The sequence below is a fragment of the Oceanobacillus sp. M60 genome, from assembly GCF_053839645.1.
Genome location: NZ_JBSSNH010000005.1, coordinates 346,030 through 395,147 on the forward strand (window position 1 = coordinate 346,030; position 49,118 = coordinate 395,147).

37 protein-coding genes and 1 pseudogene (1 of these 38 running past the window's edge) are annotated in these 49,118 nt (G+C 40.7%); 6 read left to right on the top strand and 32 right to left on the bottom strand.

Annotated features, from left to right (window positions below):
* Positions 1 to 147 carry the beginning of a MurR/RpiR family transcriptional regulator gene (locus tag ACW0TQ_RS14795; RefSeq protein ID WP_256705011.1) on the bottom strand. Its footprint begins 738 nt before the window's first position, so only the first 147 of its 885 coding nucleotides appear in the window; it begins with the start codon at positions 145 to 147; the stop codon falls past the left edge of the window.
* A gap of 359 nt (positions 148 to 506) precedes the next feature.
* A complete protein-coding gene (locus tag ACW0TQ_RS14800; RefSeq protein ID WP_256705012.1) occupies positions 507 to 1,403 on the bottom strand; it encodes an AEC family transporter in 897 nt (298 codons plus the stop codon).
* 567 nt (positions 1,404 to 1,970) lie between these two features.
* Here ACW0TQ_RS14800 and ACW0TQ_RS14805 point away from each other — a divergent pair.
* A complete protein-coding gene (locus ACW0TQ_RS14805) occupies positions 1,971 to 2,831 on the top strand; it encodes a CvfB family protein (protein WP_042530079.1) in 861 nt (286 codons plus the stop codon).
* 57 nt (positions 2,832 to 2,888) lie between these two features.
* On the opposite strand, the gene ACW0TQ_RS14810 is transcribed toward ACW0TQ_RS14805, so the two are convergent.
* Together ACW0TQ_RS14810 and argJ are read right to left on the bottom strand one after the other, a co-directional pair.
* Positions 2,889 to 3,173: a hypothetical protein gene (locus ACW0TQ_RS14810; protein ID WP_042530077.1), complete on the bottom strand. Its 285-nt coding sequence runs from the start codon at positions 3,171 to 3,173 to the stop codon at positions 2,889 to 2,891.
* A gap of 105 nt (positions 3,174 to 3,278) precedes the next feature.
* Positions 3,279 to 4,469, bottom strand: a complete 1,191-nt coding sequence (argJ, locus tag ACW0TQ_RS14815) for a bifunctional glutamate N-acetyltransferase/amino-acid acetyltransferase ArgJ (protein ID WP_256705013.1) — start codon at positions 4,467 to 4,469, stop codon at positions 3,279 to 3,281.
* A gap of 1,244 nt (positions 4,470 to 5,713) precedes the next feature.
* Between argJ and ACW0TQ_RS14820 the strand changes: the two genes are divergently transcribed.
* Together ACW0TQ_RS14820 and ACW0TQ_RS14825 are read left to right on the top strand one after the other, a co-directional pair.
* The gene (locus ACW0TQ_RS14820; protein ID WP_455725797.1) at positions 5,714 to 7,411 is read left to right on the top strand and encodes a M3 family oligoendopeptidase; all 1,698 of its coding nucleotides are present in this window, start codon (positions 5,714 to 5,716) and stop codon (positions 7,409 to 7,411) included.
* A 112-nt stretch (positions 7,412 to 7,523) separates the two neighbouring features.
* Complete coding sequence (locus tag ACW0TQ_RS14825; protein ID WP_042530071.1) at positions 7,524 to 8,309, top strand: Cof-type HAD-IIB family hydrolase; 786 nt, start codon at positions 7,524 to 7,526, stop codon at positions 8,307 to 8,309.
* Between the two features lie 62 nt (positions 8,310 to 8,371).
* Here the strand turns inward: ACW0TQ_RS14825 and ACW0TQ_RS14830 are convergent, their stop codons facing one another.
* The 26 genes and pseudogenes from ACW0TQ_RS14830 to ilvD all read right to left on the bottom strand — a co-directional run bounded on the left by ACW0TQ_RS14830 (position 8,372) and on the right by ilvD (position 42,228).
* Positions 8,372 to 9,520 carry a mannitol-1-phosphate 5-dehydrogenase gene (locus ACW0TQ_RS14830; RefSeq protein ID WP_455725798.1) on the bottom strand — a complete coding sequence of 383 codons (1,149 nt, stop codon included), beginning with the start codon at positions 9,518 to 9,520 and terminating at the stop codon, positions 8,372 to 8,374.
* Positions 9,520 to 9,960, bottom strand: a complete 441-nt coding sequence (locus ACW0TQ_RS14835) for a PTS mannitol transporter subunit IIA (protein WP_042530067.1) — start codon at positions 9,958 to 9,960, stop codon at positions 9,520 to 9,522. The genes ACW0TQ_RS14830 and ACW0TQ_RS14835 overlap by 1 nt, the downstream gene beginning before the upstream one ends.
* Before the next feature lie 50 nt (positions 9,961 to 10,010).
* A complete protein-coding gene (locus ACW0TQ_RS14840; protein ID WP_212928339.1) occupies positions 10,011 to 12,104 on the bottom strand; it encodes a BglG family transcription antiterminator in 2,094 nt (697 codons plus the stop codon).
* 78 nt (positions 12,105 to 12,182) lie between these two features.
* Positions 12,183 to 13,613, bottom strand: coding sequence for a PTS mannitol transporter subunit IIBC (locus ACW0TQ_RS14845; RefSeq protein ID WP_256705016.1), 1,431 nt, complete (start codon positions 13,611 to 13,613; stop codon positions 12,183 to 12,185).
* Between the two features lie 280 nt (positions 13,614 to 13,893).
* Positions 13,894 to 14,421: a chromate transporter gene (locus ACW0TQ_RS14850; protein WP_193065510.1), complete on the bottom strand. Its 528-nt coding sequence runs from the start codon at positions 14,419 to 14,421 to the stop codon at positions 13,894 to 13,896.
* A complete protein-coding gene (locus tag ACW0TQ_RS14855) occupies positions 14,418 to 14,981 on the bottom strand; it encodes a chromate transporter (protein WP_193065509.1) in 564 nt (187 codons plus the stop codon). The genes ACW0TQ_RS14850 and ACW0TQ_RS14855 overlap by 4 nt, the downstream gene beginning before the upstream one ends.
* 40 nt (positions 14,982 to 15,021) lie before the next feature.
* Positions 15,022 to 16,632, bottom strand: coding sequence for a gamma-glutamyltransferase family protein (locus tag ACW0TQ_RS14860; protein WP_425313005.1), 1,611 nt, complete (start codon positions 16,630 to 16,632; stop codon positions 15,022 to 15,024).
* 210 nt (positions 16,633 to 16,842) lie between these two features.
* Positions 16,843 to 17,328 carry a DUF751 domain-containing protein gene (locus ACW0TQ_RS14865; protein ID WP_042530059.1) on the bottom strand — a complete coding sequence of 162 codons (486 nt, stop codon included), beginning with the start codon at positions 17,326 to 17,328 and terminating at the stop codon, positions 16,843 to 16,845.
* Positions 17,325 to 18,116 carry a DUF3100 domain-containing protein gene (locus tag ACW0TQ_RS14870; protein ID WP_042530057.1) on the bottom strand — a complete coding sequence of 264 codons (792 nt, stop codon included), beginning with the start codon at positions 18,114 to 18,116 and terminating at the stop codon, positions 17,325 to 17,327. Before ACW0TQ_RS14870 ends, ACW0TQ_RS14865 begins: the two co-directional genes overlap by 4 nt.
* Before the next feature lie 77 nt (positions 18,117 to 18,193).
* Positions 18,194 to 19,462, bottom strand: coding sequence for a M20/M25/M40 family metallo-hydrolase (locus ACW0TQ_RS14875; RefSeq protein WP_212928342.1), 1,269 nt, complete (start codon positions 19,460 to 19,462; stop codon positions 18,194 to 18,196).
* A 217-nt stretch (positions 19,463 to 19,679) separates the two neighbouring features.
* The gene (gene asnB / locus ACW0TQ_RS14880) at positions 19,680 to 21,524 is read right to left on the bottom strand and encodes an asparagine synthase (glutamine-hydrolyzing) (protein WP_212928343.1); all 1,845 of its coding nucleotides are present in this window, start codon (positions 21,522 to 21,524) and stop codon (positions 19,680 to 19,682) included.
* 186 nt (positions 21,525 to 21,710) lie between these two features.
* Complete coding sequence (gene rpiA / locus ACW0TQ_RS14885) at positions 21,711 to 22,391, bottom strand: ribose-5-phosphate isomerase RpiA (protein ID WP_042530051.1); 681 nt, start codon at positions 22,389 to 22,391, stop codon at positions 21,711 to 21,713.
* A gap of 1,927 nt (positions 22,392 to 24,318) precedes the next feature.
* Positions 24,319 to 24,666 (bottom strand): annotated as a pseudogene (gene tnpA / locus ACW0TQ_RS14890) (IS200/IS605 family transposase); the annotation flags it as partial.
* A 245-nt stretch (positions 24,667 to 24,911) separates the two neighbouring features.
* Positions 24,912 to 26,759 (bottom strand): oligopeptide ABC transporter substrate-binding protein, encoded by a 1,848-nt coding sequence (gene opp4A / locus ACW0TQ_RS14895; protein ID WP_042530047.1) that lies wholly within the window; start codon positions 26,757 to 26,759, stop codon positions 24,912 to 24,914.
* 126 nt (positions 26,760 to 26,885) lie between these two features.
* Positions 26,886 to 27,779 (bottom strand): ABC transporter permease, encoded by an 894-nt coding sequence (locus tag ACW0TQ_RS14900; protein WP_042530044.1) that lies wholly within the window; start codon positions 27,777 to 27,779, stop codon positions 26,886 to 26,888.
* Between the two features lie 30 nt (positions 27,780 to 27,809).
* Positions 27,810 to 28,772 (bottom strand): oligopeptide ABC transporter permease, encoded by a 963-nt coding sequence (opp4B, locus tag ACW0TQ_RS14905; RefSeq protein ID WP_042530042.1) that lies wholly within the window; start codon positions 28,770 to 28,772, stop codon positions 27,810 to 27,812.
* Between the two features lie 7 nt (positions 28,773 to 28,779).
* Positions 28,780 to 29,712, bottom strand: coding sequence for an ABC transporter ATP-binding protein (locus tag ACW0TQ_RS14910; RefSeq protein WP_193065373.1), 933 nt, complete (start codon positions 29,710 to 29,712; stop codon positions 28,780 to 28,782).
* Positions 29,699 to 30,706: an ABC transporter ATP-binding protein gene (locus ACW0TQ_RS14915; protein ID WP_212928345.1), complete on the bottom strand. Its 1,008-nt coding sequence runs from the start codon at positions 30,704 to 30,706 to the stop codon at positions 29,699 to 29,701. Before ACW0TQ_RS14915 ends, ACW0TQ_RS14910 begins: the two co-directional genes overlap by 14 nt.
* Before the next feature lie 991 nt (positions 30,707 to 31,697).
* Positions 31,698 to 32,714 (bottom strand): threonine ammonia-lyase, encoded by a 1,017-nt coding sequence (ilvA, locus tag ACW0TQ_RS14920; protein WP_042530036.1) that lies wholly within the window; start codon positions 32,712 to 32,714, stop codon positions 31,698 to 31,700.
* 77 nt (positions 32,715 to 32,791) lie between these two features.
* Positions 32,792 to 33,373, bottom strand: coding sequence for a 3-isopropylmalate dehydratase small subunit (gene leuD, locus ACW0TQ_RS14925; RefSeq protein ID WP_212928346.1), 582 nt, complete (start codon positions 33,371 to 33,373; stop codon positions 32,792 to 32,794).
* Between the two features lie 12 nt (positions 33,374 to 33,385).
* On the bottom strand, positions 33,386 to 34,792 hold the full coding sequence (leuC, locus tag ACW0TQ_RS14930) for a 3-isopropylmalate dehydratase large subunit (protein WP_042530031.1): 1,407 nt from the start codon (positions 34,790 to 34,792) through the stop codon (positions 33,386 to 33,388).
* A 51-nt stretch (positions 34,793 to 34,843) separates the two neighbouring features.
* The gene (gene leuB, locus ACW0TQ_RS14935; RefSeq protein WP_212928347.1) at positions 34,844 to 35,950 is read right to left on the bottom strand and encodes a 3-isopropylmalate dehydrogenase; all 1,107 of its coding nucleotides are present in this window, start codon (positions 35,948 to 35,950) and stop codon (positions 34,844 to 34,846) included.
* Positions 35,951 to 36,362: 412 nt separating this feature from the next.
* Positions 36,363 to 37,400, bottom strand: coding sequence for a ketol-acid reductoisomerase (gene ilvC / locus ACW0TQ_RS14940; protein WP_042530028.1), 1,038 nt, complete (start codon positions 37,398 to 37,400; stop codon positions 36,363 to 36,365).
* 44 nt (positions 37,401 to 37,444) lie between these two features.
* Positions 37,445 to 37,972, bottom strand: a complete 528-nt coding sequence (gene ilvN, locus ACW0TQ_RS14945) for an acetolactate synthase small subunit (RefSeq protein WP_042530026.1) — start codon at positions 37,970 to 37,972, stop codon at positions 37,445 to 37,447.
* Between the two features lies 1 nt (position 37,973).
* On the bottom strand, positions 37,974 to 39,695 hold the full coding sequence (gene ilvB, locus ACW0TQ_RS14950) for a biosynthetic-type acetolactate synthase large subunit (protein ID WP_193065369.1): 1,722 nt from the start codon (positions 39,693 to 39,695) through the stop codon (positions 37,974 to 37,976).
* Between the two features lie 847 nt (positions 39,696 to 40,542).
* Positions 40,543 to 42,228, bottom strand: coding sequence for a dihydroxy-acid dehydratase (gene ilvD, locus ACW0TQ_RS14955; RefSeq protein ID WP_368900914.1), 1,686 nt, complete (start codon positions 42,226 to 42,228; stop codon positions 40,543 to 40,545).
* A gap of 502 nt (positions 42,229 to 42,730) precedes the next feature.
* On the opposite strand from ilvD, the gene ACW0TQ_RS14960 reads away from it, so the two are divergent.
* Together ACW0TQ_RS14960 and serA are read left to right on the top strand one after the other, a co-directional pair.
* The gene (locus ACW0TQ_RS14960) at positions 42,731 to 43,888 is read left to right on the top strand and encodes a pyridoxal-phosphate-dependent aminotransferase family protein (protein ID WP_212928349.1); all 1,158 of its coding nucleotides are present in this window, start codon (positions 42,731 to 42,733) and stop codon (positions 43,886 to 43,888) included.
* A gap of 3 nt (positions 43,889 to 43,891) precedes the next feature.
* Positions 43,892 to 45,478, top strand: a complete 1,587-nt coding sequence (gene serA / locus ACW0TQ_RS14965) for a phosphoglycerate dehydrogenase (RefSeq protein WP_455725799.1) — start codon at positions 43,892 to 43,894, stop codon at positions 45,476 to 45,478.
* Positions 45,479 to 45,588: 110 nt separating this feature from the next.
* Here serA and ACW0TQ_RS14970 read toward each other — a convergent pair whose 3' ends face one another.
* A complete protein-coding gene (locus ACW0TQ_RS14970) occupies positions 45,589 to 46,371 on the bottom strand; it encodes an HAD family hydrolase (RefSeq protein ID WP_212928350.1) in 783 nt (260 codons plus the stop codon).
* A 139-nt stretch (positions 46,372 to 46,510) separates the two neighbouring features.
* Between ACW0TQ_RS14970 and ACW0TQ_RS14975 the strand changes: the two genes are divergently transcribed.
* Positions 46,511 to 47,605, top strand: coding sequence for a branched-chain amino acid aminotransferase (locus tag ACW0TQ_RS14975; RefSeq protein ID WP_042530013.1), 1,095 nt, complete (start codon positions 46,511 to 46,513; stop codon positions 47,603 to 47,605).
* A 250-nt stretch (positions 47,606 to 47,855) separates the two neighbouring features.
* Here the strand turns inward: ACW0TQ_RS14975 and ACW0TQ_RS14980 are convergent, their stop codons facing one another.
* Positions 47,856 to 48,773 (bottom strand): aldo/keto reductase, encoded by a 918-nt coding sequence (locus ACW0TQ_RS14980; protein ID WP_332094413.1) that lies wholly within the window; start codon positions 48,771 to 48,773, stop codon positions 47,856 to 47,858.
* Positions 48,774 to 49,118: the final 345 nt, after the last annotated feature.

The following is a 49,118-nucleotide window of genomic DNA, read 5'->3' on the forward strand; positions in this document are numbered from 1 at the left end:
TTCCGTTACAGTCATATATATGGTTGATTCCATATTTGCCTGTACAAAATCTGATACTTTTTTTTCCGATTTTGTAAATGCATTCTGATAGCTTGATATTTTAGCTATAAATTGAACTTCATTATGAAATTCTTTCTGTTTATTCAATTTCGTATCCTCTCCTTTTTCGATATCCTCCAAACGATACAATACTTATGAAGTATACTTTTATTATTATCCCCTTGGTTATATAGTATATCGAAATATTCACAATGAGAAAAAGGAATATATGTTGATTGATAAGTTATAAAATTATTATAACAATTAAAATGAATATTTCCACCATTTTTTAAAAATAAAATGGATTTTTTCTCTTTTTTAATTCATTTCTTTTATTAAAACAGCCTTTTTACTAGATAAATAAGAAAGGATAGTGTCTAACTCAATTAAAATCAGTCAGACACTATCCTTTTTATAAAGCAAAATCATTTTTTAAATTAAATCAACAAACATGTTTACTCTTATTTCTAAGCAACTATATTTAATAGAATCGTAATCGTAACAATACTGACCACCGTCGAGATAAACGTAATCGTCGATACAAGCTCCGGCTCCGTATCAAATTCAATGGCATACATCGTGGTTGTTGCAGCTGTCGGCATGGCAGAAATAATAATCAACACCGTCCCGATCAACGGGTCCATCGGCACAAGCCAGACAAAGATGGCTGCCAGAATCGGTGCAGCAATCATTTTTAAGGTAACGGAAGAAAGCACAACCTGCCAATCTATCTTTAATGCCGTTAATGATCCCAGCTGCATACCGAGCATAATCATCATCACCGGAATAGCGGCGTCTCCGACCATTTCAATTGTAGAATGGATATAATCTGGTATTGTAATAGATTGCAGCGAAAAGAAAAAGGCTAATATCGCCGCATAGGTTGTCGGCATTTTTAAGATATTCATAAATGCTCTCCGCATCCCACTCGTACTTCTGGACGCATAGTAAATGCCGAAGAAATTATTCTGCAGGGATTGAACTACCATGATAAAAATGGCATAAGGTACTGCTGCATTGCCGATACTATATAAAACTACCGGCAGACCATAATTCCCCGAATTCATAAAGCCGGTTGAAAGAATGGCAGCACTCTCTTTATTTCCATCCCAGCCAAAGATTTTTGCCAGCATTTTATTAATAAATACCATGATATAAAATAAGGCAAACATATAAATGAGAATCACTAAAAATCCAGAATCAAATTCTGCATCATACAATGTTACAAATACCAGCGCCGGTGAAAGGATATATAAACAGACAGCAGACACCGACCGCACATCCAGCACACGGATACGCTGCAGGATAAACCCAGTTGCAAAAACAGCCATAATCGGTAAAATAACTTCAATAAATAATAACATATGTACATCTCCACGCTTTTTTTCAATTAATTCAAGTGTATCATATGGCGTCAACTCTATTTTTATGCCAAACTGTCATCAGCTGTAAATACCCTTCAAAATAAAGCATCTATTTGGTTACCATTCCTTAAGAAAATCCTCACAAACTAAAAAAAGTTGACAAATCGAAAGAAAAAGTACATACTAGTAAAGTTAAGAAGTAACAGTTGTGATTTGGCATTCTGTGAAGCTTTTTGTAAATGCTTATTCACACTGGCGCGGCTAAGGGGCCGCAAGGATGCAGCAGAAGGTTTGGGGCTGCATTGCTTAAGTTAGAAAAGATGATTTTAGAATATTTACCGCGGACATTCCGTAAGCGTTATACGGATATATGGCTCAGCAAATCTAACTGAGTCAGGACAAATAAACGAATCATATGATTTAGGAATGGATTTAATTTCTCCTGAATTTTATGTTCCAACTTAAAATTAATTTTGATATCACGTGTTACTTTAATCATAAAGGGGTACTCTTTAAAGAGAGTATCCCTTTTCCAAATTTCACATATTTTTGAAAGGAGCATCTAATATGCCGACAGACTTGCCAATCGGTTCCATTATAGCCATGACCGTTTTACGAAAAATAGATACCGGATATGTTTTATCTGCTTATGGAGAAGAAGTGCTGCTTCATCATAACGAAGCACAATCCGCCTTAGAGCTGGATCAATCTGTGGATGTCTTCCTCTATGTAAATAAAAAAGGACAGGTAAATGCCACTACATATTTGCCCTCTGTCACACTTGGATTATATGACTGGGCGGAGGTTGTGGGTGTTCTTCCCCGTTTAGGTGTTTTCGTCAACATCGGCACCTCGAAGGATATTCTTGTCTCCAAAGACTCCCTGCCTTTATTTCAGGAAAGCTGGCCGCGCTCCGGAGACCGTTTATATATCACGCTGCAGCTTGATAAAAAAGGACGCCTGTTAGGTGTGCCTGCTTCTGAAAACATTATTGCGAATAATGTTTTTGCCGCACCGGAACAACTGAACCAGCAAACGGTTATTGGCACAGTTTATTATACGAATAAAGAAGGGGCAGCGATTATCACCAGTGAAGGCTATCGCGGTTTTATCCATCGAACAGAGCGAAAAATGGAACCTCGCGTCGGACAGGTGATTGAAGGTAGAGTGATTGCCGTGAAAGAAGACGGCTCCATTAATGTCTCTCTCCGCCCGCTGAAGCAGGATAGTTTATCCGATGATGCAGATGCTATTTTAAAGCATCTGGAAGCGAATAACGGCGCCATCCCTTTTCATGATAAAAGCGACCCCGAAGAAATCCGGGCCACGTTTCAAATCAGTAAATCTGCTTTTAAACGTGCAGTAGGAACATTATTAAAGCGGGGACAAATCAAACAGGAAAATGAACAAATCATTAAAGTGGAATAATCCAGTCATAAAAATAAAAGCAATGTCTGCTTTTTCGTACAGACATTGCTTTTATTTTTATGCTGCTGTATTTTTGTAAGAATCTAAAACTGCTGATATAATGAACCCAATTGCTCCCGCAAACATACAGGCAATTCCGATTCCGCCAAATCCAGCTCCTGCAAAATCAACTTTTGGTGCGATTGATGCTACAAGAATCAATAAAATTCCCACAAGTGCCAAGAATAGATTTGGATAATAACCAGCATGGGATTCTTTGGAAGTCATTCTAACGAGAAAAATACTGATAAGTGCTGTAATCGCTGTTAAAATAGCTCCAAATGTGATAACCGCTTCTACCATTTCCTCACCCCGCCATTAATTAATTACACTACTTTTAGTCTACAATTGAAGAATAAGAAAGTCAATATTCATCTCATCTGCACAAGGAGGAATATTGAAAAGGTATCAGGTTGTATATTCGCCATTAATCCGCACATAATCATAAGACAGATCGCATCCCCAGACAGTAGCCTGATCTGTCCCCAGCGCTAAAGACACCGTTATCTTTATTTCCGGATTCTCCAGATAGGATTGAATTTGGTCCAGGTTCTCCTTATCGCCAATCGGTTTTCCTTGATAAATTAAGGTATCTCCAAAATAAATTGCTATCTTTTCCAGATCCACTTCTATTTCATCTTCACATTTTCCGATTGCCATGGCGATACGCCCCCAATTGGCGTCTTCTCCAAAAATAGCCGTTTTCACAAGTGGCGAATTAACAATGCTTTTCCCTATCTTCTTCGCTTGCAGAAAACTGGAAGCTTCATTTACAGTTACCTCCACCAGCTTGGTTGCTCCTTCTCCATCACGGGCAATTTCTTTAGCCAGATCGATACTCATTGCCGTCAGAGCTTCTTTGAATGCTTGTAAATCTACCTTTCCAGCAACCCCGTTTGCCATAATTGCTACCGTATCACTTGTACTCGTATCCGTATCAATACTGACCATATTAAATGATTGATTGACCGCTTCCTTCAATAATTTCTCCAGCTCATCTGCAGAAATAGCTGCATCTGTAACAAAATAAGAAAGCATCGTAGCCATATTCGGCTCTATCATTCCAGAGCCCTTCGCCATTCCAACCAGGGTAGCATCACCGATTTTGCACATTTTTAGTTTGGGATAGGTGTCTGTTGTCATTATTGCTTCCGCCGATTTATCTAATCCGCCTTCCACCAGATTATTTTTAAGATTTTTTATGCCTGCCCGCATCTTATCCATTGGCAGCTGGTACCCTATCACTCCTGTCGATGAAGGTAAAATATCCTCTGGAGCGATGTCTAATTCCGCAGCAATTAATTCGTTTAACTCGATCACATTTTTTATGCCTTCTTCTCCTGTCGCTACGTTTGCATTTTTACTATTGATCGCAAAGCATTGTAATTTTCCATTCGCAACATTTTGCTTTCCAATAGGAATAGGCGCTCCGCAAAATCTGCTTTGTGTAAACATGGCAGCCGCATTTGCCAGCTCTGTTGATAAGATAACCGTGAAATCCAGCGTTTCATCTTTGATTCCCAGGCTTTTCGAACATGTATAAAAACCTTCAGGCATATTTTCTAAAATATATTCCTTATCTTTCAGTAAATTTTTCATTTTTATGTACTGCCCCTTTTATTTAAAATCTCAACTTTCGCACATTAAAAAGTAACTTCATTTCCATAGAAACAGGAGTTGATTGTTCCTTCGCTAACACCCTTGATAAAGATTATAGAAGGTGAAGTGTAAAGCACCGCTGCGGCGACCATTTAGCTTCCCTAGGGGCACGCTCTTCAGCTAACTTTTGCCAAGAAGAGCACTTGGCAAAAGTGGATCTTCAGATGGTGCTGATCCCTCAGGAGTCAAAACGGTCCGCCTCCGCTAGTAAGATGTTCTATACGTGAAAAAACAACTCACCAAATAGATGTTTAATCAGATAGAACATCTTTTTCAGTCTGCATGGTAACATGTTCCGCCAAGATTCCTTTCTGTGCATCGAAGCGATTCCCTGTATTTCATATCCATACTGTCATGATTGGGTTGTTCAGACGAAAGCTGCTATTTCATTCAGCTCATTAAAATCTTATTTCTTTCATTCGCTGTAGAATCCTATCAGAGCGCAGGCCAACCACGCAGACTCCTATGAGAACAGGGCGAGCTGAAGATCCACTTGAAAAGCGGTTTTCTTTTCAAGTTAGCTGAAGCCGTCCCCATGGCAGACTAAAAGCGCAACGTCCTGGGGTTGCGATTACTCACCCCATCGAAAAGAGTTGTTGCAACGTCTGCACTAGTACGTCCTGGGACTGCGATTACTCGTCCCATCGAAAACATTTGTACGTCGGAAAGCGGAGTGGTTGGCCGGAGCGGAGCTATGCACCATCATCAATTCCAAAAAGGCCGGATATTTCACCAAAATGCAAGCATGGTAATGAAGAACATGTTCATCTTGGAATAGCAATATATATTTGCTTATTCTTAGGTGCGAAAATTGAGTTAATATCTTAAAATATACTAATCTATAGTTGTCGTAAGAAACTTTCTGATGAAAAATAATATATAATAAATATGCACTAAAATGATTAAATATGCAATATGTATTTTGAAATTATTCGAATAAATAGACGGGTAACATGCAGGGGACCCAAGATAGCACTTTTTCTTCTAAAGAAAACATGACATTCACAAATGCTTTAGCTAGGACTCGGACTGCGATTACTCGTCCCATCAAAAGCACTGCACTTATACTTTATTCCTTTAATTCTTTATACTTAAAGTGCAAAAATAGAATACAATTCCCATAAATGGAGGTATACTTATAATTGGTATATATTTCTATGATATGAATATAAGGAGGAGGAAATATGCAAACGTTCGCAAATTACGCCTATGAACGACCGGATCTCCCGAAAGTGAAAGAGGATTTTTATCAAAAGCTGGAGCAATTCCAAAACGCTGCTTCCATGGAGCAGGCAATCACTGCTATTGATACCATTAACGCGATTCGGAATCACCTTTCAACCATGTATAACCTTGTATTCATCCGTGCTTCCATCGATACCCGCGATGCATTTTATCACAAAGAACGGGATTTTTTTGATGCGCATCTTCCGGAAATTCAGGAATTATCTACCGCATTTTATAAAGAACTCCTGAAATCTCCTTACGAAGCCCAGCTTCGAGATAAGTATGGTTCCCAATTATTTGATTTGGCGGAATGCGAAATCAAGGCTTTCTCGAAAGAAATCATTCCACTGCTGCAGACAGAAAATAAGCTGACCTCTGCTTACTCCAAATTAATTGCATCTGCAGACATTGAATTCCGGGGTGAATCATATACGCTGGCACAGCTCGGCCCATTTGCAGAGGACCCGGACCGCCAAACCCGAAAAGAAGCATTGGAGGCCAGACAAAGCTTTTTTGCAGACAATAAAAAAAAGCTGGATCGCCTCTATGACGATTTAGTGAAAACACGTCAACAAATTGCGGAAAAGCTAGGTTTCAAAAACTTTGTTGATGTTGGCTATCTTCGCATGCAGCGTGTTGATTATAACGCAGAAATGGTCCAGCGTTACCGCAAACAAGTGGAGGAAGTCATTGTACCGATTGCCACAAAGCTTTATGAAAAACAGGCTAAACGAATTGGTGTAGATTCCTTGAAATTCTATGATGAAGCCTTTGTTTTCGCTTCTGGAAATGCCGCTCCGAAGGGCAATCCAGATTGGATTATTAAAAATGGCAAGCAAATGTATGATGAATTATCAGAGGAAACCAGTGCATTCTTTCAGTTTATGCTGGACCGCGAGCTGCTGGATTTAGAGGCAAAAAAAGGCAAGGAGAGCGGCGGATATTGTACGTATATAGAAGATTATCAGTCTCCGTTTATTTTCTCTAATTTTAATGGAACCTCTGGAGATATCGATGTCTTGACGCATGAAGCAGGACATGCTTTTCAAGCTTATTCCAGCCGTCATTTTTCTGTGCCGGAATATTATTTTCCGACAAGCGAATCTGCTGAAATTCACTCCATGAGCATGGAATTTTTCACCTATCCGTGGATGGAAAATTTCTTTCAAGAGGATGTGGACAAATATAAGTATGCACATCTCTCTGACGCGATTCAATTTCTGCCATATGGCGTTGCAGTAGATGAATTCCAGCACCTTGTTTATAAAAATCCAGACTGGACATCAGAGGAGCGTAATCAGGCTTGGCGCAATCTGGAGAAGAAATACCTGCCGCATCGCGATTACAATGGAATAGAAAGCTTAGAATCAGGTGCTTTCTGGCAGAAGCAGGGGCATATCTATGAGGATCCGTTTTATTATATCGATTATACGCTCGCACAAATCTGTGCCTTTCAATTTTTAAAGAAATCACAGGAAAATCGGGAAAAAGCATGGCAGGACTATCTGGACCTGTGCAAACTCGGCGGCTCCAAGCCATTTTTAGAGCTTGTTCAATCTGCCGGTTTAGCGTCTCCTTTTGAAGAAGGAACGGTCGAAGCGGCGGTTGATTTTATTGAAGATTGGCTTGATCAGGTTGACGATCAGGCGCTATAACACATTTAGGTGAGAAGCTGATAAAGAAGGCTTCTCTCTTTTTTTGTCTGCTGGGTTTTGCCCTGACATTATGATAAAATAGGAGTAGTTTTAAGGAGAAAAGGAGATTACAATGACTTATCGCGCATTATTTTTAGATATTGACGGAACCATCCTGCAGCCGGACCACACCTACACGCCGTCCACGCAAGAAGCAATCCGGCAAGTAAAATCTGCTGGGTTAGATGTGTTTTTATGCACAGGCAGACCGTTTGTGGATATCCAAAATTTAGCCTCTAATTTTGAGATCACCTCCACGGTTACCTATAATGGCGCCTACGCGCTTCATCAAGGAGATGTTATTTTTAACGCACCGATGAAACAAGAGGATGTAGAGAAAATGGTATCCATTGCCGGTCAAAGTGAAAGTGAGCTGGTGCTCTACACAACCGAAAATAATTACTTCACTTCTCTAACGAATCCGTATGTGAAGGATTTCAATAACGTATTCCAGCTGCATCAAAATAAAATCTTCAGACCGGATGTCGCAGATAAAATTGTTTCAGCTTCCGCAATTAATGTGACAGAAGAGCAGGTAAAGGACTTTGAAATCACCGAGGATTACCACCTCTCCAAGGTCAACGTGCCTCATGCGAGTGAATCCTATGATGTGCTTCGGACTTCTGTCAATAAAGGGATTGCTATTAAACACATGCTGGAGCATCTGAATATCTCTCCTTCTGAGGTAATTGCTTTTGGAGACGGAATGAATGATAAAGAAATGCTCCAGTTTGTCGGCACAGGCATTGCCATGGGAAATGCCGATTCCAGATTAGTGGAATATGCGGACTTTCAAACAACATCAGTGACAGATTCAGGTATTTTTAACGGATTGAAAAAGCTTGGTCTGGTGAAATAGGTTAACGAAAAAGCATGGAAAGGCAGTATTTCCATGCTTTTTCTATCTAGCTAATATATCATTTAGCGCAGCTTCTCATACTCCAGCATGACCGCTTCCGTAATCGGATGATTCTGTTCTAATCCGCTTACCTCTGCAAAAGCTGCCGCCGGCCCTTTTTTTTGAATCATTCTTTGAAGCTTCACTGCTTCTTCATCGCTTTTATTTTGAAACCGTAAAGCAGCTGCCATCGCTTTGGCTAAATATGTCGGCGCAGCAGATGTATATTCCAAATACATACTTGCCGGTCGTACAAATCTGTCTTTCGGCCCCAGCTTGCGAACCGGTCCTCTGCCCACACGGGTAACTTCATCGGAAATATGCGGGTTTTGGAATCGGCCGATGATTTTTTGGATATAGTCTGCATGCGCTTTGGCGTCAAATCCATAGGCTTCTATTAAAGCCTGGCCAGTCTCCTGTAATACGCCGTTTAAGGTATCCATCACCGCTTCACCCTGTAGTGCTTCATCAATGGTTTCATATCCATGGCAGCTTCCCAAATAAGCTGTCGCTGCATGCCCGGTATTGACAGTGAACAGCTTGCGCTCAATATATGGCCCAAGTTCTTCAACATAGGTGATTCCTTTAATATCAGGTAGCTCGCCTTGAATAAATGTCTTCTCCACGACCCATTCATAATAAGGCTCCACACGAACATCCAGCAAATTCGCATTTGTTTGATTCGGTACTATTCTATCTACTGCCGCATCTGGAAAACCAAATAAATCGTCAAAGCCTTCCTGATCTGTTTCACTGATTTCCTGGTAAACATATTCCTTTAATAACGTACTGCCGCCAATCATATTTTCGCAGGCAATGATGGCAAGCGGCTCGCGGTGAATATCGATTCTTTCCACAAGTCCTTTGGCAATCGCTTTTGCGATGACAGGCAAAATATTCGGCCCGACAGCGGTTGTAACGATATCCGCATCGATGATAGCATTCGTCACAGCCTTCGGGTCTTCTATACTGTTAATACCAGAAATATGTTCTACAGTGACCGCATCACTTGTTTCATCTGCAAAATGAACCTGGTATGATTTGTGTTGATTAATGCTTGAGATAATTTCATCGTTAACATCTACAAAGGTAACCTCGTACCCTGACTGATCCAGTAAAAGTCCAATAAAGCCCCTGCCGATATTTCCTGCACCGAAGTGAACCGCCTTCATCAGTCATTCACCTCATTAAGGGTTGCTATAATTTCCTCCTTAGTAGCTGCCTGTGTCAATTTCTCCACATTCTCTTCTTCTGAGCAGATAATAGCAATCTGCGATAATATTTCTAAATGCTCATCCCCTTTTCCCGCAATACCAATCAACAGTTTTACGATATTTCCATCGCCAAAATCAACGCCGTCTGGAACCGTGACAACTGACAGTCCGGTTGCTAAAACTTCTTTTTTCGCATCTTCTGTCCCGTGCGGAATAGCTAATGCATTTCCCATAAATGTCGTTGCAATCGCTTCACGCTCCAGCATCTTATCAATATAGCTTTCTTTCACATAACCATTATTTAATAAAATGCCGCCAACGTAACGAACCGCTTCCTCCTTAGATGCGAGCTGTACACCTAATTCAATATTCTCTGCGCTTAAAATTTCTTTTGTCATGGATATGCACTCCTTTTTTAAAACTTGGATAAAGTAACTACTTATCTTAATTAACGGTTTTCCTCTTGGTAAAACTTTTCCTGAATAAATAATTGAAACTGCTTTGTCAAAGCTTGCTTAATTTCTTTTTCTTCTGCTTCCTGAAGCAGCTTCAGATACGTATCATCCTGAATAATCAAACCGCTGATAAAGCTTAAAATATCTAATGCTTCCGGATGCACGGCTTCCGGAGCAAGCATGATCAAAATACGTGATACATCCATCTTTGTTCCGTCCATTGCCTCTACTTCTTCCTTCTTAGGTAATTGAAAAACATAGAATCCCGGCCCGTTAATCGTATCTGATCTGGTATGAAATAAAGCAAGCTTTGAATCAGGAATCCCTAAACCGCCCTGAGCTTCTCTCTTGGTCAATTTTTCAAACAGAATTTTTTGATTTTCAATCAGGCCGTGCTGCTGTAATTGAAGACAAATAGATGCCAAGAAACGCCGCTTCCCTTCTTTCAGATGAAATAATTTAAACCGGTTTAACACCTGTAAAATGGTGTCTGAATAACGATGCATTTCTTGAAGGTTTACTAGAAAATCTCCTTCCATCATCTTATTTGTTTTCACTGATGATGAAGGCCGTGTTAATGCTGCTTTTCGGATGGCTGTCTTCACTTTGGCAGCCTCGTCCTCTGTCAGCATCGGTGAAATGTGCACATAGCTTTGATTCAAATTTTCTAAAAGAACGGTCGAAACAATGACATCATATTCTAAAAACTCCTCTTGCTTTAAATCAAAAATGGATTGGTGCCTGGCCAGCTCTATTTCTGGAAATTTACGTTCTAATTTGGTGGCCAGCATTTTTGATGTCCCAATCCCTGTGGAACAAATAACCAGAACACGTACATCTTGACGCTCCTCGGTCTGCAGAAGTGTCGCTGCAAAATGCAGGACAATATAAGCAATTTCTTCTTCCGGAATCTGCAACTCCGGAAAGACAGATGCAGTACATGCTTCAATTATTTCGAAAAGCTCCATATAATCCCGTTTGATTTCTGCCAGCATCGGATTATGAATATTCATCTGCTGTTTCATTCGATAGATAGCTGGCTTTAAATGCGTGGTTAAATCGTTTAAAAAGCGGTTATTTGCCGATAAATCAATCTGCAGCTCTTCTCCTGCTTTGCGAATGAGCTCCTTCACCCGATGTGCCAGATCCATACTGGCCTCTTCCAGCAAATAGGATTGATTTTCTCTAAGCTTTGCTCCCATTAAATGCATCGTAATATAGCCAATCTCGTCCTCCGGAATCTCGATGGAAAAAGCAGTCTCCAGTTTTTCAATTAATTTAGCTGCAATGTGGTATTCCTGCTTCCCCTGAATCTCCTGTTTATACCCCTCATCAAAATGGATGGTATCTCCTTTTTGCAGTCTTTCAATCGCAAGCGCCAAATGAACAACCAGCCCGACATACGCACTGTCTGCCAAATGATAAGGAAGCTCCCTGCCGATTGCCTGCACCTGCTCTTCTATTTTCTCTAATTTCAGCGGGTCAACGAGACCTAATAACCGGTCAGAAATTGTTTCACCCTTTGCTTTTTCTTCCTTATTTTTTGCTTTGATTTTCTCCACAAATTCAAATAAATCAATATGACGGGAGATTAAATTACTTAATACAGCCCGTTTTTTCACTTCATCCCCTTGAATTTCTACGCCATATCCTTTTTTCCGGACAAGCTCTAAATCAAAAGTCTGGATACGCTTCTCAATGTCATCCAAATCCTGAGAAATTGTAGCGATCGTCACATTCAATTCACTGGAAAGGGTAAATAATTTAATCGGCTCATGAACTTGAATCAATGTATTCAATAAAATAGATTGTCTTTCTTCTTCCGATAATTCGACCCCGTCCAGCAGTGCAACCTGTTCTTTTAATTGCTGCTTCTGCTGCAACTTTCCGTTAATCCTAATTCCAGAACCTGCCTTTTTATAAAAAGTCAGTTGATAAGCCGCTAATACATCCTCTAATTTCTTTAGTTCACGGTGAATGGTTCTGGTACTGACGTTCAGTTTATCCGCTACTTGTTTTACTGTTTTGTCTTCTTCATCCGATAGTAAAAAAGACAGGATATTTCGTTCACGACTAGTAAGATACATTGCCATTCACCTCCCTTCCGCAGATAGCCTTCCCTTAATAGAGAAGGCTATTACTTTATTATAACTGCACAGAACACATCAATCCTTTAATCGTTCGACCAATTCATCGTAGCGCGGGCTGTTTAAGAAATTATCGACAGAAATATGCTCTGCATTCGGACGTTTTGCTTTCGCCCTGTCTGTCAGTGTTTTTTGCGTAATGATAATATCCGCATCATCCGGGATTTCATTTATTGCTTTATTGGTTACATCGATGGCAATATCGTTTTTCTTGAATTTATTCTTTAATAAGGAAGCTCCCATTGCACTGGAGCCCATTCCGGCATCACATGCAAAAATAATTTTATTCACTTCTGTTGGGTCCTTCACAGGTGTTTCGATATCCGCTTCTTCCTTTTCTCCTGTCAGAGAACTGCTGACACTGCTTTTCTTTCCTTTCATTGCTTCCATCTTTTCAGTAGAAGCGGTAAGATCCTCTTCCCCGCCTTTTGAAGTCTTCAGGATAAGGGAAGCAATACCAAAGGAAACGGCAGTTGCTATAATAACACTTAAAATAACTCCGACATAACTGTTAGCAGGTGTCATGAATATAACAGCGAAAATACTTCCTGGTGAGGCAGCAGCTCTCAACCCTGCATCAAATAATTGAAGTGTAAATATTCCTGACATACCACCAAAAATGGCTGCAATAATTAACGTAGGCTTCATTAAGATATAAGGGAAATAAATTTCATGAATACCACCTAAGAACTGAATAATTGCTGCCCCTGGCGCAGATGCTTTGGATACGCCTTTTCCAAAGAAAGCAAAAGCAAGTAATATTCCTAGACCAGGTCCAGGATTCGCTTCAAGAAGGAACAGAATAGATTTTCCTGTTTCTAATGACTGTTCTGATCCAAGCGGTGTCAGAATACCGTGGTTAATCGCGTTATTTAAAAATAGTGTCTTGGCAGGTTCGAGAATAATACTGGTTAACGGTAATAAACCCGCACTGACAATAGCTTCAACACCTCTTCCTAAAGCATTTGTTAAGCCAGAAACGATTGGTCCAATTCCAGCTACAGCAATCATCGCAAGGATAGCGGCTAAAATCCCAGATGAGAAATTATTATATAACATTTCAAAGCCCTGGCGAATTTTTGCCTGAAATAGATCATCCACTTTCTTCATCAGATAACCGGCTAACGGGCCCATTACCATCGCTCCAAGGAACATTGGCTGTTCTGCTCCGACAATAACCCCCATTGTCGCAATGGCACCTACAACTCCTCCACGGAAATCATAGACCATACGTCCGCCTGTGAAACCAATCAATAATGGCAATAAATATTTAATCATTGGATCAACTAAGCTAGCCATCGTTTCATTTGGAATCCAGCCATCCGGAATAAATAAAGCTGTAATTAACCCCCAAGCAATAAAAGCACCGATGTTCGGCATAATCATTCCACTGAGGTTACTTCCAAATTTTTGTACTTTTGCACGTAATCCACCGTTTTGTGTTGACATATTGTTAAACTCCTTTCCCTTTTGAATTCATTTCTTATCTTTATTTTATGCCGTGTCCTCTAGGGAAAACAACTTAATCAAAATGCAACTTTGTCACGTGTTTGTTGCCAAAACAATATTAGAGAATTGTCATGCTTGGATAGAAGAAGAGATGCGATATAGCGTTAAATGGGAAAAAAGAGACATCTGCCAGACAGGTAAAATATATCCTCTCTAACAAAATGTCTCTGGTAAGCCTCAACAAATTATCATGTTCTTCATTTTTTTTGACCAAGCAATTTCACAAGAAAAAGCCGCCATATAACATGGCTCCAGCAATAATAAATGCCGGATGCACCTGTTTTATTTCTATCAGATAAAAACTGATAACAACAATAATGGCTGTTTGCAGCAGTCCAATACTGATATATGCTTCTGTCCAGAAATTCCAGGCAATCACACCCAGCAGCACTGCAATAACTGGCTGGACAAATACCGTCAGCCGATGGACGCGTTCGGATTTTTTATATTTGAGTAAAATGCCGCCCAGTAAAATCATTAAAATCAACGAAGGGGCAACCGTGGCAAAGATTCCGACAATGGAGCCTGCCACACCGCCTAGTTCATAGCCGACGTATCCTGCCATTTTGGTGGCTATCGGTCCGGGCAGTGAATTGGCAAAGGCCAGCACCTCTCCAAATTCCTGCACAGACATCCACCCATAATTACGCACGACCTCATTTTCGACCAGGGTTATCGAAGCAGGACCGCCTCCATAGCCGATGATTCCCGGAATAAAGAAAGCAACAAAAATATCCCATAAAATCATGAGCGTTCACCTTCTTTCTCCTTCTTTTTCACCGGAAGAGCAAAAGCGATAATTAAGAGAAAGCCAATCACAATGCCCGGATGAATATGCAGGTAATTTAGCACTACAAATATCACCGCAATCATGATAATCGCACGTATCCAGCCGAGACCTTTTCCCGCTTTATGAAGGAACTGCCACGTCAGAACAGCCATCATCATCCCGACAACAGCTACCACCGCTGCAGTCATGCCCTTCACCCAATCAAATTCGCGGACCTCTGATAGCGTTCTTAATAAAATAATAACTAATAAAACCGTTGGAATCACAGAAGCAACCAACGCATTCAGCATACCAATCCAGCCGGAGACACGATAGCCGATATAGCCTGCCAGCTTGGTGGCTATCGGTCCAGGCAGGGTATTGCTGATGGATAACATATCAGTAAATTCGTCCTCATCCATCCATTTATACTTCTCGACAGCTTCCTTCCGCATAAGCGGGATCGAGGCCGGCCCGCCGCCAAAGCCCAGCATTCCTATCCGGAAGAAAGCGATAAAAATATCCCATTGCTTTTTCATGAATATAACAATCCTTCTTTATCTCATTTTCAAGCCTGTTCTACCATACAGCGATATGCCCGTCTGTTCTGGACTCGGTTCCTCCAGAGAGCACGCCGGTTTCCGGGTTGCGCCAGATGATTTGCCCGCGTCCGAAGCTGTTCGGCTCCAGCTGTATGTGTATATCATGTCCTTTTTGACGCAATTCTTGAGCAATCGTATACGGAAATCGATGCTCTACCTCTATCCTTTTCTCTTTCAACCATTGCCATCTCGGTGCATCCAAAGCAGCCTGCGGATGAAGTCCAAAATCAATCGTATTCATCACAACCTGAACATGTCCCTGCGGCTGCATAAACCCTCCCATCACGCCGAATGGGCCAATTGCTACATTGTTCTTTGTAATAAAACCGGGAATAATCGTATGATAGGTTCTTTTCCCGCCTGCCAGCACATTGACGTGCGTCTCATCCATAGAGAAATCCCATCCTCGATTTTGCATCGCAATCCCTGTTCCGGGAATCACTACTCCTGAACCAAAGCCCTTATAATTACTCTGGATAAAGGAAACCATATTCCCTTCTTCATCTGCTGTTGCTAAATAAACTGTTCCGCTGCCAGCAGGGTCTCCTGCATTAGGAAGAATCGCTTCCTCGCCAATCAATGCCCTTCTCGAAGCCGCATATTCCTCACTCAAGAGCTGCTTCGTTGTATAGCGCATTTGGATTTCCTCGGTAATATGCCGCTTCCCGTCTTCAAAAGCCAGCTTCATCGCTTCCATTTGCTTATGATATGTATCTACCGATTCCTTGGCTGTCATCGAATAGCCTTTTAAAATATTCAACGCTTTCAGCGCAATGATTCCCTGCCCGTTCGGAGGAATCTCCCAAACATCATACCCCCGGTAATTGACCTTTATCGGAGCTACCCATTCTGTTTCATGCTTTTCTAAATCCGTCTTTGTTAAAAAACCGCCGGCTTCCTCAGAGGCCCGGGCAATTTTGTCAGCCAGCTCTCCTTCATAAAAAGAAGCGGCATCCGTTTCTGCAATCGCTTCTAACGTCGCTGCATGATCAGCTGATTTCCAGATTTCCCCCACTTTAGGAGCTCTGCCGTCAGGTGCAAAGGTTTCAAACCAGGCAGCAAAATCATAGCCCTCTTCCTTTTGATACATTTGATAGGCTTTCTTCCAGAAGCGTGCTAATATTGGCGATACCGGAAAGCCTTCCCGGGCATATTCAATAGCCGGCTGCAGCGTTTCTTTTAAAGACAATTTGCCAAATCGTCTGGACAACTCTGCCCATGCTTTAGGTACACCAGGCACCGTTACAGGTATCCACCCGAATGGAGGAATCGTATCATATCCTTTTTCTTTGACTGCCTCTATGGAAATATGTTCAGGAGACCTTCCGCTGCCATTCAAACCATGCAGCTCTCCTTTTGTCCATACAAGGGCAAACGCATCTCCGCCAATTCCATTGGATGTCGGCTCTACCACTGTTAAACAGGCCGCTGTCGCAATCGCAGCATCAATGGCATTGCCGCCTTTTTTCAAAATTTCTAACCCCGCCTCCGCTGCCAAAGGCTGGCTCGTCGCAACCATCCCTTTTTTTGCGTATATGGATTCTCTTGCAATTGCATAAGGATTAAATTTTTGATGTATCTGCTCCATCTGCTCATCCTTTCAAGGACTATTTTGTTATCGTCTGACCGGCAAGAAAAACCGGATATCCCATCAAAAAAACACGGAATATGAAAGACTCTATCCCCTTTCTTTAAGTCTATCATACTTGTTCTGGAATCTGTAAGCGTTCTTGCTAATCTATCCATCTAAAAAAAGACTCTTCCTGCCATTCATAGGAAAAGTCTTTTCAAATCAAATTTAATTACCTGCGAAAAACAGTCCAAGCTGTGCTAATAAGGCACTGCACAGATACGTTCCTGCAAATACAAAGACAGCAACAATCGCAATTTTCCAGGAGGTTCTCCGCAAATCAACAAGCCGGTTGGCTACGGAAATACCGGCAACCGTCAAAATTGGTGTTGTAATCGCAAGAAAGTCTACAGACTGGATTGCTTCAACGAAAAAATCTGAAATCAGGCACATCGTTAAAGATGTAATTGATACCCAGCCTAAAATAGGAAAATCACGGATGACTTTGATTGGAACTAATTTCATAAGATCAGCAATAATCACACCCATAAATGAAAATAACCAAAGGATTCCTAACCCGACAAAGGTCATGGATGTAATTGGTGTCGAATCCGGGTTTTTAATCAGCTTGATTTCTTGTGCAAATAAAATCAATGCTACACTTAATAAAAGTACGAACGCATATCGGATATAACGGCGCATGGTCGGGTTCATTTTTTGTCACCTCTAACTAAGAACTTATATACAACCTGCTGTAACGGAGCGGCAAGGAATACCATCGTAAATGTACCGATAAAGCTGGTTAACAGCTGACTGGCGGAAGCATAGGCTAAAATGGTGTTTTCCATTTCAGGAACTCTTGCTACCAGCGTGGCAGATGCCGCACTCATCATGCTTCCTGAACCTACTCCAGAAGCCATCGCAAGTGCCTCAACACGAATACCGAAATCAAGCAAAATCGGTGCAAATATACTAAAGAACATCGTCCCGAATAACGTACCGATGACATAAAGCGAGATAACTCCCCGCCCTTCCGGAGATTCCAATGTATACTTTTCGGAAATATACGCAAGCTCTCCTTCCCTTCCTAATCCTAAGGTGGCTCCAATTGCTTCGCGGCGCAAGCCTATCAATATAGCAATTGGCAGTCCGAAAAGAACTGTTCCCAGATTACCAATCTCCTGAATAATAAACACCCAGCCGACCTGCAGAATCTCTCTGATCTGCGGAGCAACATCGGACCCGTACCGAGCCATTAATGGAAGCATAATAAAAATTAAATATTTGCTTGCAAAATCAACATTCTTCTTACTGTATATCTTTTTCAGAATACCTTTCCGCAAAAACGGCAGAGCAAGGATCATCGCAATGGCAATCGCAAAAACTAATGGAAGCATCGAAATGGTCATTGAACCGATTGTAAACGATTGAATACCAATCAGCTCAGCTGCCGCAATAACTGCCAGGACAAACAATACAAAATAAACAAAATTTTTCACCATATCTATTCCCCAATTCTTAAAGTACGTGTTTAAAAAGCCCCTTTTATTAGGCCTTTTGAACATCCTTTTAAACGCAACTAGTTGGAACCATCCACAATCTGATTAATCACCGAAAGATATTCCGAATAAGAACGTTTGTACAATTTTTCCTTGTCCACATTTTCATCTATATTTTCTAATACTTCCGCAACAAATTCCGGGAAAATGCTATAAATAAATTCCGGATCCACATCAATGAAATCATCACCATGAATCGTTCCTGTAAAGCCGCTGTAGCCGATTTGGATACATGGAATCATATACGATAAATCACCAATATCCCCAGCCGCACTAATAAAGCTCTCGTTATCGATTTCATCAATTTCCGAAAAATTATCAAAAACAGCTTGTACAAAGGTGGAAAGGTATCTGTTCTGAATAAACGGAAGGTACCCCATTTGTGTATGTGTTCCCACGTCCCCCTGCAGGGCAATCGCGCTTCCCTTAGCTGCATCATCCAGTTTGGCTGCCGCTTCTTTTAAATAATCCACGGTTTTTGTCCGGAGATCGGTGCCAACTGTGATTTCATTCGGAACCACATTGGTCGACATATCGGAGCCCATTACAATAGGATTAATACGAACATGCTCCTTCTCATCCAGCTGCTGTCTCATTAAACCGACTGCAGTATTGAAAACCGTGGACATGCTGTAGGCATTCTTGCTGGAAAACGGATCAAAACCGGCATGCGTTGCTTTTCCTTTAAAGGTATACTTTTTATAAAGAAAACCAGCTAAATCGCAATTCACATTCACTGTCCGGTTATCAAACTCGCCGCCAATGGCATGTACGCAAATAGCTAAATCGATATCATCAAAAACACCCAGCTTCATCAATTCCGGCTTGCCGCCATAATGCGTGATCGTTCCCTGTTCAATCAATGCATCACGATAAGCCAAATCTAAATACTCTTCTGCTGGGACAAAGATAAAACTTATTTTATTTTTCCAATTCTTGCTGGCATTCGTCTTCACGTAATAACGATAGATTGCCAGTGCGATGCCCACTTGCGTATAGTGTCCACAGTTATGAGCCGCTCCTGTCTCTTTATCAGCGTACATATGTGATGGTGCATACACTGCATCCAGCTCAGCAATAAACGCAATATGTGTATCCCCTTCTTCGGGCCCTAATGTCGTCTTGAATCCTGTCGTACTGAAATGCTCGATGTCCACATCTGGATCAACTTCCTTTAAAAAGCGGATGATATTCTCTTTTGTCCGCTGTTCTTTATAGCCTAATTCCGGGTGGTAATAAATATCCTCTGCCACGTCTTTTATCAGCTGATATTGCTCTTTAAAAAACATAATGGATTCTGAACGCTCCTTTTCAACATGTTAAAGTGTTAAAGCATGATAATATCTTATCATTCGACAAATTTCACGTCAATACAGCTTTTTCACACTTTTTTGATATTATTTTGAACATCATGGTACAGGCTTCCAAAAAAGAAGAAGCATAGGAAACAGAGGTATCATAAAAAATCTGCTTCCTACACTTTTTTTGCTATATCAACCGCATAGCCTATTCACTGACTTCAATATCATATTTCCGTAACCAATAATCAATCTGGCAGAGATGAGCAATTAACTGCGGCCCTCTCATCAGCTGACCATACCACGGATCCTTGAACTCTTTCCCCGTGCTTTCTACAATTTTCTCTACCTTATCCTTCTTCAAAAACTCAAAGATCCTTGCTTCGGAGTCGGTTAAAATCTTCCGCATCCACTGCGACACCTGCTCCGTATATTCCGGCTGAAATGTCCTTGGATAAGGGCTCTTCTTCCGGTAAAGCACCTCTTGCGGCAGAACGCCTTCCATCGCCTTTCGTAAGATCCCTTTCTCCCTGCCATTCGCCATTTTCATTTCCCAGGGAATATTCCAGACATATTCCACAAGATGATGATCTGCATATGGAACACGCACTTCCAGCCCTGCACCCATGCTCATTCGATCTTTTCTGTCCAGAAGCTGGGACATAAACCACTGCATATTTAAATAAAACAATTCCCTGCGCCTTGCATCTACCTTGCTTTCTCCATCGAGGCGAGGCGTTTCATCTATTGTCGTTTGATATCTGTCCTGCACATAATCTGCAATTTGTAATTTGCTCTGCCAATCATCATGCAATAATTCAACTCTTCCATCTAAAGACCGAATCCATGGAAAGCTGTCTCCCACGGCCGTCGGATCATGGAACCAAGGGTACCCGCCGAATATTTCATCTGCACACTCTCCAGACAAAGCCACGGTTGTATGCTTCTTCATTTGCTGGCAGCACCATAATAAGGAGGAATCAATATCTGCCTGCCCCGGCTGGTCTCTCACTTCGACCGCTTCTTTCAGCAGGGAAGCAAGCTCCATCCCTGTAATCACTTCTTCATGATGATCTGTTGAGAAAGCTTCCACCATTTTTTCAATCCATTGCTGATCACTGGAAGGCTGAAATTTACTCTCCTGAAAATGCTTTTTATTACCTTGGTAATCGAGGGAGAAGGTCGATAAAGCGCCCAGTCCTTTTTCTTTGTAGTGATTTGCCGCTATGGCTGTAATTGCACTGGAATCTAAACCGCCTGACAGGAAGGTAGCCACAGGTACATCTGCTACAAGCTGCCTTTGAACGGAATCGATAAACAGCGTCCGTACTTTTTCTGCTGTCTCTTCTAAGGAATCCTTATGCTCTTTACTTTCTAAATTCCAATAACGCCAGACCTTTATTCCTTCTCTCGAAACAGCCATCGCATGCCCGGCTCTTAATTCATTGACATCTTTAAACAACCCATGCCCCGGTGTTCTGGAAGGCCCCAAACCAAAGACCTCCGAGAGCCCGGTCCGATCAATTTTTGTTGTTACCTGCGGATGCGCAAGAAGCGCTTTTATTTCGGAACCGAACACAAACGTTTTTCCTTTTTCACTGTAAAAAAACGGCTTTACCCCTAAACGGTCACGTGCAATAAACAGCTTCTCCGCCGCATTATCCCAAATAGCAAACGCAAAAATACCGTTTAAGTGGTCCACACAGTCTTCCTTCCATTCCATATAACTTGTTAACAGGACCTCTGTATCCGAGGATGTCGTAAATGTATACCCCCGTTGCATCAGGCTTTTCCGTAATTCCTCTGTATTATAAAGCTCTCCGTTATAACAAATAACGTATTGCTTATGTTCCGCCTCTTTGGTCATTGGCTGTCTGCCGCCCTCTAAATCAATAACAGAAAGACGGGTATGGCCAAATCCTACGTGACCATCCAGCCAATAATCCGTTGCATCTGGACCGCGCAAAGACAATGTAGCTGCCATCTTTTCTAATGTGTCTCTCTCGTCCCTCGCACGTTTATCCCAGCTAATGAATCCGGTAATTCCACACAAATGGCCTCATCCTCTCTGGCAATGTCTCCAGTTCCACATTAGCCTATGCTATGCCGGCCAAGTTCGTGCATAACCAGAGGAATGTTTGGTTAGAAAAATGGATTGTTATGATGGTGTTCAAGTTTCATTTCATACTTTCCGCCAAAATAAAAAGACCATCTTCACGATGATCCTTCATTTGCAAATTTATTTATCTTTTATCGTTACACCCTCTGAGCTTCCGATGATGACAGTATCCGCCATATCAATGAACAGACCAGTTTCCACCACACCTGCAATCGCCTGTATTTTCCGGTCTAAGTCAGCTGGATCCTCTATCCTTTCAAACGGACAGTCTACAATATAATTTCCATTATCGGTGACAAGCGGCTCTCCATCCTTCAAACGAAGCACCGGCACACAGTCAAGCTTCTCTATTTCATGAGCTGTACGTTCCCAGGCAAACGGCAGGATTTCTACCGGCAAAGCATACGCTCCTAAATGGTCAACCATTTTTGACTCGTCCACGATAATAATTAACTTCTCGGCAGCCTGCGCAATGATTTTCTCTCTAAATAACGCTGCACCGCCGCCCTTGATTAATTGAAAATCCGGATCCACTTCATCTGAGCCGTCAATGGTTACATCCAATTCCTTTGTTTCCGCAAAATTAGTCAGAGGAACGCCGAATTCCTTTGCCCATGCACCGGTCTGAATAGAAGATGGAATTCCTTCTATTTGAATGCCTTCCTGCTCAATTCTTTCACCTAAAGCGCGAACAAGCCAATATACCGTGGAACCTGAACCTAAACCGACTTTCATTCCATCCTTCACGAAGGTCGCCGCTTTTTCGCCGACTGCTTTCTTTAATTGCTCCTGTGTATTCATCATATTTGCCTCCTGAATGAAGATTCTTAATATCCGAGATGATCTGACGCTTATAAATTACTCACTATGTATCCGTATCCATTATAGCGCAAATGAGAGTTTTTAGAAATAATCAAATATGTAATTTGAATGAATTTAATGGCAAACAAGTATGATGGTCCCCGCGTCAACCGTCAACTTACAAAGAAGCATTATTATGATATAATCCACCATATAGGGAACACTTATCGAGATGGGAGTGAACTGGCAATGAAACGAGTTTAGCAGAGATTTTTCGGAATGAAGGCAAAGCGGAAGACAGATCAGCTTTAGCTAACACAACCGTTGAACTAATTACAAAGTTTTCAACTCCAATTCCTGAAGACTGGAAGAATAAACTGCACCAACAAGAAATAAGCACATTGGGGTCACTTATCAAGCAAGTAGATGAATTTCAAACCACAGAGGAAATAAACCAATATTTAAAATAGATAAAACACGGGGATTTCCGTGTTTTTTTGTACCTGTAGAAATGTAAAGCTTCAGTACCTTTTTTGATGAAATTTTTAAGTACAAACAATATCAAACGTTAACTAACAAGAACGTTCCCAAGGACCAGCATGTAATATTGAAGCATACTCTTTAATGAATAAGCATAAATGGTTATTTTCCAGTAATACCCTTTATTAATCAATGCTCCTGCAACAGCTTCATCAATGGACTTTTTAAAATGCTCGTCTACATTTATATAATAGTTAGTTGGCGTTAGATACTGATTGTGTCTTTCGGGTTGTAATCCATAACAATGCCACTAATTGCATTTAAAACTGATTTGGAGGATTCTTTTCTGTCATCCTAATATACAACCTTGTTGCCAAGACCATTCACATATTCCCGATACTTACTTAGAGTGACAATATAAGAATCGTGTACAAATGGCTTAAAACGATTCAATGTATCTTCAACCATCAAGTTGTCACTAGATAAATTAATAAACTACTTCGATTTTTATTCAGTAGATTAAGGATATATTCTGTTTCCTGCTTCCCTAGCTAAAGCTAAACTGACAGTATTCATGTGGTCATCTCATTTATTTAATTTATATTAAGAAAAAGAGCCACCACCTGAAAAGTTGATAGCTCTTTGATAGGGTGGAAGGATTTATTGCAGTTTTATTTCATTTTTTCTTACTGGTTAGGGAGGTTAAAACATCTACATAGGTGTTAGCATTTAAATATAGGAGTGAACCTGAGTTTTGTGAACAGTGCAGATGCAGCAATAGGACCAGATAGGACAGAAAAAGAAGGTTTATCCACTTACTGATACTTTCCAAGATGCTGAAGCACAAGGTAAAGGAGTCAGAACACAATATGAATTTTGGAACGGGAATGCTTCTCCATCTTCCCATAAAATAAAAAATAAAAGTGTTACAATAGAGTAAGATAAGAATTGAAGGGAAGTGAGTAAGGTGGAATCAAAATTTAAATTTAAATTGAAACAAATACTAATACTTCTAGCTTTTGTTGCAGTGCTGATAATTCTTAATATCACGTTAGAATTTTCACCCTTAGCAAATATTCTGGTTATGGTTCCCTTTATTTTGCTAGGATGTTGGTTCACTTACCAAAATTATAAAAGAAGAGAGACGGAGATTAAACATTCCAATAAAAAGGATTACTCTTAGGGGAAATCAGGCAGTCGAAAAACCCTCGGCTGCCTATTTTCATGTTGAAAATGGCTCCAAATTGACCGTAATTATTTGGTATAATAGAAGTACCACACAAAGGCAGTGATGAGCTTGTTTCACACTAGAAAACACACGCAAAACGAAATCGATTTTGTTTAGAAGACTTAGTTCCCCAAGATCAATTACTACGAAAAATAGATAAATACATTGATTTCTCTTTTATTATTTAAAAAGTAAAACCTTATTATTGTGATGATAAGTTCCACCCGTGGCGCAAAAGTACCCTCTTGCCCACAAATGCTGTCCCCAATATCTTTTCTTTAGTTCTGGAAATTCGTCTTGTAATAACCTTGATGATCTTCCTTTCAGATATTACATGATTTTACTTGGGGCAACACTTGGTGTACAAGATAATAATAAATGGATATGATCTTTGCAAACACTATCTTGCAAGATGGTTATTCCTCTTGCTTCACAACCTTGCCTAATCAATTCTCTTGCTCTTACTACTATATGTCCTTGCAACACCTTATATCTATACTTCGTTACCCATATAACATGATACTTAATATCATATACTGCATGACCGCTTTTTCTATATCCGTCCATACCATCACCTCTTCTGTTAGTATGGACAAAAAAGATAAGGCTAAAAGCGGATACCGTCTAAAGACGGTGGAGTTAGTCCACGCATTTGGAAATTAAAACTTCAGCACTTCTTTTAATGAAACAAGCAGTCTCTGTCCGAGATTTTTGTGAAACAGGGCCAAAACTGTCATGGATAATTATTCTTGATTAAGAATACACCCTAAAAGAAAAGACCCGCAAGCTGCGAGTCTTTCCCAATCATTCTATTAAGGCAATACTGGTTCGTCCTGAGTCACACCAACTTCATAACGAAGTATTTCCTGTCCTTCTTGTCGAATATCCCAATTTACTACGCGTTCGTTAACCGGAGCTAATTCTGCACGGTAAACCGTTGGGAACACAGGCACTTGTTCTACCATATATTCTTGCCACTCACTATACACTTCTTGTCGATATTCTAGATCCATCGCTTCTGGAGAAACTCCTTCTTCTAGAAGACGTGTATTTTCTTCATCCTCCCAGCGAGTGAAATTATATATTACATTTGGTCCCCATAAGCCTGTCGGGTCAACATCCGTTCCTACTGACCAAGCAGCTGAATAAACATCAATGTCTGGATCATCATTACCCTGCTGTCCAATTCGATCATAGAAATCATTAAATTCTAATAAACGTCCATCAATTTTTTCGACTTTAATTCCAACTTGTTCCCATGATTGGATATAATAATTTGCTAAAGGTTCTGCGGTGTCTCCGCCTTCCATCGTTGCATAATTAAGCACTAGCTCTTCTCCGTCTGGATTTTCACGGATGCCATCTCCGTCTACGTCTTCATAGCCGGCTTCATCTAAAATTTGATTTGCCATATCCGGGTCATAAGTTGGCGTTTCAATAGAGTCATCATGATAAATTTCATAGAAAGACGGCATTAATGTGGTTGCATTCCAACGTAATCCATTATAAAAGCGTTCTCCTACAGCATCATTATCTACTGCATACCACATTGCCCGGCGCAATTCGACATCGCCGACTTTTGAATTTTCTAAATCCATATCTACTTTTCCATTCTCATCATCCCATGTTCCTAGTTTAAATCCGACATATGAATAAGATCTGTCGAGTCTTCCTAAGAAATCTACATTTGTTAAAGAATCTACTACATCTGGATATTGATCCGTAGGGAAAGAATCCACCATATCTACTTCTCCAGTTTCCAAGGCCTGTACGACAGTTTGAGGAGCAATTACTTTTAGTGTTACTTTATCTAAAGAAGGCTCGCCTCTCCAATAATCCTCATTCTTCGTATATGTTACAGACTCACCTGGAGTGATAGACTCCACTTTAAACGGGCCAATCCCAATCGGGTTTTCACGTACCGCATCAGAAGAAGACATATCTGCTACTGGAATATCTTCAAAGATATGTTTTGGCAACGCATAAGACCATATTCCGCCTGAAAGTAAGGAAGGTGTTGCTTGTTTAAAGGTCATTTTCAACGTTTTGTCGTCAATAATCTCTAATCCTTCTATACTATCCGCTTCCCCATCATGATATTCTTCTGCACCGACGAGGTTTACAACATCCCCATAACGCGGACCGTCATAATCCGGGTCAGCTATAACTTCAATGGCAAATGCCCAATCCTCTGCAGTTACTGGTTCGCCATCATGCCAATTAACTTCATCACGAATTGTAAAAGTAAATTCATTTCCTTCCTCATTGACCTCAAATTGAGCTGCACCCTCTTGAGTATAAGTGAACGTATCGTCAACTTCTAAAAGCGCCTCATCGAACCAATCAATTACTTCCGAATCATATACGTCTGAATAAAAATTAAAATTCAAGGTTCCAGCAAAAACGGTATCTGATACAAGTCCAAAATTCAACTCTCCGCCATCCATTGCTTCCCCTTCTTTACTAGGACTAAAATCAGCTATATCATATATCTCCCCATCAGCTTCTTCTGAATCATTATTTTCTTCTGAACCGCTATCTCCGCTGTCTCCGCCTCCGTCACCCTCAGCATCATCAGAACCGCCGCTGCAGGCTGCAAGTACAAGAAGTAGAACCAACATCATTGCAAATAAAAGCTTGCTAAATTTTGCTTTACTCATCCTTGTAAACCTCCCTTTTAATTATATTTCTTTTACGCCGGCAAGGACTACCGGCAATATATACTAAACATCAAGCTGCTGTAAGCAATTGATGTAAGTAATTGATGTAAGTAACAGAATAAATTTCTAACCTCTCCGTTGTCTTGCATCTGCCGCACGCCGCAATGCTTCTCCGACATTACGGACACTTAGCATTAATAATAGAATCAATACTGCAGCCGGCACCCATATCCACCAGCGAAATTCCAATGTTTGCGGATTTGTTGCATAAGCTAATAATGTTCCTAAACTCGGCGTGTCCTCAGGAAAACCAAATCCTAGAAAGGATAATCCAGACTCTATTCCAATATTTTGCGCTAAATTCAACGTCATCGTTACGATAATTAAGGATGTAATGTTGGGTAAAACCTGTTTAAAAATAATGCTAAAGTTAGAAGAGCCTAATGTTTTCGATGCTTGTGCATAATCAAGCTCTTTCTCCTGCAATGCTTTGGAGCGGATTAACCTTGCTATTCCCATCCAGTTAAAGGCTGCCATAATGACAGCGAAAGTGAAGATATCATAACTTGGTGTCATCGTTACAAAAACAATAATAATCATTAGAAATGGCAATACCATAAAGAAGTCGATAATACGCATCATGAAATTATCGATGTGCCCTCCAAAATAACCAGATACAACACCAAAAGCGATTCCGAATACCCCGCTTATAACTGTTACTAAAAACCCAATTGCTAAAGAATTACGTGTGCCAATAATTAATTGGCCAAATACATCACGTCCGCCATAATCTGTTCCTAATATAAATTGGTCAGAAGGCGGTTCATTAATAGCGAATAGATCCACCGTCACAATTTCAGCCTGATTTAGAAATAAAGAAATTCCAAATACGAAAGCGGTAATTAAAATTAAGAAAATCAATGAAACCAAAGCCAGTTTATCCCGAACCAACTCCCTTAATAAGATATTAAGGGAAGAAGGACTCTTTTGTTCAGCAATTTTAGCCGTATTAGCTTCCATATATTATTCACCTCAGTGTCTGTCAAAATTCTATTTAATACGGATCCTCGGATCTACCATACCTAAGATAATATCCGATAATAAAGCACCTAAGATGCTGGCAATACCGAATAATAAGGTAAGTGCTGTCACAACACTAAAATCACGCTGCCCGATTGATTCTAAGAATAAAAGCCCCATCCCTGGATAACCGAAAATCCTCTCGACAAACACAGTACCTGTAATTAAAGATGTGATTTCCCAGCCAAAGAAAGCTGCAATCGGCAGGACTGAGTTCCGGAAAATATGTCTGTTATAAACACGGTTTTCAGAAGCTCCCTTTGCTCTTGCTGTAATAATAAAATCCTTTTGCTTTGTATCAACAATTTCACTTCTTAAATATTGCACCGTGCCGACAACAGAAATCAATGCGATGGATATTCCTGGTAAAAGTGAATGATTTAATTTACTCAGGTAATATTCCATTGTCCCGGGTTGCATTCCAGGAGCCACACTGCCGCTTGTCGGAAACCATCCCAGCTGGTACCCAAAAATCCAAAGAATAACTAAAGCGAATATAAAAATAGGTGTAGCAAAACCAAGGTAGGTGTAGCCTGTAATTGCTGAGTCCAAAGGCGAATCATTATAACGCCCGCTGATAAGTCCAAGCGGGATGGCAATTAAATATGTAAATACAAGTGCAACAACAGATAACAGGACTGTATTATTTAATCGCTCAGAAATGACCGCTGTTACATCCGTTTTAAATCGATAGGACTGTCCTAAATCTCCCTGTACCAGGCCAGTAACCCAATCTGCATATTGGATATACCATGGATTATTAAGCCCTAACCGCTCACGCTGAATTTCCAAAGCTTCCTGTGTAATTGTCGGATCAATCAAACCGGTGAGTGCATCCCCAGGCATAAGCTGTGCCATAATAAATACAAGCACACTTAAAAATACAATTTGGGGAAATGTAATTAATAGCCTTCTAACAATAAATTTCCACATAGACGAATCAACCTTTCTCTGGCAAAGCAACTTTATGAGTGCTAGAAATAGACTGAAGACCGAAAGCCAGCCCGTTACCGTCAAAATACCTATCATAAGACTCACGATATTCTTTTGCTATTTCTTGCCGGAATTTAAATTGCCTCTCACGATTTTTAGGATCAATATCGGGAATAGCTGCAATTAACCGTTTTGTATAAATGTGCTGTGGGTTTTCAAAGATGTCTTTTGTGCTGCCCTGTTCCACATACCTTCCTTTATACATGATTGAGATATTGTCACACATATGCTTTACCACTCCCAAATCATGGCTGATAAAGAGATAGGTTAGATTCAATTCTTTCTGGATTTCCTGAAGAAAATTAAGCACCTGCGCCTGTACAGAAACATCCAAAGCAGACACAGGTTCATCTGCAATAATCAGTTTCGGTTTTAAAGCAATCGCTCTGGCAATTCCGATACGCTGTCTCTGCCCGCCAGAAAATTCATGCGGATATTTAAAAATACTGTCAGAACTCACATTAACGATATCTAAAAGCTCCTGTACACGTTTCCTCTCTTCTAATTTTGATAATTTTTCATAGTTCCGAAGGGGCTCTGCCACAATGTCCAATACCCTTTTTCTCGGATTTAACGAAGAATAAGGATCTTGAAAAATCATTTGGACATCTTTTCGGAAATCTTTGGTTTTTGCTTTTTTATCAGTAACGTCTTTTCCATTAAACAATACTTGTCCAGAGGTCACATCTTCCAAACCAATAATCGCACGCCCTGTGGTTGATTTTCCAGAACCAGATTCTCCTACCAATCCATATGTCTTCCCTTGCTCCAGTTCAAAAGACACCCCGTCAACCGCACGTATATGATCAACCGTTCGATTTAAAATTCCACCCTTAATCGGGAAGTATACTTGTAAATCTTTCACCTCAAGAAACGCCATTTTCCTGTTCCTCCTTATTATCCGGGAAGTAAAAATGCTTATAACAAGTACATCTGACAAAATGCCCAGGTTCCACTTCATGTAAGTCTGGGTTCTCCTCGTGATGAGATGCATCGACCCAAGGGATACGCTCTGCAAAACGACAGCCTGTTCTCGGCAGGTTTTTTAACGTCGGCACAACACCTTGAATCACATGAAGCCTGTCCTGTCCTTCTGTCGGCACCGAATTTAATAAGGATCTTGTATAAGGATGGAGCGGATTAGCAAACAACTTATCCACAGGTGCTATTTCTACAATTTGCCCAGCATACATAACCGCCACCCGGTCAGCCATTTCCGCAACAACGCCTAAATCATGAGTAATCAAAATAATCCCTGCATGTATTTTTTGTTTTAATTCTTGGATTAAATCAAGAATTTGCGCCTGAATCGTCACATCCAAAGCAGTAGTCGGCTCATCAGCAATCAACAGCTCTGGATCATTGGCAATTGCAATTGCTATAATGACACGCTGCCTCATCCCACCGGATAATTCATGTGGAAATTGCTCATAAACTCGCTCTGGTCTTGGAATGCCTACTAAATTAAGCAATTCAATCGTGCGTTTCTTTCTGCCCTGCTGCCCCAATTTTTTATTATGCAAAAATAAGTTCTCTTCAATTTGTCTGCTAATGGGCATCAATGGATTTAATGCAGTCAGCGGATCCTGGAAAATCATCGCCATCTCGTCTCCGCGTATTTTATTCAGCTTCGATTTTGGCATCTTAACAATATTTTGATTATTTAACGAAATTTCTCCCTCTATTTTCGCTCTCGTGTGTAAACGCATGATTGAAAATGCCAAAGCGCTTTTTCCTGAACCGGATTCTCCAACAATCCCCAATATTTCATTTTTATTCAACGTAAGCGTTACATCATCCACCGCTGCGTAATATTCATCGTCAATCCGAAAAGATGTTTTAAGGTTTTTTATTTTTAACAATTCATTACTCAAACCCGTGTCCCCCCTTACTCAAATTGTTTTCTCTACGCTGTATGAATCTCTCCCTAAAAATTTCAGCCCCCTCCTTTTCTATTTATTGAATACTCAGATGACAAAAATTTGAGTAATTTCTGAATAAAAAAATGCATGTACACTCATTCATTTTAATTAATTCCTAACTAAAAAGATTTGTACAAACATTCCTGGTCTAAGCTCTGCTCTTCTACTAAATCATATCTGTTTTATCACGGAGAACCGTCCGTTATCTCCCTGAATCACTCAACTTCCACTGGCTGAAGTTTCGTTTTATAATTGCTGCAGCAATCATCTATGATATAAATCTAGTGCACCGATTAAGCGACTGTTTTATCTCGTATAACATTATGTAGTATGATAAAAGTATAACTGTTGAAATTTTTCTGAAAATTGTCCGTAAATAAACGAGAATTTTATCGCTTTAATACAGTAAAATCTATTCTATTTTCTCTCATCTCTGGCTCTTATAAAATATTGCATTTTTATTTCAAAAAGTTAAAGTTCGAAAACTTATCGTAAACAAACCTTAATATACTTTGAAATTATAGTTTATAACCTCCCTAAAATCAATAGGTTTTGACAAAAAATAAAATTGGAAACGATATACATTTTTTTCTTTACGACATTAAAATCCTTTAAAACCAAGGGCTTATTCCAATAATTTACTACAAAAACCGGAATAATTTTTTTCATTCTTTCTCTTTTCTTTCGTGTCGTTTTATCAGTCAGAGTCATCTACATACCGTCATTTTTAACATATATTAACAATTTAATAAAGGTGGATATACCTTTAAAACAGGATTAAATTGGATATTTTAACGTTAAACATTTATCTATTATCTTGAAATGATTTTAGAAAATGCAACAAAATTTGATTTTATCTGCAGACCTTTTTGTTTCTATTCATTTTTCACAACACTAAAAAACTTCATTCCATAAGGTTTCCCTTACGGAATGAAGTTTCATTTTACAAAGCGACATATGATTTTACTTTTTTTGGCTTATACTTTTCGGATAACTCTTGAATTCGCTGCATGTTCCCGATATCGAGGTTCCCACCACTCACGATGACTCCGCAATGTCTAGAACGAAGCTGATGATGATGTGCGAATAGGGCTGCCAGAGCGGCTGCTCCAGCTCCTTCCATCAATGTTTTATTCCGTTCAAGCATATATATAATCGCTGCAGCAATTTGTTCATCAGTTACAGTGACAATATCATCGACATATTCCCGGATGATCGGTAAAGTATGCTTTCCGGGTTCCTTTACTGCAATACCTTCTGCAATGGTGTTCACCTGCGTCCATTTTTTCACCTGTTTAGTGCGATAGCTGTCATAAATAGCTGCAGCTCCTTCAGCCTGTACACCAATCACTTTGATATTTCGGTTGATATGCTTAGCAGCAACTGCAATTCCACTGATTAAACCGCCGCCGCCAATTGGTACTAAAATCGTATCGATACGGTCTTCCTGACGCAGCAGCTCCATAGCAATAGTACCTTGTCCAGCCATAATATCATGATCGTCGAAAGGATGAATATAGGTTGCGCCAGTTTTCAGCTGATGCTCCAGTGAGGCCTGATAAGCTTCTTGAAAGCTCTCTCCTGTCAGGATAACATCTGCACCATAATTTCTAGTTGCATTCACTTTCGCAAGCGGTGTGCCCTCTGACATAAATATTGTTGCCTTCACACCTAATTTGGATGCGGCATGTGCAACTCCCTGCGCATGATTTCCGGCAGATGCAGTAATAACACCATTCTCAAGCTCTTCATCTGTCATCTGCATCAGTTTGTAGCTTGCGCCCCGAAACTTAAATGCACCCGTTTTTTGCTGATTTTCCATCTTACAATAGACATGCTTCCCTACTAATTCATCTGTTGTATGTGATGTTAACAGCGGTGTTTGATGAACAATTGGCTTTAATTTCTTCCATGCTTGATATACTTTTTCACCAGTTAAGCGATCCCCAAGTGAATCCACACTCCTTCAGTCCTCTTATTCATTATAGTTTTCTATCTATCTCTCTATTTTCTCATAATTAAAGCTGCTTATCATCTCTAAGCACGTTTTTCTTCAAATGCCTTAATGGCATCTTCTTCTAAAAGCGTCAGTGCGATATCGTCCCAGCCGTTAAGAAGCTTTTCCTTATGGTAAGCTGGAATATCAAAGGAAACAACCGTGCCATCTGCATCTGTAATTTTCTGATTTTCTAGATCAACATCCAGGGTTAAACCATCTTCCGCTTTTTTCATCCATTGCTGCACCTGTTCTTCATTCATCTTTATTACTAATATGCCGTTTTTCAACGAATTATTATAAAAAATATCGGCAAAGTCCGGAGCAATAATTACTTTAAATCCGTAATCCTCCAATGCCCATGGTGCATGCTCACGGGAGGAGCCGCAGCCAAAATTATCGCCTGCTAAAAGCACTGTAGCATTTTCATATTTGGGCTGATTTAAAACAAAATCATCACGTAAGTTCCCGTCATCGTCAAAACGCCAATGGAAAAATAAAAATTTACCAAAGCCGGTGCGTTCAATTCGTTTTAAAAATTGCTTCGGTATAATCTGATCTGTATCTACGTTACTGCGATTTAACGGAGCAGCAATTCCTTTATGCTCTTTAAAAGCTTCCATCATCTACTCCTCCTAACTCGGTACTCCAACATATTTTCTCACGTCTACAAAATGTCCTTCAATGGCTGCTGCAGCCGCCATTTCTGGACTTACCAAGTGTGTGCGCGCTCCATTTCCTTGTCTTCCTTCAAAGTTCCGGTTTGACGTCGATGCACATCTGCCGCCAGCAGGGACAATATCATCATTCATTCCCAGACACATACTGCAGCCTGAATTTCTCCACTCAAATCCGGCATCTATAAAGATTTTATCAAGGCCGATTTCCTCCGCCTGCTGTTTTACCAAAAATGATCCAGGTACCACGATTGCTTTAATACCGTCTTTTACCTTCTTGCCTTCTACAATTTTCGAGGCTTTTTTCAGGTCACTCAATCGGGAATTCGTACAAGACCCAATAAAGACATGATCGACATGAATCGATGTGATCGGCTGATTTTCTTCTAAATCCATATAGGTCAGAGCACGTTCTACTTCGTCCGGATACTCCGAGTCGGCAATTGTCGGTGTAGAAGCATTGACTGGAACGCCCATTCCAGGGTTTGTTCCCCAAGTTACCTGTGGTTCAATTTCGTCTGCATAGATGGTAACGGTATGATCAAATTCTGCACCTTCATCTGTTGCCAGTGCTAACCATTCTTCTGCTAAAGCTTCAAAAGCTTCTCCTTCTGGAACCATTTCACGGCCGCGAAGGAATTCTACGGTTGTTTCATCCGGACTGATTAAACCGGCACGTGCGCCAGCTTCAATGGACATATTACAAACCGTCATTCTCTCTTCCATCGTTAATTTACGAATGGCGTCACCAGTGTATTCCATTACATATCCTGTTCCAAAACGAACGCCGAATTTTGCAATAATCGCCAGAATCAAATCTTTCGCTGTCACTCCAACACCTAAATCTCCAACGACTTGAACATTCAATGTTTTAGGTTTGTCTTGCCAGATTGTCTGTGTTGCCAAAACATGCTCTACTTCACTGGTTCCAATCCCAAATGCAAATGCTCCAAATGCTCCATGTGTGGATGTATGGCTATCCCCGCAAACAATGGTTTTTCCCGGTTGGGTTAAACCTAACTGCGGCCCAATGATATGGACAATCCCTTGATCCGGATGATACATATCCGCCAGCTTCACGCCAAAATCGGCACAATTCTTTTTTAGAGCTTCCATTTGTTTTTTGGAAATTTCGTCCTTCATGTTTTCTCTGTTAATAGTTGGAACGTTGTGATCCATTGTAGCAAAGGTTAAATCCGGACGCCTTACCTTTCGTCCATTCAGCCTTAAACCTTCAAACGCCTGCGGAGACGTTACCTCATGAACAAGATGCTGGTCGATATATAAAAGAGCCGGCTTTCCTTCCTCTTCTTTTACAACATGCTTATTCCAAATTTTTTCAAATGCTGTCAAAGCCTTTCCCAATTTCTACACCTCCGAAACGATACATATCGTCCTTAAAATAGTTCAACTTCCTTATACATAAGAGCTACAAATTGAATCAGAAATACACTTTGTCGTTAAATTTTCGATAATCGCTTCTGTTATTTCATCTGTACTCATTTGTTTGCCATCTTTAATTTTTAAATCTGCTGTATGATAGCCCTGCTCCAGGCAATCCATCACCGCGGATTCGATTGCTTTCGCTTCTTCCTGCATCCCCAGGGAGTATTCCAGCATTAATGCCGTGGATAAAATCATGCCGATTGGATTCGCAATCCCTTTTCCAGCGATATCAGGAGCTGAACCATGGACCGGCTCATACATTCCTAAACCGTCTGTGCGGACACTTGCTGATGGAAGCATGCCAAGCGATCCTGTCAGAACCGAAGCTTCATCGCTTAAAATGTCGCCAAATAAATTCTCTGTAACAACTACATCAAATCCGCTTGGATTGGTAATCAGCTTCATTGCAGCGGCATCTACCAGCAAATGCTCTACTTCTACATCTGGATAACCAGCTGCTTTTTCATTCACGATTTCTCTCCAAACCCGGCTGGATTCTAATACATTTGCTTTATCCACCGAAGTTAAATGCTTATTACGGATTTGTGCAGACTCAAAGCCCTTTTCTACGATTCTTTCAATCTCGTGTCTCGAATAAGCGAGTGTATCTACCACGTCTTCTCCATTGTTTCTGCGTTCACTAGGTTCGCCGAAATACAAACCGCCAGTCAATTCACGAACAATCATCATATCAGAATCTTTGACAATTTCTTCTTTTAAAGGAGAGGCATGTAACAGGGGCGGGAATGTCTTCACAGGGCGCAGATTTGCAAATAAGCCTAAGCCTTTGCGAATTCCCAGCAACCCTTTTTCCGGTCTGAATTCCGGCGGCTGATTATCCCATTTAGGACCTCCCACTGACCCGAGCAAGACAGCATCTGCTTCGTTACATGCATGAAGTGTATCATCTGGCAATGGCACACCATAACGGTCAAGAGCATCTCCGCCAATTGCACACTCCTGGAGAATAAACCGATGATGATATTCACTTTCAATCGCTGCGAGTACCTTTTTTGCTGACTCCATAATTTCTTTACCAATTCCATCTCCAGGTAACAGGACAATTTTCTTTTCCATTATTATTTCTCCTTCTTCTTACTCGTGAACGAGCTGTTTAATAGTAGTATTCTTTTGAACAAAGTAACATTTCACCGCTTAAACAAATGCATTTATGGAAGTTTGTCGAAACACGTCGCATCTCCTGCAAATCATTCGGCATCTCCAAACTCCCCTTTTACCTAAGAAAGCCTGTTTACACCTGTTTCGACAATTTCCTCAGGTGCCTGGTGCCTTCTTTTGATTGATACGGGCTATATACAAACAGGGCTGCAAGGAAGATCTGGATAGCTGGTTTCATACGTCCATTGAAGGAGGCTGGAAATCCAGCCTCCTTCCAATCCATCTTCTATTTTTTCAAGCTGCTTAGATTATTAGTTTAAATCAACTCTGGGTGACTGCTCACCATCTTTAAAGAGCCTTATCAAAAAACTTAATTTTGAGCGTGTGCCTTTTCATTTTTTTCCGTTACATCGTTAATTGGTTTTTTAACAAATGGCATTAAAGCACGCAGTTCTCTTCCAACAACTTCAATTTGATGTTGATTTTCACGACGATTGATTGCGTTAAACTGCGGACGGCCTGTTTGGTTTTCGGAAATCCAGCCTTTCGCAAAGGTACCATTTTGGATATCAGAAAGAATATCCTTCATACGCTCTTTTGTTCCTTCATCAACAACACGAGGTCCAGATACGAAGTCGCCCCATTGTGCTGTATCGGAGATAGAATAACGCATGTTTTCTAATCCACCTTCATAAAGCAGGTCAACGATTAGTTTTAATTCATGCAGACACTCAAAGTATGCTACTTCCGGCTGATAGCCTGCTTCTGTCAATGTTTCAAATCCTGCTTTTACAAGTGCAGTAGCTCCACCGCACAGTACAGCCTGTTCTCCGAATAGATCTGTTTCTGTTTCTTCCTGGAAGCTGGTTTCCAATACGCCTGCTCTTGCTGCGCCGATACCATAAGAGTAAGCAAGTGCTACTTCTTTTGCATTTCCAGTGTAATCTTGTTCCACACCGTATAATCCTGGTACGCCAGCTCCTTCTTCATACGTGCGTCGTACTAAATGTCCAGGTCCTTTTGGTGCTGCTAAGAATACATCTACATTTGAAGGAGGCACGATTTGTGTAAAGTGGATATTAAATCCATGAGCAAATGCTAATGCATTTCCTTCCTGCAAGTTATCCTTGATGCTTTCTTCATATACTTTTGGCTGCATTTCATCTGGAAGTAATACCATTACTAAATCAGCCTGAGCTGTTGCTTCTGCTACTGAAAATACTTCAAAACCGTCTGCTTCTGCTTTTTGCTGTGACTTTCCTGGACGCAAGCCGACGATAACATCAAATCCCGAATCTCTTAAGTTCATTGCATGTGCATGACCTTGTGAACCATATCCAATAATTGCGATTTTTTTATCTCTTAGTACCTCTTGATTGATATCCTTGTTGTATAATACTTTTGCCATAATGTAATCTCCCTCTCATCTTTGTCTATTATTATAATTATTTATTATCCATGGGCTGACATATTGTTCAGCTCACTAAAACCTTGTTCAGGTTGATAACCTCTTGGAAATGCTGTTAATCCTGTTTTTGTTAAATCTTTGATGCCATATGGCCGCAGCAGTCCAATCAATGCATCGACTTTTTCCGGCTTGCCGGTAACCTGTATCATCAGGCTGTCTTTGCTGATATCAATCACATCTGCACGGAATGCCGTAATCAGTGTCATAATTTCAGGTCTCGTCTGATTGTTCGCGACCACTTTTACTAAAGCGAGTTCTCTAGTCACAATGGCTTTATCTGTGACATCTAAAACCTTAATGACATCGATTTGTTTATTCAGCTGCTTCGTTAATTGCTCCAGCTTCTGCTTATCCGAAATTTCGACAACAAATGTCATTTTGGAAATACCTTTTACATCCGAAGCGCCGACAGAAATACTTTCAATATTGAACTGGCGTCTGTGGAGCATGCCAGTGATTCGATTTAATACCCCGCCGCGATCTTGAACGGTGGCAATGATTATCCGTTTCATTTTATTTTGTCACCCCAATCATTTCGTGCATTCCTTTGCCTGGTGCAATCATCGGGTATACACATGTCTGTCTTTCAATCCGGCAGTCAATAACAACCGGGCCATCATGCGAGAAAGCTTCCTCCAGCGCATCTGGAACATTCTTTTCATCCTCTACACGCATTCCTTTGATTCCATAACTCTCTGCCAGTTTCACAAAATCAGGGTTTTCTGAAAATAAGGAATGAGAGTAACGTTCTTCATAAAATGTTTCCTGCCACTGTCTTACCATTCCAAGTGCTTCATTATTCAGAATAACCACTTTTACTGGCAAATTCTGTGTTTTCAAGATAGACAGCTCCTGCAATGTCATTTGAAAACCGCCATCTCCTACGATAGAGATAACCATCTTATCCGGCTTGGCGATTTGTGCGCCGATTGCTGCAGGAAAACCAAAGCCCATTGTACCAAGCCCTCCAGAAGTCACCCAATTATCCGGGTTCTTGAAGGTGTAGAACTGAGCTGCCCACATTTGATGCTGTCCTACATCGGTTGTCACAACCGCTTCTCCATTCGACTTTTCATATACCTGCTCGATTAGCCATTGCGGGCTGATTGGGTTATCCTCGCGGTTGTACCATAACGGATATTCTTTTTGATTCTTCTTGATTTTATCTAACCAGGCTGTATAATCTCCGCGGTTTACTTCCTGCTGCAGAAGTACGTTCAACGCCTGTTTCGCATCTGCTACGATTGGGATTGCTGTTTCAACGTTTTTCCCTATTTCAGCTGGGTCAATATCGATATGAGCTACTTTTGCATTAGGAGCAAAATGCTGCAGATTTCCAGTCAATCGATCATCAAACCGTGCTCCGATATTGATAAGCAAGTCACTTTCATAAATGGCTCTATTTGCTGCATACGTTCCATGCATTCCACCCATGCCAAGCGACAGGTTATCTCCGCCGGGATAGCTTCCCAGTCCCAGCAGTGTCGTGACAACCGGAATCTCCCAATTGTTGACAAATTGCTTTAACTCTTCTGTTGCTCCTGCAATTAAAATTCCTGCTCCAGCGAGTATGACCGGCTTTTCTGCTTTGCTTAGTTCATCCGTTACTTTTGAGATTTGCATCGGGTTCGGATAAACTGTCGGCTGATAGCCCGGCAAATAAAAATCATCCTCGTAATCATTGATTGTTACAGTTTCGGAAATACTTTTAGGAATGTCAATAACTACCGGACCTGGTCTCCCTGTTGTTGCAACATGAAATGCCTCGTTCACGATTCTCGGCAAGTCCGCGATATCATTTACCTGGTAATTATACTTTGTAACTGGTGTCGTGATTCCCATGACATCTGCTTCCTGAAAAGCATCTGTTCCAATAACCTGTTTCGCAACCTGTCCCGTGAATACAACTAATGGAATCGAATCCATCATAGCATCTGTAATTCCTGTAATTAAATTCGTTGCCCCCGGGCCTGATGTTGCAATAACAACACCTGGTTTCCCTGACACTCTTGCATAACCTTCCGCCGCATGTATGGAGCCTTGCTCATGTCGCGAAAGTACATGCTTGAAGGTTGTATCGTTACGGTGCAGCGCATCATAAATTGGTAAAACAGCACCCCCCGGGTAACCAAACACTACTTCAACACCTGCTTTTTCCAATGCCTGAACTAACAAATCAGACCCTGTGACCAAATTACTCTTCACTTCCACCCCTTGATTTGCATTAACTTTCACAACAATGCCCCTCCTTTTTCTTTTGAAAACGTGCCATTCACCACGCTTTCGGATGAATGATTGTGTTACACAAATGGAATACGCTGATATTTTCCTATTTGCTAAAAAAACTGAAATTTTCAATTAAACTAACTATTTGTCATGCGATTGGTTTCGGGTTTTTACGAAAATAATTAAAAAAGACCCTTTTCCCCCCCATGTACATGCTTTCTTATCATGTATGGGGCGAAAAGGATCTGCTTTTCACGGTACCACCCAGTTTTTCAAAGTTCTTTCAAACTTTGCCTCAATAGCTGCTAGAGCTATGTTTGATAACAGGTACATAGATTACCATGCACCTGGTCACATATAATTGGAATATTCCTTTCCATGTGACACTCAGGGACGATGTCGGAATAAGTAGCTATTCTGGGCTTCCAGCACCCCCAGATCTCTGTGAAAGCTATGGTCTTTTCCTTTTTTCCCGTCAACGTATTTAATATATTGGTGAAGCAATAACTTCTTGATATTTTAAAAATGTTTCGTTAAGAAATATCTTATATTGCGAACAATCATATCTTGTTTCTGTATGATAGTCAATAGTATTTTGTAATTTTTTTAATAATTCTATTTAGTCTGATTTTATGTATGCGTTTACATTGCTGATATATATTGTCATCGTACTTTTTGTTAAAATTAGATTACAGCTTATTTTTCTTAGGTTAGATACTTTGGCAAAGTGCTTATACTGCTGCTTCAAGCCGGCCATCCTAACAAATTATTTTAAATCCCGCTCCATTTAAACATGAAGAACCTCCATCAGATGATAATCGAATCACCTGATGGAGGTTCTATAAATTTAATTATGTTAATCACGATTCAAATAGTCAGTGACAGCACCTTTAGAAGAACATTTTACATTATGTGCGTATTTGCCTAAGATACCTTTTTTATATAATTCCGGCGCTTCCCATGCTTTACGACGCTTGTCCAATTCTTCATCAGACAGATCCACAAAGATTTCCTTCGTGGATGAATCGATAGTGACACTGTCGCCTTCTTCAAGGAGTGCGATTGGTCCGCCAGATTGTGCTTCCGGAGAGATATGTCCTACTACTAAACCATGTGTGCCCCCAGAAAAACGTCCATCTGTCAGCAATGCTACGGTTTCTCCCATTCCTTTCCCGACTAGAATACTGGAAATTGAAAGCATTTCCGGCATCCCTGGTGCGCCTTTTGGACCTACATAACGGATAATAAGTACATCGCCGTCTTTAATTTCATTATTCATCACGGCTTTTGTTGCTTCTGCTTCGGTATTAAATACGCGTGCAGGACCGGTATGTCTGGTTACTTTCACTCCGGATACTTTTGCTACCGCGCCTGTTGGAGAAAGGTTCCCTTTTAGAACAATCAAAGGTCCATCTTCTCTTTTTGGTTCATTTAATGGCATAATTACTTTTTGACCTTCTTTTAATGATGGTGCATCCTCTAAATTCTCTTTAATAGTTTTCCCAGTAACCGTCATACAGTCTCCATGCAGATAGCCATTTTCATAAAGCATTTTCATTACTGCCTGGACACCGCCAACATTGTGAAGATCCTGGAATACAAATTGCCCGCTTGGCTTTAAATCAGCAAGATGCGGCACTTTTTCCTGAAGACGGTTAAAGTCGTCTATGGTTAAGTCCACTTCTGCTGCATGAGCAACTGCCAGCAAGTGAAGAATAGCATTCGTAGAGCCGCCTAGTGCCATCACAACAGTAATCGCATTTTCAAAAGCCTCTTTAGTCATTATATCTTTTGGATAGATTCCTTTTTCCAACAATGTTCTGATGGCTTCCCCTGCTGCTTCCACATCGGCAAGTTTTTCCTGTGATTCTGCCGGATTGGAAGAGCTTCCCGGTAAGCTTAATCCCATGGCTTCTGCTGCGGAAGCCATTGTATTTGCGGTATACATCCCGCCGCATGCCCCTGCGCCCGGACAGGCATGACATTCAATCCGATTCATCTGTTTATCATCGATTTTCCCTGCATTATGCTGCCCGACACCTTCAAATACAGAAACAATATCAATGTCTTTTCCATCAAGATTTCCAGGTGCAATGGTTCCGCCATATACAAAAATTGCCGGAACCTCTGCATTGGCAATTGCCATCATACATCCAGGGATATTCTTATCACAAGCGCCTATCGCAACAAGACCGTCTAAATTTTCTGCCCCGACAACTGTTTCGATGGAGTCAGCAATCAAATCTCTGCTAGGAAGAGAATAGCGCATTCCCTGTGTTCCCATAGAAATACCGTCAGATACGGTGATTGTGTTAAAAATTAACGGCACACCGTCAACTTTTCTAACTCCTTTTTTAGCAACTAAAGCTAAATCATTCAAATGGATATTACACGGCGTTACCTCTGCCCATGTACTGGCAACTCCGACCATCGGTTTTTTAAAATCCTCATCGGTCACCCCGACTGCACGTAGCATCGCCCTATTAGGAGCTCGCATGGTGCCGTCAAAAGCTTTACTTTTTATCCTTAAATCTTTCTCCATTTTTACACCTTCCTTTTTCGACTATTATAGGTATAATATTCGCATAGTTCAATTTATTTAGTGTTTTTTCTTTTTTATAAACATCCTGGAAAGCGATTTCTATGCCGGAATGAACGGGTTTTGAATTTTTTAATGTCTCTCCTTAACGACAATTCTCTTCTCTGCTGCGCCCATATAATATGTAACTTTATATTGACAATACGGTTGAGGTTGCTATATTGGTAAGAAATACTTTTTCATATGAATCTGCATTTTTAAATACTTTTATGTTAAAATATCCGTATATTATTAATTGGATATCGATAAACATCCGTTTTTAACCTCACAAAAGTATCTTAACCTTATAAAAAATGTTACATTGTTTGCCAATAAAACATTTTAAAGACATTGTATTTTTTTATAAAACTGGATTCTTGAAAAGTTGCTATCATATCCAATAATACCAGTTTGGTACTTATTGATATTCCATTTATTAAATTCATTTTAAAGGAGCTTACCATTCATGCTAAAAGATCAGCACATTCTAAGAATACCTGGGCCGAGTCCTATCCCTCCAAGTGTAGGGCGCGCAATGAACCAGACTATGATCGGTCACCGCGGGAAAGAAACGAAAGAATTATTAGAACGGATTCTTCCAAAGCTAAAATCTGTATTTGGAACGAAGCAGGATGTGATTCCTGTTGCCGGGAGCGGGACAGCAGGTTTAGAAATGGCTGTCAGCAACGCTGCACACCCGGGAGATGATGTTCTTGTTATCGTCAGCGGAGCATTTGGTGATCGTTTTGCAAAAATATGCGATGCTTTTCAATTAAAGCTGCACCGAATTGATGTGGAATGGGGAGATACAATTGACCCTCAAGCCGTTCAAGAATATTTACAAGCACATCCGGAAATCAAGGTAGTCTTTGCTACATATTGTGAAACCTCTACCGGTATTTTAAATCCAATTGAGCAGCTTGCCAAAACCGTACATGAATCTTCTGATGCTCTTTTCGTTGTGGATGGTGTGTCCTGCCTGGGCGGCGTGGAAGCTAACATGGACGAATGGGGTGTGGACATTTATGTAACAGGTTCGCAAAAGGCATTTATGCTGCCGGCCGGTTTAATGTTCATTGCAGCAAGCGAGCGTGCCTGGAAGGTTATTGAAGACAATCCGCAGCCGCGCTTCTATTTAGATATGCGCGTTTACCGGAAAAACTTAGAAAAAGTATCTACACCGTATACACCTGCGCTTTCCCTTTTATTTGGACTCGATCAAGTTCTGAATCTGCTGGAAGAGGAAGGCCTGGAAAATGTGTACCGCCGGCATATCGTTATGCGTGATATGACAAGAGCTGCTTTTAAAGCACTGGATATTCCTTTACTGGCAGCAGATGAAGATGCTTCTCCAACCGTAACAGCGGTCCGGCCGGCGGACTTTGATTCAGAGGCGCTCCGTTCTGCAGTCAAGGAACAGTTCAATTTAACCATGGCCGGCGGACAGCAGCACCTGAAAGGATCGATTTTCCGTGTCGGGCACATGGGCTATTGCTCTCCTGCTGACGTGCTGCAAACAATCAGCTTAATCGAAATCGGTCTTGTGAAAATCGGAAAAGATATCCAGCTTGGCAAAGGGGTTCAGGCTGCCCAAGAAATTTATTTGCAACAGGAGGAAAAGTAACTCATGACATATCGTGTATTAGTCAGTGATCCATTAAGTGACGAAGGAATTAAACCATTAAGAGAAATCGAAAATATAGAGATTGTTAAAAATCCAGGCTGGGATGAAGCAGCGCTCTTAGAAAATATCGACCAATTCGATGCTTTACTCGTTCGCAGCCAGACACAGGTTACACGTCCTTTACTGGAAAAAGCATCCCGCTTGAAAATTGTCGGACGTGCCGGAGTCGGCGTAGATAATATTGATTTGGAAGCAGCAACAGAAAATGGAATTATTGTCGTAAATGCACCGAACGGAAATACCAATTCTGCTGCTGAGCATACTGTGGCCATGATTATGTCCCTGTCCAGAAATATCCCGCAGGCTTTCTATGCTTTAAAACAAAAGCAATGGGACCGCAAACGTTTTGTCGGTGTGGAATTAAAACAAAAAACACTGGGCGTTGTAGGACTGGGAAGAATTGGTGCCGAAGTAGCGAAACGCGCCAAAGGACAGCGCATGAATGTAGTTGCTTATGACCCATTCTTAACCGATGAAAAAGCAGAGCGGATGGGAATAACAAATGCTACGTTAGAGGAAGTGCTTCGAGCGGGTGATTTCATTACAGTGCATACACCGCTGTTAAAAGAAACAAAACATCTAATTAACGCAGAAGCCTTTGAATTGATGAAGGATGGCGTACAAATTGTTAACTGCGCCCGCGGCGGAATTATTGATGAGGATGCTTTGTATGACGCGATTGTTTCTGGAAAAGTAGCGGGTGCGGCATTGGATGTATTTGAGCAGGAGCCTTTTACAGAACATAAATTACTCACCCTGCCAGAGGTTGTGGCAACACCGCATTTAGGCGCCAGCACAATCGAAGCGCAAGAGATTGTAGCCATCGATGTCAGCCATGATGTTATCCGCTTCTTAGAAGGTAAAGCAGTCCGCCACCCCGTGAACATGCCTTCTATCCCTAGTGAAGCAATGCATCAAATCGAGCCTTATTTCTATTTAGCGGAAAAACTGGGTACATTTATTATCGATTTAGCAAATGAAGTCATAAATGACATTCGTATTATGTACTCCGGCGAATTAAGTGACATCGAAACAGGTCCGGTCACTCGCAATGCAGTGAAAGGTATCCTGAAACGATTCCTCGGCAGCCGTGTAAATGATGTCAACGCATTATACTTGGCGGATCGTAAAGGAATTACTGTCAGCGAAAGCAAAACATCGGCACAAAAAGGATTTACAAATCTGATTACGATAGAAGTAACTGGACCTTCCGGAAGCAGAAAAGTTGCCGGAACACTATTAAACGGTCTCGGAGCACGCCTTGTCCGTGTTGATGGCTATCAGGTGGATGCGACTCCAGAAGGACATATGGTTGTTATCCAGCATATTGACCAGCCTGGTGTTATCGGACGCATGGGAAGTGCATTTGCAGAGCATAATATCAACATTGCTACCATGCAGGTGGATCGTTCAGATGTAGGTGGAAATGCCATTATGCTGCTGACCATTGATCGTCATTTAGAAGATAAAGCTCTTTCCGAAATTGCATTATTAGACGAAATTAAATCTGTTACTGCGATTGATTTGTAAAATATATTAAAAAAACCGTTTGAACCATGGCGTGCAGCTGTGTTCAAACGGTTTTTTTATGGATAAAATTCCTTTATAAATTAAGGGTCCAGACATTCCCCCCCCCCCAATTAAGATTGCAGGATATTTTTTAACTCCGTAAGTGATTTGATTTCATAGGCTGGTTCGATGTCCGTCCTATTTTCTGCATCAAATCGATTCAACCAGACAGAATCAATACCTGTCCGATTAGCTCCAATAATATCTGTATTCAAATTATCACCGACCATGACTGCCTCTTCCGGATCAATAGCGAGATGCTGTAAAACATGATGAAATATCTCCGGATCTGGTTTTCCTGTTCCGATATCTCCAGAGATAAAAATTTTCTCGAAATAAGGAGGTAATTCAGATGAAATCTCTAATTTAAGGTTTTGGAGACTTGGCGAACCATTTGTAACCAAAGCAAGGCGATAATCCTTTCCCAGCTCTGTAAGAACAGACAAAGCATCCTCAAATAAATGCGGGCTCTCTATCCGATATGATCTAAAAGCCTCTGCCAATTTTTTAGCAAGTTCCGGCAGATCCGCCCCAGTATCTTTTAACCCCTCCAGCCAGGCTTTCTCCTGGTATACAGGAGCTATTTCCCGCAGCTTGCGGAACTCCTCCCCCGGGTCTTCAAACGTTGCCCACAGACCTTCAAATGGATTGATGCCAATTTTTTGTGTATAGGCATAGGTCGGGTAAGAAGCATATAATTCTCTTGCCCTCGTACGAACATTTTTTTCCAATTCAACCGGATTAGTACCTGCTTCCTTTTCCGCCAGCCGACATGTTAAATCAAAAGCATCCTGTACACTTTTTTTGTCCCATAAGATTGTATCGTCCAAATCAAATAATACCATTTTTTTCATTATTCATTTCCTCACTTTTCCATTTTAATCGTACCCGTAATCATAATTTAATAAATTAATTTAAAATTTAGTCTTGCTAAAATCTTTGATATGTCTTATGATATATAGAAATTTAATCAATGGCAAGGAGACTTTTGATATGGAAGAACAAACTATTCGCGTGCAGCGTTGTGAGACAAAAAAAGAAAAGCCACAGGATGATCAATTAAGTTTTGGGAAGATTTTCACAGACCATATGTTTGTGATGGATTATTCAGAACCGTTAGGGTGGCATAATGCGAGCATTGTACCATATCAACCACTACAAATTGAACCTTCTGCAATGGTATTCCACTATGCACAGTCTGTTTTTGAAGGTTTAAAAGCCTATCGTACGGATAACGGAAGCATTGAATTATTTCGTCCAGAGAAAAACATGGAACGTTTAAACAGATCAAATGATCGTTTATGTATCCCTCCGATTGACGAAGAATTTGCTTTAAAAGCCATTAAACAACTGGTTTCAATTGATCGTGATTGGGTCCCTCATACAGAAGGTACATCGCTATATATTCGCCCGTTTATTATTTCAACAGAAACTTACATCGGCGTGTCTGCATCTACACGCTATAAATTTATTGTCATTTTATCACCGGTAGGCGCTTATTATAAAGAAGGCATCAACCCGGTAAAAATTGCAGTAGAAGATGAATATGTACGTACCGTAAAAGGCGGTACCGGCGAAGCGAAAACAGGAGGAAACTATGCTGCAAGCTTAAAAGCACAGGAGCTGGTTGCTCAAACTGGTTATACGCAGGTTCTCTGGCTGGACGGTGTAGAAAAGAAATATATTGAAGAAGTTGGAAGCATGAATGTTTTCTTCAAAATCAACGGTGAAGTAATCACACCTAAACTGAACGGCAGCATCCTTTCCGGAATTACACGTTCCAGCGTCATCGAGCTGTTACAGCACTGGGATATCCCGGTGGTTGAAAAACGCATTTCTATCGAAGAATTGTATGAAGCTTACCAAAGAGGAGAATTAGAAGAAGCATTCGGTTCTGGTACAGCTGCAGTTATCTCTCCGATCGGCGAATTAAAATGGGGAGATAAACAACTGATTATCAACGATGGAAAAACAGGAGATATCTCGAAAAAAGTCTACGATACGATTACAGGTATTCAATATGGCCATATGGAAGATCCATTTAACTGGATGCAAAATATTGAAACCGAAAGTCCTGTAAAGCATTAATATTGAAAAACCAGACTGGAAAAATCCAGTCTGGTTTTTTTAGTTTCATAATATAAAACGAAACTTCATTCAGTGGGCGTTTTTGCTTTTCTCCCGCCGAATTAGCCTAAGTGATTCAGGGAGTTAGCGTCCGTTATCTCCCGTCTAAATAAATTTATTTTCGCTCTTTATTTTGAGGCGGGAGTTGTACGGACGATTCTCCGTGATAATCAATAATTATCTGATGCTGTATACGTTTTTAGAGCTTTCTTTACAGTAATTTATTACCTGCAGATTGCCATAATTGATACCATTCTTCTCTCGTCAACGTAATATCCGCTGCTTTTACCATTTCCGACAAACGTTTTGGAGTCATCGTTCCAATAATTGTTTGAATATTCGCAGGATGACGCAAAATCCATGCTATTGCTATCGTCTCACGGGCAACACCATATTTTTCTCCAAGTTTGTCCAGCTCTTTATTTAATTCCGGATAAGCATCCCGATCCATAATAAACCCGCCGAAGAAACCGTAACGGAGCGGGGACCAGGCCTGAATTGTCATATTATTTATCTGGCTATAATCAATCACTCCGCCATCTAAATCCTTTGCCTGATCAAAGGCCGTATTTGCATATAATCCCTGATCAATCATACCGGAATTTGTAACACTTAACTGTAACTGATTAGCCACGAGATCCTGCTCCACATATTTTTTTAATAACTCGATTTGACGCGGCCGGAAGTTACTTACCCCAAAATGCCGGACTTTCCCGCTTTTTTCTAACTCTGAAAATGCTTCTGCCACTTCTTCCGGCTCCATCAGCGCGTCCGGACGGTGAATCAAAAATACATCTAAGTAATCTGTCTTCAAACGCTTTAAGCTTTCTTCAACAGATGAAATCAAATATTCCTTGGAAGAATCATAAAATCCGTTACGGATGCCTGCTTTCGACTGAATTATCATTTTTTCGCGAATAGCGGGGCTCATATTAATCGCATCCGCAAATACCGATTCAGACTTTCCTTTTCCGTAGATATCTGCATGGTCAAAAAAATCGATTCCATGATCCAATGCATTATGAATCACTTTATTCGCTTGCTCTTTCGTACTTTGCTGCATCACCATACATCCTAAAGAAATGACTGGAACAGATAATTCGCTGTTTCCCAATTGTATACGCTTCATAATAATTCCCTCCCTGCTTTCTATTTTATCACAAGCTTCGACATTCCCGATAATAATCCGAGCTTGTTTTACTTTTTTCTTTATGGGAAATCAAGAACGTCAATGAATCTTTAAAACATCGGTGTTCTTGCCAAAGAGAGGTCCGCTACGACGGGTTTCGATGGGACGAGTAATCGCAAAAGCTCTTCGATGGGACGAGTAATCGCAGTCCCAGTCCCAGTGTGAAGACCCCGCAGAAAAAAAGCGAACTTCTTTTTTTCTACCCGCTGGGCATAAGTGCGACTTTGCTTCTGTCTGCGCCTGACGGCTTGCCAATCAGCAAGTCTTCTTTAAAGGAGATGAGCT

Excerpts from the sequence above, each read along its gene's own strand:
- ACW0TQ_RS14805 (WP_042530079.1), top strand. The coding sequence starts at position 1,971 with ATGCCGACAGACTTGCCAATCGGTTCCATTATAGCCATGACCGTTTTA.
- ACW0TQ_RS14900 (WP_042530044.1), bottom strand. The coding sequence starts at position 27,779 with ATGGAAGCTAATACGGCTAAAATTGCTGAACAAAAGAGTCCTTCTTCC.
- argJ (WP_256705013.1), bottom strand. The coding sequence starts at position 4,469 with ATGAAAAATTTACTGAAAGATAAGGAATATATTTTAGAAAATATGCCT.
- ACW0TQ_RS14825 (WP_042530071.1), top strand. The coding sequence starts at position 7,524 with ATGACTTATCGCGCATTATTTTTAGATATTGACGGAACCATCCTGCAG.
- leuD (WP_212928346.1), bottom strand. The coding sequence starts at position 33,373 with ATGGAAGCTTTTAAAGAGCATAAAGGAATTGCTGCTCCGTTAAATCGC.
- ACW0TQ_RS14875 (WP_212928342.1), bottom strand. The coding sequence starts at position 19,462 with ATGTTTTTTAAAGAGCAATATCAGCTGATAAAAGACGTGGCAGAGGAT.
- opp4B (WP_042530042.1), bottom strand. The coding sequence starts at position 28,772 with ATGTGGAAATTTATTGTTAGAAGGCTATTAATTACATTTCCCCAAATT.
- ACW0TQ_RS14810 (WP_042530077.1), bottom strand. The coding sequence starts at position 3,173 with ATGGTAGAAGCGGTTATCACATTTGGAGCTATTTTAACAGCGATTACA.
- ACW0TQ_RS14860 (WP_425313005.1), bottom strand. The coding sequence starts at position 16,632 with ATGGAGCAGATACATCAAAAATTTAATCCTTATGCAATTGCAAGAGAA.
- ACW0TQ_RS14800 (WP_256705012.1), bottom strand. The coding sequence starts at position 1,403 with ATGTTATTATTTATTGAAGTTATTTTACCGATTATGGCTGTTTTTGCA.
- ACW0TQ_RS14865 (WP_042530059.1), bottom strand. The coding sequence starts at position 17,328 with ATGAACCCGACCATGCGCCGTTATATCCGATATGCGTTCGTACTTTTA.
- ACW0TQ_RS14910 (WP_193065373.1), bottom strand. The coding sequence starts at position 29,712 with ATGGCGTTTCTTGAGGTGAAAGATTTACAAGTATACTTCCCGATTAAG.
- ilvN (WP_042530026.1), bottom strand. The coding sequence starts at position 37,972 with ATGAAACGGATAATCATTGCCACCGTTCAAGATCGCGGCGGGGTATTA.
- ACW0TQ_RS14855 (WP_193065509.1), bottom strand. The coding sequence starts at position 14,981 with ATGAAAAAGCAATGGGATATTTTTATCGCTTTCTTCCGGATAGGAATG.
- serA (WP_455725799.1), top strand. The coding sequence starts at position 43,892 with ATGACATATCGTGTATTAGTCAGTGATCCATTAAGTGACGAAGGAATT.
- ACW0TQ_RS14960 (WP_212928349.1), top strand. The coding sequence starts at position 42,731 with ATGCTAAAAGATCAGCACATTCTAAGAATACCTGGGCCGAGTCCTATC.
- ACW0TQ_RS14835 (WP_042530067.1), bottom strand. The coding sequence starts at position 9,960 with ATGACAAAAGAAATTTTAAGCGCAGAGAATATTGAATTAGGTGTACAG.
- ACW0TQ_RS14820 (WP_455725797.1), top strand. The coding sequence starts at position 5,714 with ATGCAAACGTTCGCAAATTACGCCTATGAACGACCGGATCTCCCGAAA.
- ACW0TQ_RS14845 (WP_256705016.1), bottom strand. The coding sequence starts at position 13,613 with ATGTCAACACAAAACGGTGGATTACGTGCAAAAGTACAAAAATTTGGA.
- ACW0TQ_RS14970 (WP_212928350.1), bottom strand. The coding sequence starts at position 46,371 with ATGAAAAAAATGGTATTATTTGATTTGGACGATACAATCTTATGGGAC.
- leuB (WP_212928347.1), bottom strand. The coding sequence starts at position 35,950 with ATGGAAAAGAAAATTGTCCTGTTACCTGGAGATGGAATTGGTAAAGAA.
- ACW0TQ_RS14980 (WP_332094413.1), bottom strand. The coding sequence starts at position 48,773 with ATGAAGCGTATACAATTGGGAAACAGCGAATTATCTGTTCCAGTCATT.
- ilvD (WP_368900914.1), bottom strand. The coding sequence starts at position 42,228 with ATGGAGAAAGATTTAAGGATAAAAAGTAAAGCTTTTGACGGCACCATG.
- ACW0TQ_RS14830 (WP_455725798.1), bottom strand. The coding sequence starts at position 9,520 with ATGAAGGCGGTTCACTTCGGTGCAGGAAATATCGGCAGGGGCTTTATT.
- rpiA (WP_042530051.1), bottom strand. The coding sequence starts at position 22,391 with ATGAATACACAGGAGCAATTAAAGAAAGCAGTCGGCGAAAAAGCGGCG.
- ACW0TQ_RS14975 (WP_042530013.1), top strand. The coding sequence starts at position 46,511 with ATGGAAGAACAAACTATTCGCGTGCAGCGTTGTGAGACAAAAAAAGAA.
- opp4A (WP_042530047.1), bottom strand. The coding sequence starts at position 26,759 with ATGAGTAAAGCAAAATTTAGCAAGCTTTTATTTGCAATGATGTTGGTT.
- ilvC (WP_042530028.1), bottom strand. The coding sequence starts at position 37,400 with ATGGCAAAAGTATTATACAACAAGGATATCAATCAAGAGGTACTAAGA.
- ACW0TQ_RS14840 (WP_212928339.1), bottom strand. The coding sequence starts at position 12,104 with ATGTATCTTACTAGTCGTGAACGAAATATCCTGTCTTTTTTACTATCG.
- ACW0TQ_RS14870 (WP_042530057.1), bottom strand. The coding sequence starts at position 18,116 with ATGGTGAAAAATTTTGTTTATTTTGTATTGTTTGTCCTGGCAGTTATT.
- ACW0TQ_RS14850 (WP_193065510.1), bottom strand. The coding sequence starts at position 14,421 with ATGATTTTATGGGATATTTTTGTTGCTTTCTTTATTCCGGGAATCATC.